Below are 57,671 nucleotides of genomic sequence, written 5' to 3' on the forward strand. Positions count from 1 at the left end.
AGTACCTCGCCGTGCAACAACGGGGCGTCGGGTTCGCGGTAGGGGTACACCTGCTGCCAGAGCTCGGCGTCGTCGGGGTGCAGCAGGATCGGGGAATCGGTGAGGTCGGCCAAGGCCACCGCGGCATCGATGTGATCGTTGTGTCCATGGGTGCACACGATCGCCATGAGCTCGCGATCACCCAGACCTCGGGCTATTCGCTCGTGGTCGTGGGATGCGTCGATCACCACGGCGGTGTCGTCGTCGCCGACGATCCACACGTTGTTCTCGACATTGGACTCGGAACCTTCCAAACTGAAGATTCCCGAGGTACGTAGCCGCTGGACGGGCGACTGGGAACTCACAGGCTCACCACCTGAACGTCTTACGGGGCAGGAGCTTCGAGCCTATCGGGCGCGGTCCCCTCGCACACGCTGTTCGCGTCGACCTCCCCGGTGTGTCAAGGGTTCGGGGCGTCGAAGTCGCGACGCAGCGTGTAGGGCTGGATCAGGCCGAGGCCGTGCGCGTGTCGGGCCCTGACCTGCACCACCTGGATCCCCTCCACCCCTTCGAGGCTCTCGGCGAGGGCATCGTCGATGAGGACGGTCCCCGGCCGTGCGAAGGAGGTGAGCCGGCTGGATCGGTTGACCGTGGTGCCGAAGACGTCTCCGTGCAGGGTCAGCACCGGGCCGTAGGCCACACCCACCCGTACGTCGGGGACCTCCACGTGGGTCTTGACCCCCGAGGCCAGGCGCAGCGCGATGTCGGCCGCCTGGGTGGGCGAGTCCGCCACGAAGAGCACCTCGTCGCCGAGGGTCTTGACCACCCGTCCGCCCCCGGAGGCGACGATGTCGGCGGCGGTCGCCTCGAAGCCCTCCACCACACCGGCGAGCTCCATCTCGTCGAGCTCACGGCTGAGCGTGGTGAAGGAGACCAGGTCGGCGAAGCCCACGATCAGCGGGTAGTAGTTCGGGATGGCGTCGTTGCCGTTGGACATCACGGCCAGCGTGCGCGCCGTGGACGCGGCCAGTTGCCGACGCCAGATGTGCAGCAGCAGGCGTTCGACGTCCGGCAACAGCTCCTTGACCTGGTTCATCAGCGGGCTGTTGGCCGGGTCCTCCCCACCGTCCTTGAAGATGAGCGTGCTGAGGATGCTGGTCTGCCAGTCGGCCAGGCGGGCCATGGTCTGTCCCATCGCGCGGGCGAAACGGACCACTCCCTCCTCGTCGAGGACGCCCTCGTCCAGCAGGGAGTGAGCGATGCGCAGGGCCTCGACGTCGCTCTCGGTGAAGATGATCGTGTCGTCACCGAGGGTGGGAAAGCCCAGGGCACGCCAGACTCGGCCGGCGAGCTCGGGATCGGCTCCGGAGAGCTCGACCGCCTGTTCCCTGGTGTAGACCGCTTCACCACCGAGTAGGGCGGACTCGATCGCTTTCGGGTCAGGACGCGACGGCATACGTTCTCTTTCACGGGACCTTCCCCGCCTGGCGGGGAGCAATCACTATGGCACCGGCCCGGGGGCGCGGCCTTGGTTCCGGCTCCAGCCTACTCCCGAACCCCTCGGGGCCCGGGTGACGAAACCGCTGGTCAGACCGGTGGCCCGGCCGGGTAGTCCGGTCGCTGGGCCGAGTTGACCTGGCGGTAGATCTCCGACTGGAACCACTGGGGTCGGGGCACCCTCTGAAGGACCATGCCCTCCTGTTCGGACGCCGACTGAATGGACAACGTTCCGTACCGCATGATCCGTTCCCACAGGGAGATGTTGAACGAAACGTCGTTCACTCTGGTGAGCGGCATGTCGCGGCCCTGTTTGGAGATGATGCCGTCGCGCATCATGAGCCGCCGGTTGGTGAGGATGTAGACGGTGGTCGACCACTTGAGCATGGGGACGAACCAGAAGGCCAGCGCGGCGACGACCCCGACGGCCACCACGATGCCCCCGGCGATGAGGCTCCAGTCCTCACTCCAGGGGATGAAGAACAGCGCCGTACCCGCCACCGCGATGATGACGAACAGCATCACGAACTCACCCGCGAGGACGGTCCAGTGTTGCCGTGCGACGTAGACGAGTTCCTCGTCGTCGGAGAGATAACGGTCCGCGATAGCCATACCGGTGATAATGACACAAGCTTCCGCGCCACGGGAGACGCCGAATGGTCCCTGTGGACAACTCTCCGTGACCTAATCGCCGGGGCGCACGTGGACCACGTCGCCCACGTTCAGTGCCTTCTCCCCGGTCGGTCCGGCCACCACCAGCCTGGCCTGGTCGTCCACCCGGGCGGCGGTGCCCTCCAACAGGCGGTCTCCGGGCAGGTGGACCCGGACCGCGCGGCCCAGGGTGACGCACATGAGGCGATACTCGTCGGCCAGCCCACTGGCCTCTGCGTCCCCTGAGGCGTCGACCCAGGCGGTGTAGCGCTCCTCGAACGCGGCCAAGACGGCCCGCAGCAGTTCGTCGCGCCCCACTCCACCCGCGCCCTCGGCCCGTAGTGAGGTGGCGGTCTCCACGGGCAGCTCGGCCCGCCCCTGGGAGACGTTGAGGCCCATGCCCACCACCACCCCCATCCGGTCGGGGTCGGAGAAGTCGGCCTCGGCGAGGATCCCGGCGAGCTTGCCGTCCCGTTCCTCCCCCGGAACCAGGACGTCGTTGGGCCACTTCAGCGCGGCCGGCACCCCGCTCACCTCTCGCACGGCGACGACGGCGGCCACCCCCATCAACGGGGACACCCAACCCAGGCGTTCCGAGGGGACGGACGGCCGCACCAACAGCGAGAAGGTGAGGGCCACCCGCTCCGGGGTGGTGAACCCGCGCCCCAGTCGGCCCTTCCCCGCGGTCTGGTGCTCGGTCACCAGCACGGTCCCCTCGGGGGCCCCGTCCTTGGAGCGGATGGCCAGGTCGGTGTTGGTGGACCCGGCCTCGGGCACCACTTCCACACTCCGCCAGAGCCCCCCGGGACGCACGATGGCGTCGGTGAGAGCGGTCTGGTCCAGAGCGGGGATCTCGTCGCTGTGTTCGCCGGTCATAGCCCCATTACAGCAGCGCCGGAATCTCCGATGGAAACACCTTCGCCTCGTGAGGGCACAGGTTAGGCTGAAACCACCACATCGGTGATCGTGCGCCGCTACGTTCAGCTACTGGAGGTGTCGCGACACATGGCCATCGCGGAAGCGGAGTCGGAGAGCGCGGTCGACATGCCGTCTCACTGGGAAGTCGTGTTGCGTGCCTGGGAAGAGCTGGACCTGCCCGAAGGTTGGCGGGCCGAGATCATCGAAGGCGCGATCAGCATCATGACTCCCCCCAAGGACGAGCACGCACGCATCATCGCCTTGATCAACAAATGGATCATCAAGGAGATCCTGCGTGAAGGCAGTGCCATCGGTGAAGCCGAGGTACACCAGAACATCGATGTCCGGGTACCGATGCGCAGCGGTCTCTACATTCCCGATCTGGTCGTACTCCCCGGTTCCATCATGATGCGGAGCGCCGAGCACTCGGCCGAGGACGCGTTGCTGCTGGTCGAGGTGACCTCCCAGAGCACCGCGAAGATGGATCGTAAGCCCAAGCTCTGGGGTTACGCGCATGCCGGGGTGCCCTTGTACCTCTTGGTGGATCGCTGGGATCCGGACGGTGGTGGCGGCGAGATCACGCTCTTCTCCGATCCGGAGAACGGCCGCTACACGAGCATCACCAAGGTGCCCTTCGGCAAGGAGATCCACTTGCCCGAGCCCTTCGACCTCACTTTGGACACCGGCGAGTTCCCCCTCTGAGCGGCGCTCGGACCCCGTACCCATGAGGGGTGCGGGGCCCGAGGGCGTTCAGGTGCCGATCAGCCGGTGTTCTGGAGGCCGGCGGCCACGCCGTTGACGGACAGCAGGAGCAGCCGCTCCAGGTGCTGGCCGTCCTGTTCCGACAGGGAGTCCGCCTCCTCGCCGCGCAGCGCCTCAAGGGCCCGCAACTGTAGGTGGCTGAGCGCGTCCACGTACGGGTTGCGCAGATCCACGGCGCGGGACAGGATCGCGCGGTTCTCCAGCAGACGGCTATGCCCGGTCACTCGCAGGACGAGGCTTCGGGTCAGGTCGTACTCGGCCAGCACCTTCTCGGTGAGCTCGGGACGGCCGCCCAGCGCCAGGTACCGCTCCGCGATGGTGCGGTCGGTCTTGGCCAGGCTCATCTCCGCGTTGTCCAGCAACGACGCGAACATCGGCCACTCCCGGTAGGCGGCCTGGAGGGTGGGCAGGTCGTCGATGGCGGCCAGGCCGGTGCCGAGCCCGTACCAACCGGGCAGGTTGACGCGGGTCTGGGTCCAGGCGAACACCCACGGGATGGCCCGCAGGTCGTCCAGGCCCTTGGCCGCCCCACGCCGGGAGGGACGCGACCCGAGTCGCAGCTCTCCCAGTTCCTCCAACGGGCTCACCTGGGAGAACCACACCGCGAACTCCTCGGTGCCGATCAGCTCCAGGTAGGCGTCCTGGGCTGCGGTGGCGATGGTGTCGGCGTGGGGACGGAAACGCTCGGCGGCGGCGCGTTCGCGTTCCTGCACCTCGTCGGTGGAGGCCATCAGGACGGCGTGGCCGACCTGTTCGATGTGGCGACGGGCGATGGCGGACTGCCCGTAGCGGGCGAAGATGACCTCTCCCTGTTCGGTGACCTTGAACCGGCCGTCCACCGAGCCCGGGGCCTGGGCGAGCAGGGCGCGGCTGGCCGGGCCGCCGCCACGGCCCAGGGAACCGCCCCGACCGTGGAAGAGGGTCAGGCGTACGTCCTGCTCGCGGGCCCACGTGGCCAGTCGGGCCTGGGTGTCGTACAGGCGCAGGGTCGCGCTGACCGGGCCGACGTCCTTGGCGGAGTCGCTGTAGCCGAGCATGACCTCCAGACGACGGTCGTTGTCGACCAGCCGCTGCCGCACCTGGGGCAGGTCGAGCATGCCGGCCAGGACGTGGGGCGAGGCCTCCAGGTCGGCACCGGTCTCGAACAGCGGGATGACGTCCAGGACCGGCACCCGCTTGGGCGGCAGGGCATAGGTCGCCAGCTTGTACACGGCCTCGATGTCCTCGGCCGTACGGGTGAAGCTGACGATGTAGCGACGGCAGGCCTCCACACCGAAGCGCTCCTGGATCCAGGAGATGGTGCGCAGGGTGGCCAGCACCTCCTCGGTGCGTTCGGAGAGCGTGCCGCCCGCCTCCAGTTCGGCGAGCGCGGCCGCGTGCACCTCGCTGTGCTGACGGATCTCCAGTTCGGCCAGGTGGAAACCGAAGGTCTCGGCCTGCCACACCACGTGCTGGAGTTCGCCGTAGGCCTGTCGTACGGCCCCGGCGGCGACCAGGGATTCCTGCACCAGGCGCAGGTCGGCGAGGAACGCTTCGGCGCCGGGGTAGGCGAGGTCGGCGTCGCGTTCGCGCGTGGCACGCAGCCGTGCGGTGGCCAGGAGCAGCAACTGGCGGTGGGGTTCGTTGGGCGAACGCTTCTCGACCTCGGCCATCAGCGACGGGTAGGCGGCCTTGGCCTCGGCGAGGGTGTCGAGCAGGCCCCGGTCGGCGGGGGTGAGGTTGGAGTAGACGGTGAGGGTGCGTCCCACCTGTTCGCAGGCCTTCTCCAGGGCACGGAGGACGTGTTCGGACTGGATGGTGATGGCTTCCCGGGTCACCTCGTGGGTGACGAACGGGTTGCCGTCACGGTCGCCGCCGATCCAGCTGCCGTAACGAACGAAGGGGGTGGCCCGGGGTGCGCGGGTGCCGGTGCCCTCGGGGTCGATGGCGGCGTCCAGGGTCCGATACACCTGCGGGATGGTGGAGAAGATCGTCTCGTCGAAGGCGGCCAGGGCGGTGCGCACCTCGTCCAGCGGGTCGAGCTTGGTGTAGCGAAGCTGCGAGGTGCGCCAGAGAAGGTCGATCTCCTCCAGAAGGCGACGGTGCGCCTCGCCCGCCGCGGTGCTGCCCTCGTGGGCGCCGTGCCAGGCGTCCAGTTCGGAGCTGACCCGCAGGATGGAGGTGGACACGGCGCGGCGTCGCGCCTCGGTGGGATGGGCGGTGAGGACCGGGTGGAACTCCATGCCCGCGACCAGCTCGGCGAGCCGTTCCTCGCCGCCGTCGCCCGCACGGATGGCGCGCACCGCGGCGGCCAGGGACTCGTGGGGCGGGTTCGCGGCGTCGTCGCGCTCGCGCAGGGCGCGCATGCGCTGGTGTTCCTCCGCCAGGTTGGCGAGGTGGAAGTAGACCGTGAACGCGCGGGCGACCTGCTTGGCGCGTTCCAGCGGCCAGGCACCGACGATCGCGGTGATCTCCTCGGTGGTGACGGAGCCGTCGCGGGCCCCGATCACGGCGTGGCGGAGTTTCTCGACATCGGCGAGCAGTTCCTCACCGCCGCTTTCGGCGAGGACCGTTCCGAGCATCTCGCCGAGCAATTTGACGTCATTCCTGAGCTGCTCGGGTACTTCCTGCCGGGCACTGTCACGTTCTGCGCTAACCGCTGTCATGTGGCCGACGATACCGAGATCACCCCTGCACACACACGGTCGGGGGTGTGTTCGCGCTCGCTTTGCCATCGCGTTAACAATTGTGCCGAGGGCGGGCGAATTCACAGCGGCTCACGCATTTTTCGGTATATCGGACGGCTTTCCCGCCCTTCCCGGCCCGACGCGCCCTCCTGGCTCCGAGTCCACCCGGACCCCCCGACCCGACAAGTAAGCAAGGGGCACCTTCGGGCCCACGGGATCCCCGGAGCTACCCTGAGCAGTTATGGCCACCGAAGCCCCTGAACCGCTCTCCGCTTCCGAGATCGACATACACACGACCGCCGGCAAGCTCGCGGACCTGCAACGACGTAGGTACGAAGCCGTGCACGCCGGGTCCCGACGGGCTGTCGAAAAACAGCACGCGAAGGGCAAGATGACCGCGCGCGAGCGGATCGACGCACTGCTCGATCCCGGCTCGTTCGTGGAGTTCGACGCCCTGGCCCGCCACCGCTCGACCAACTTCGGGTTGGACGCCGACCGCCCCTACGGCGACGGCGTCGTGACCGGGCACGGAACCGTGGACGGGCGCCCGATCGCGGTGTTCAGCCAGGACGTCACCGTCTTCGGTGGGTCACTGGGCGAGGTCTACGGTGAGAAGATCTGTAAAGCCCTCGACCACGCCCTCACCAACGGGTGCCCCGTGGTGGGCATCAACGAGGGTGGCGGCGCCCGCATCCAGGAGGGTGTGGTCGCGCTCGGGCTGTACGCCGAGATCTTCAAGCGCAACACCCACGCCTCAGGGGTGATCCCGCAGATCTCCCTGATCATGGGGGCCACCGCGGGCGGACACGTGTACTCGCCGGCCCTGACCGACTTCGTGGTGATGGTCGACAAGACCTCCCAGATGTTCATCACCGGACCCGACGTGATCAAGACCGTCACCGGTGAGGACGTGTCCATGGAGGAGCTGGGCGGCGCCGCCACCCACTCCGGCACGTCGGGCGTGGCCCACTACATGGGCGCCGACGAACAAGACGCCATCGACTACGTCAAGACGCTCCTGTCGCACCTGCCGGACAACAACCTTGAGGACCCGCCGAGTCTGGCCCCCGAGGAGGACCTCGGTGAAGAGGTCACCGACGGCGACCTGGCCCTGGACACCTTCATCCCGGACTCGGCCAACCAGCCCTACGACATCAAGCGGGTCATCGAGGCCGTCCTGGACGACGGTGACTTCCTGGAGGTGCACGAGCGCTTCGCGACCAACATCGTGGTGGGCTACGGCCGGGTGGACGGACGGTCCGTCGGTATCGTCGCCAACCAGCCGATGAGCTTCGCGGGTTGTCTGAACATCGACGCCTCCGAGAAGGCCGCCCGGTTCGTACGCACCTGTGACGCCTTCAACGTCCCGGTGTTGACCTTCGTGGACGTGCCCGGCTTCCTGCCCGGCACCGACCAGGAATGGGACGGCATCATCCGTCGTGGCGCCAAGCTCCTGTACGCCTACGCCGAGGCCACGGTCCCCCTGATCACGGTGATCACCCGCAAGGCCTTCGGCGGCGCCTACGACGTGATGGGCTCCAAGCACCTGGGCGCGGACATCAACCTGGCCTGGCCCACCGCGCAGATCGCGGTCATGGGCGCCCAGGGCGCGGTGAACATCCTGCACCGGCGCACCCTGGCCGGGGCCGAGGACGTCGAGGCCGAGCGGACCCGTCTGGTCGGCGAGTACGAGGACACCCTGTTGAACCCGTACGCGGCGGCCGAGCGCGGCTACGTCGACGGAGTCATCATGCCCTCCGAGACGCGGACCCAGATCGCCAAGGCGCTCAAGGCGCTGCGCAACAAGCGCAAGCAGCTTCCGCCCAAGAAGCACGGGAACATTCCGCTGTGAGCGCGCCGAACCCGTCATCGGACAGACCACCGCACCTGGTCGTGGTGCGCGGTGAACCCTCCGCCGAGGAGCTCGCCGCGCTCACGGCCGTGCTCACCGCCCGCGCGGCGGCGGCCCGTGCCGCGGCCGAGAAGGGCGAACCCGCGCGGTCCACGTCCGGATGGCGCGACCGATCACGCGGTATGCGTACCCCCTTGCGCCCCGGCCCCGGCGCCTGGCGCATGAGCACGAGATGAGCTTTGCCGTGCTCCTTCGTTCCCTAGACTCTTCGTTGAGCGGTCGGCGCGTGATCCGCTCCGCGCCCCAGCTGGAGGTTTTCCCATCGTGCGCAAAGTACTGATCGCCAATCGTGGTGAGATCGCCGTACGCATCGCCCGCGCCTGCCGTGACGCCGGCATCGAGAGCGTGGCCGTCTACGCCGAACCCGACCTGGACGCCCTGCACGTCAAGATCGCCGACCAGGCCCACTCGTTGGGCGGGTCCACCCCGGCCGACTCCTACCTGGCCATCGACAAACTCCTGGCCATCGCCGCCACCGCCGGCGCCGACGCCGTGCACCCCGGATACGGGTTCCTGGCCGAGAACGCCGAGTTCGCCCAGGCCGTCATCGACGCCGGCCTGACCTGGATCGGTCCGCCCCCGGCGGCGATCACCGCGCTGGGCGACAAGGTCCAGGCCCGCCACATCGCGCAGAAGGTCGGCGCCCCTCTGGTGGCCGGCACCCCCGACCCGGTCACCTCGGCCGAGGAGGTCGTGGCCTTCGCCCGAGAGCACGGGCTGCCGATCGCGATCAAGGCCGCCTTCGGCGGTGGCGGGCGCGGACTGAAGGTGGCCTACACCCTGGAAGAGGTCCCCGACGCCTACGAGTCGGCCGTGCGCGAGGCGGTGACGGCGTTCGGGCGTGGTGAGTGCTTCGTGGAGCGCTACCTGGACAAGCCCCGGCACGTGGAGACCCAGTGTCTGGCCGACGCCCACGGCAACGTCGTGGTGGTCTCCACCCGCGACTGCTCGCTGCAGCGCCGCCACCAGAAACTGGTGGAGGAGGCCCCCGCGCCGTTCCTCGATCAGGATCAGATGGAACGCCTGTACGCCTCCTCCAAGGCCATCCTCAAGGAGGCCGGGTACGTGGGCGCGGGCACCTGTGAGTTCCTGGTCGGTGTCGACGGCACCATCTCCTTCCTGGAGGTCAACACCCGTCTGCAGGTCGAGCACCCCGTCACCGAAGAGGTGACCGGTATCGACCTGGTGCGGGAGATGTTCCGCGTCGCCGACGGCGAGGAACTGGGTTATGACGACCCGGCCGTGCGCGGCCACTCCTTGGAGTTTCGGATCAACGCCGAGGACCCGGGCCGGGGCTTCATGCCGGCCCCGGGCACCATCACCGAGCTGTCCCTGCCCACCGGCCCGGGGGTGCGGGTGGACACCGGTTGCGAGGCCGGGTTCACCGTCCCGCAGGCCTTCGACTCGATGGTGGCCAAGCTGATCGTGACCGGCCGCACCCGCGCCGAGGCGTTGCAGCGCTCCAGGCGGGCGTTGGCCGAGTTCACCGTCGGTGGGATGCCCACCGTGATCCCCTTCCACCAGGCCGTGGTGACCGACGAGGCGTTCGCCCCCGCCGACCCCGACCAGGAGTTCGGGGTCTACACCCGCTGGATCGAGACCGAGTTCGAGAACACGATCACCCCGTGGGAGGGCGAGGCGGGTTCCGCCGAGCCGGCCGAGCGGGAGACCGTGACCGTGGAGGTCGGCGGTAAGCGCGTGGAGGTGGTCCTGCCCGCTTCCCTGGGCGTGGCCGCCGCCCCCGCCACCGATGGCAGGAGGAAGCGCGCCCCCCGTAAGGGCGGCGGCGCGGCGGTGGTCAGTGGTGACGCGTTGGTCTCACCGATGCAGGGCACCGTGGTCAAGGTCGTGGCCGAGGAGGGCGCCCAGGTCGCCGAGGGTGACACGGTGGTGGTCATCGAGGCCATGAAGATGGAGCAGCCGTTGAGCGCGCACAAGGCCGGTGCGGTGACCGGGTTGAAGGTCGCCCCGGGCGAGACCGTGGGCAACGGCGCCATCATCTGCGAGATCAAGGACGCCTGAGCGTCGGTTCGTTCCAGGGGCGTCGCGGGCGGGTCCCGCGGCGCCCCTGCGCCGTCCGGGCCCTTCGGGGTGATCCTCATCGCCCTCGAAAGCGGGAAGATCCAGCACAGCAAGGCTTCCGGGTCGAGGTGCGACAGAAATCGTTCGAGGGCGTATGGAAAACATAAGGAAACCGGACTAGTGTTCTCGATCGTGACGAACATCTGGGGACTGACACGAAGGTGGCACATCGACCTGTGCCGCTTCGCCAGCCACGCGTGTAGCTAGGTCCACGCGCGCCCGTCCGGGCTGCGCGCCGCCACGCCTTCCCCGTCGTCACCATCCTTTCCGGTGACACCCACCCGTTTCCCCTAGCCGGAGTCCTCGTACGCCCGCACACCGTGGCGTGCCCTCGTTCCGGCATCTCGCTTGGAGCCACTTCCGTGTCCACTCAGACCGACCAGGTCAAGCAGAGGCGGCGCTTTCCGCTTCCGTCCTTCGGAGTCCAGGTCCTCCTCGGCCTCGTCCTCGGCCTCGCCCTCGGTGTGGTCGCCCTCCAGATCGGACCGGTGGGCGACGGTGAGCCGAACTGGCTCGCCACCACCCTGGAGACCATCGGCAGCACCTTCGTCACCCTGCTGCGCACGATCGTGCCGCCGCTGATCGTCCTCGCCGTCATCTCCTCCATCGCCAACCTGCGCAACGTCACCAACGCCGCGCGTCTGGCCTGGAAGACCCTTCTGTGGTTCGCGATCACCGCGCTGGTCTCGGTCGCCATCGCCATCGCCCTCGGGCTGGCGATCCGTCCCGGCCTCAACAGCGCCGTGGACGACTCCAACCTGGCCGAACCGTCCAGCCACGGTTCCTGGCTCGCGTTCATCGAGAGCCTGGTGCCGGCCAACTTCCTGGGTCTGGCCGCCGAGACCAACGCCGACGACCTGAGCACCTCCCTCAGCTTCAACGCCCTGCAGCTGATCGTCATCGCGGTCGTGCTGGGCATCGCCGCCATCAAGGTCGGCAAGCCGGCCGAGCCCTTCATCAACTTCACCGAGTCGACCCTGCAGGTCGTGCTCAAGGCGCTGTGGTGGGTCATCCGCCTGGCCCCGATCGGCACCGTGGGTCTGCTGGGCAACGCCGTCTACAGCTACGGCTGGACCACCATCGGCGCACTCGGCAAGTTCACGATCACCATCTACGTCGGCCTGGCGCTGGTGCTGTTCGTCGTCTACCCGCTGGTCGCCCTGGTCAACGGGCTCTCGCCCGCCAAGTACTTCTCCGGGGTGTGGCCCGCGGTCCAGCTGGGCTTCGTGTCCCGCTCCTCGATGGGCACCATGCCCGTCACCCAGCGGGTCACCGAGCAGAACCTGGGCGTGCCCCGCTACTACTCGGCGTTCGCGGTGCCGTTCGGCGCGACCACCAAGATGGACGGTTGCGCCGCGATCTACCCGGCGATCTCGGCGATCTTCGTCGCCCAGTTCTTCGGGATCGATCTGGCGTTCACCGACTACCTGCTGATCGTGTTCGTCTCGGTCATCGGTTCGGCCGCGACCGCGGGCACCACCGGCGCCACGGTCATGCTCACCCTGACCCTGTCCACGGTGGGCCTGCCCCTGGAGGGCGTGGGTCTGCTGCTGGCCGTCGACCCGATCCTGGACATGGGGCGCACCGCGACCAACGTCGCCGGTCAGGCCCTGATCCCGGCCGTCGTCTCCAAGCGCGAGGGCATCCTCGACCTTGTCCGCTACAACGCCCCCCGGGGTTCCACCGGCTTCGTCCCGCTGGACGAGCCGGGCACCCTGTCCGCCGAGGAGCGGTCCGCCGAGGCGGAGGAGCGCGACCCCGAGGCCGAACGCGCCACCGCCGGTACGAGCGCGAAGAGCTAGCCCTCGCGCACGAACCGATCAAGAGGCCCGTCGGAAGTGTTCCGACGGGCCTCTTCGCGTCGGGTACCCGTGTGACCTGGCGACCTCGATGGAGAAACCGCGCACATCGGCCCGTCTTCGGGAACTGAGCGGGTCTCCTGTTCGTCACCGTGGATAAGGGAGGCGAGAGGAACGAAATGTCGCACCGCTTGGTAAGAACCACAGTGCTGACCGCCGGACTCGCGGCGGCGGTGATGACCGCGGCGGCGATGCCCGCCGCGGCCGACACCGAGATCGAGGCACCCACCACCCAGGAGATCGTCGAGGAGCTGGAGGGCGACGGTGTCTTCATCGACCCGTCCATCGAGCAGATCTCCACCGCCGACGAGGGAGCCCTGGAAGCCGCGGCAGAGGCCGCGGACTCCCCCGTCTACTACGTGATCCTGCCCTTCGAGGCCGCCACTTCCGAGGCCGGGGTCAACACGCTCATGGCCCCCGTCATGTCCGAGGTCGGTGACGGCGCCTACGGGATCCTGGGCGGTAGCGACCACTTCTACGTGACCTCCCCGAACCTGGACGACACCGAGGCGATCCGGGAGACCGCGCTCAACGATGGCGGCAACCAGATCGACACCCTCGCCGCGGTGCCACAGGCCGTGGAGACCACCGAGGCCCCGGCCGAGGCGCCCGGAGGTGGCGGTTCCGGTCTGGTGATGCTGGTCATCCTCGCACTGGTCGTCGCGGCCGGCGGCTGGTACGTGTACAAGAGCCGGCAAAAGCGCGAGGCCGAGAAGGCCAAGCAGCTCCAGGAGATCAAGCAGATGGCCACCGAGGACGTCGTACGCCTCGGCGAGGACGTCGCCCGACTGGAGATCGACCTCTCGGCGGTGGACGAAGCGACCCGCAACGACTACTCGCGGGCCATGGACTCCTACGACCAGGCCAAGTCGCTGCTGGACACCATCCAGGAGCCGGAGCAGATCAAGGCGGTCACCGGCGCTTTGGAGGACGGCCGGTACTACATGACGGCCACCCGGGCCCGGATGAACGGCGACCCGGTACCCGCGCGACGCGGCCCCTGCTTCTTCAACCCACAGCACGGCCCGTCCAGCGAGGACGTCACCTGGGCACCGCCCGGTGGCTCTCCCCGTTCGGTCACCGCGTGCCCCGTGTGCGCCCAGGCGGTGCGCACCGGAGGACAGCCGGACGTGCGCATGGTGGAGGTCGACGGTGACCGTCGTCCCTACTACGAAGCCGGTCCGGCCTACGCCCCCTACGCGGGCGGCTACTTCGGCATGAACATGATGATGGGCATGTTCACCGGCATGATGATGGGCTCCATGATGGGGTCGATGATGGGCGCCGGGATGATGGGCGCGGGCATGGAGGACGCCGGTGGCGACCTCGGTGGCGGCGACTTCGACGGCGGTGGCGACTTCGGGGACTTCGGCGGCTTCGACTTCTGACGCCTGACGACGAACGAGGGCCCCGGGAACGGTTCACACCGTCCCCGGGGCCCTTCGTCGTCATCATTCGGCGGGAACGAACGTCTCCGCCCGTTCGAGCACCCACCGGCGCACCGCCTCGGCGGTCTGCGCCGGGGGCGTACCCGTGGTGTCCAGCAGGGTCAGCGGCGCTTCGAGCCGGTCGGCCTCGGCCACCAGCCACTCCTGGTACTCCAGGGTCTCGTCGACACGTTCCCGGTCCCAGTCCCGCCAGGCCGGTCGGGACAGCAGCCGTCGGGTGAGGACCTGCGGGTCGCAGGTGAGCACCAGGTAGTGCACCCCGTCGAACAGGGCCCGCTCGGGCAGGTACTCCAACTCCGGTGGCGCCACCGTCCCGCACAGCACGACGGGCCGCCCGCTCTGTTGCACCATGGCGGCGGTACGCAGCCAGGTGGAACGGAACAGACGGTGGTCGTCGGCGGGGTCCCGTAGGCCGCCCACCCACAGCAGGTCCTGTTCGAGGACGACGAAACGGTCGCTCAACCCGGTCAGCAGGGCACGGGCCACGGTGGACTTCCCGGTCCCGCTGGGCCCGGCCACGCACAGCAACGGCAACCGCTGGAAGGGCCGGGTGTGCCCGCAGGAGGCACAACGCAGCAGATGCGGTCCCGCGCTCGTGTCCGGCTCGGGATCCCAATCGCCGCAGTGTCCGCAGATCAAGGGGTGCATGGTCGACTCACCACCCGGATCAGTCGAAGAGCTGTTCCAGGAAACCCTTGCGCCGACGGCGGTAGGGCCGGGGCGAGTCACGGTAGCCGCGGTATCCACGTGGGGAGTCCGGTCGGTAACCACCCGGAGAGTCGGGGTAGGCACCTCGGCCGCGGCTCGGGCTGTAGGGGTCCGGGGGCGGTGGCATGGTCGGAGCGGACGGCGTGATGCCGTAATGGCGCTCTTCGGCGGTGACGATGCGCTCCAGTTCACCCCGGTCGAGGAAGATGCCCTGACAACCGTCGCAGCGGTCGATATGGACGCCTTGACGGTCGAAGGTGCGCATTGGACTTTGGCATTTCGGGCAGATCACGCCCGAAGGCTAGGAGGATTCCCGTCAAAAACGGTTAAAGACCTGACCGGAACCCGCCGTGTGTCCTGCACAGATCCACACGGCGGGCGGGTTCCGCGGTTACTCGGGCGAGGCCAGCATGAGGGAGCGGGCCGCCTCGGTGACGCTGCCGGACAGCGACGGGTACACGGAGAAGGTGTGCGCGATGTCGTCCACGGTCAGGCGCTGCTGGACCGCTATCGACACACCCAGGATGAGCTCACTGGCGCGCGGGCCCACGATGACGCCGCCCAGGACGATGCCGGTGTGCTGACGACAGATGAGCTTGACGAAGCCCTCCTTGACCTGGGTCATCTTGGCGCGCGGGTTGGTGTTGAGCGGCAGGGTCACGATCCGGCCGTCCACCCGACCACTGCGGATGTCGTCCTCGCTGATGCCCACCGCGGCCAGTTCGGGGTGGGTGAACACGGTGGAGGCGACGGTGGACAGCTGGAGCGGGGCCACGGCCTCGCCCAGGGCGTGCCACATCGCGATGCGTCCCTGCATCGCGGCGACGGACGCCAGCATGTTCACGCCGGTGCAGTCACCGGCGGCGTAGACACCGGGGACGGTGGTGCGGGAGACCCGGTCCACCTCGACGAAGCCGCCGTCGCCAAGACCGACCCCGGCCTCCTGCAGGCCCAGTCCGTCGGTGTTGGGGATCATGCCGACGGTCATGAGGCAGTGGCTGCCGTCGACCGTGCGACCGTCGGAGAGGGTGACGCGTACGCCGTCCTCGGTGCGTACCACCGACTCGGCGCGGGTCTGGCTGAGGACCGTCATGCCACGGCGGGCGAAGACGCCCTCCAACACCTGGGCGGCGTCGGAGTCCTGGGTGGGCATGACCAGCTTGCGCGAGGAGACGAGGGTGACGTCGGAGCCCAGCGCCTGGTAAGCACTGGCGAACTCGGCCCCGGTGACACCGGAACCGACCACGATGAGCCGCTCGGGAAGTTCCTCCAGGTCGTAGAGGTGGCGCCACGTGAGGATGCGTTCCCCGTCCGGCACCGCGGTGGGCAGCTCACGGGGGTGGGCTCCCGTGGCCAGCAGGATGACGTCGGCGCGGATGCGCTGGTCGCCGACGGCCACGATGTGCGGGTCGACCAGGCGGGCCTCGCCGACCAGGACGTCGACCCCCTCCTTGACCAGGCGCGCTCGGGTGTCCTCGGACTGGGCCCGGGCCAGGCGCTTGATCCGACCGTTCACGTGCCGGATGTCGACCTCGACCGCCTGCTCGCCCTCCGCGACCTCGGGGATGTTGATGCCCAGGAACGACGACTCGCGTACATAGGTCGTACGGGTGGAGGTGGCGATGAGGCTCTTGGAGGGAACGCAGTCGGTGAGGACGCAGGCGCCGCCGATGCCGTCGCGTTCCACCACCGTCACGTCCGCGCCGAGCTGCGCTGCGACCAATGCCGCCTCGTAGCCCCCGGGCCCGCCACCGATGATCACGACCTTCGTCACGCTGCCTCACTCCCTCTGCCGGTGATGCGCCATGCCCGTTCCCGGTCCGGGTGGACATTCGGGCACGACAGGCCACCACTAGGATTTATCGCTTTCCTCCATTGTCGGCCATACGGACCGCCGAAAACCGCAGGCGCCCCGCACGTCACCGCCCCGCACGCAGGTGGCCCCTCGTGTCCGAACCCACGACCTGCCCGGATGCGACGAACACCACCCGTGGGCACCAGGGGAGTTCACCAACGGTGACCGATTCGTTCGCCTCCGTTCCGACTCAGAACGCCCACCAGGCCGACACCACCACAGAGCGTTGCGTTCCGGAGTTATGTGATGACCCAGCGATAGCATCCGACTTGTGAGTGAATCAGAGCAACGGACGACCGGTGACGCGAAGGCGCTGGCGACGGAGGCGGCCAAGGAGCTGCTCACCCGGGCCGGCGCCGACAGTTTCGACGCCCTGGTGGTGCTCGGCTCCGGCTGGACCGGAGCGGTCGACACCCTGGGTTCGGCGGACATCGAGTTCGACGCCGTCGAACTACCCGGGTTCGTCGAACCCACCGCCGAGGGACACAGCGGACGCGTCCGCAGCATGTGGGTGGGCGACAAGCGCGTGGTCGCGTTCATGGGGCGGGTGCACATGTACGAGGGGCACGACGCGATGACGGTCGCGCACGCCGTGCGCACCGGCATCGCCGCCGGCGCCGAGGTGGTCGTGCTCACCGGATCATCCGGTTCCCTGCGCACCGACTTCGCGCCCGGGCAACCGGTGATCCTGCGCGACCACATCAACCTGACCGCGCGGTCGCCCCTGGTGGGCCCCGACTTCGTGGACATGAGCGCGGCCTACAGCACGCGACTGCGCGAGATCGCCCGCGAAGTGGACGCGTCACTGCCCGAAGGCGTGTACGTGGCGACCTCGGGTCCGCAGCTACAGACCCCGGCCGAACTCAAGATCCTGCGTCAGGCGGGCGCGGACGTGGTGGGGCGGTCGATCGCCCTGGAGACCGTCGCGGCCGTGGAGATGGGCGCCGAGGTCCTCGGGTTGACCATCGTCAGCAACGACGCGGCCGGCGCGGTGTTCGAGCCGTTCGAGGAGGGGAGGGCGCTGGAGATCGTCGAGCGGCGCTCCCACCGCCTCGGCGAACTCATCAACCGCGTCCTGACCTCCTTCTGAACCCCGCCGAACACGAGACGCCGAACATGGGAAAGGCCCGGTCGTGACCGGGCCCTCTCGTTTCGCGCCTCATACCAGAGGTGGGATTCAGGGCACCTCCGACCGGAACCGACGTGGTCGGTACCGGCGTGGCGAGCGTACACCCCGAGGCCATGGGGTGGACGGTACCGACCTTGGTTCCGGTCGGAGGTGGTGCTTTCCCCGGTGTGCCGCCGCGCGGGATCCCCGCAGACCCCGTTGGACTCGCGACGAGCGACACCTCTTACTTCCCATTATTCGGTTGAACCGCGCGCGTGCCTTGGAAAGAAGGTCCGGGTGGGTGGCCATCCGCGCGAAGCCCGCCCACCCGGAACACTCTCCCTTAGGCATGCCTAACCTAACCAGAACTTCCAGGTGCGCGTCAACCCCGAATTCGGCGAAGACGGAACCCGGCCGCCCGCCGTGCGGGGACCGGGTTCGATCCGGGGAAAGCGTGACTCAGGTCAGCAGCAGGACCGCCACGAGCTGCACCACGGCGGCCACCCCGACCACGATCACCTCCAAGGGGACCATCGTCTGCGGTCGGTCCTCGGCGCCCAACGCGGCGGGGCCCTCCTCGGCGACCACCTTGATGGGTCCGGGCAGCGGACGCGCCTTGTACCGCTCGGCGTCCTGGCGCAGGTCCCGCGCGATCAGTTCCACCGGGCGCATCTTGGTGGGATCCTCGTCCTCGCCCGAATCCAGGTAGCCGGAGTCCCGGCGCAGGTTCTCCCGGACCTTGGCCCGCTTGGTCTCCCGCAGCGGCCAGGAACGGAACTCGCCCTCGGGCGTGTGCACCCGCAGCACGTCCACGACGTCCACCCACACCACGGACGCCCAGGGCACGAACGTCTCCCGCAACGGGTTGACCATCCTGATCCCCCGTGGGGTGGAGACCACCCGAGGGCGCAGCCAGGCCAGGTAGACGCACGCGACGGTCAGCAGCAGGACCGAACCGGCGATCCAGGCCATCCGGTCGCTGCCCCGCAGCACCAGGTCCACCAACAGCAGGGCCGCGATGACGATCCACACGATCGCCATCACCCGAGAGGAGGTGGAGGCGTGGGTGACGGTGGCGCCCCGGGCGCCGTCTCTACCCGATGTCATCAGTTCGTCGCCCACTTCAACTGCGCGAACCCCGGCTTGATGATCCCGTTGATCAGCGACAACCGCTCGTCGAAGGGCAGGAACGCCGACTTCATGGCGTTGACCGTGAACCACTGCAAGTCGTCCCAGCCGTAGCCGAACGCCTCGCTGAGCTTGGCGAACTCCTCCGACAGGGTGACGCCGCTCTGGAGCCGGTTGTCGGTGTTGACGGTGACCCGGAAGCGCAGGTCGCGCAGCAGCCCGATCGGGTGTTCGGCGATGGAATCGGCGGCACCGGTCTGGATGTTGGAGCTCGGGCACATCTCCAGCGGCACCCGCTTGTCCCGCACGTACTGGGCCAACCGGCCCAGGCGCGGGGCACCGTTCTCCTCGACGGTGATGTCGTCGATGATGCGCACGCCATGGCCGAGACGGTCACAGCCGCACCACTGGAGCGCCTCCCAGATGGAGGGCAACCCGAACGCCTCACCGGCGTGGATGGTGAAGTGGAAGTTCTCCCGACGCAGGTACTCGAACGCGTCCAGGTGTCGGGTGGGCGGGTTGCCGGCCTCCGCCCCCGCGATGTCGAAACCGGACACGCCCTGGTCGCGGTAGCGGACCGCCAACTCGGCGATCTCCGAGGAGCGCGCCGCGTGCCGCATCGCGGTCACCAGCTGCCCGGTGCGGATGTCGTTCCCGGCGTCGGCCGCACGCTTGCGCCCCAGGTCCAGCCCCTCCTGGACGGCCTCGACGACCTCCTCCAGGCTGAGCCCGGCCTCCAGGTGCTGTTCGGGAGCGTAGCGCTGCTCGGCGTAGACCACGCCGTCGGCGGCCAGGTCCTCGGCCGCCTCCGCGGCGACCCGCACCAGGGACTCACGGGTCTGCATGACCGCCGTGGTGTGGGCGAAGGTCTCCAGGTACCGCTCCAGCGAACCGGAGTCGGAGGCCTCCCGGAACCAGTGGCCCAGTTCCTCCGCGTCGTAGGTGGGCAGTCCCTTGTAGCCCGTCTCGCGGGCCAGTTCCACCACCGTGGACGGACGAAGACCGCCATCGAGGTGGTCGTGGAGGAGCACCTTCGGCGCCCTCCGGATCTGTTCGACAGTCAGTGGCTGATTCATCTCATCAGGATGCCACTGGGAGGTGAGCGCACCCGACGGGGCGGCACGAAGTTGCCGAGAATCCGGCAGAAGCCACCGATCGGGTACTGGTCAGGCGAGCGCCTCTCGGTCCGCGTGCACGCCCTCGCGGGTGATGTCCCACAGCGCGGTGAGCGCTGTGGTGACCATGAAGCGGGTGCCCACGCCGATGGCGCGCTCGTCGACGTCGAAGGTGCCCCGATGCAGATCGAGCATGGGACCGTCCCAGTCCGGGGAGTGGGTGCCCAGCCGGGCCAACGCACCGGGAGCGTGCTCCAGGTACCAGGCGAAGTCCTCCCCGCCCAGGCTCTGCGCGGTGGGGGCGACCGCGTCGGGGCCCAGTGCCAGGGTGACGGCCTCGCGCATGATGTCGACGCTGGTGGCCTCGTTGATGGTGGGCGGCACTCCACGACGGTAGGTGACCTCGGTGTCGGCTCCGTAGGCGGACGCCACCGACTCCACCAGCCCCTTGACGATGTCGGGGGCCTGGTGCCAGGCCTCGTCGTCCAGGCAGCGCACGGTGCCCTCGGCCACGGCGTCGTCGGGGATGACGTTGGGGGCCGAACCGGCGCTGATGCGGCCCCAGACCAGGCTGAACCCGGCCCGTGGGTCGATGCGTCGGGACAGCACCGCGGGAAGTTCGGTGACCACCTTGCCCAGGGCGTAGACCAGGTCGGAGGTCAGGTGCGGACGGGCGGTGTGGCCGCCCGGTCCGGACAGGCGGACCAGGAGTTGGTCACAGGCGGCGGTGATGCCACCCGTGCGCAGCCCCACCCTGCCGACCATCAGCCGGGGGTCGCAGTGCAGGGCGAAGACGCGCTGTACGTCCTCCATCCCGCCGGCGTTGACCACCTCCACCGCCCCGCCGGGCAGCTCCTCGGCGGGCTGGAAGAGGAGCCGCACTCGGCCGGGCAGCGCACCCGCACGGGCCTGCTGGGCGAGGAAGATCCCCGTGGCCAGCAGGACCGTGGTGTGCACGTCGTGTCCGCAGGCGTGCGCGGCGCCCGGGACGGTGGAGCGGTAGGGGACGTCCTTCTCGTCCGCCAGGGGGAGGGCGTCGATGTCGGCGCGAAGGGCGACCAGGGGGCCGGGGCCCTCACCGACGTCACAGATCAGACCGGTGCCCTGGGGCAGTTCCTTGGGTTCCAGACCGACCGCGCGAAGACGTTCGGCGAGACGACCCGTGGTGCGGTGCTCGGCGAACGCGAGCTCCGGGTGCATGTGCAGGTCCCGGCGGAAGCCCGTGAGCTCCCGTTCATGGCGCGCCAGAAAAGCGGTCAACTGTTCCGGCAGGTCACGTCCCCGCATGGAGGGTCCCCTCTATTACTTCACACGTCGTTATCGTGCGCCGGCTCCGTCACCGACGCCGACCGTGGCACGGGTGGGGTCCGCGTCGAACTCGCCGGCCAGCAGGTCCACGACGTCCTGGAGCGAGCCTCCCTGGGAGACGACCGCACGCTGGCGTTCGTAGGAGGCGCCCTTGTCCAGGATCTCGGAGATCAGGTCCAGGTCCTCCGCGCAGCCCAGGCGGGCGGCGACCGGGGTCAACTCGCGGACCAGCTCGTACAGGTCGTCCCGGATCGGGACGGTGGTTCCGTACGAGTCCGTGATGACACGAGCGTCGAGTCCGTAACGGGTGGCCCGCCACTTGTTGTCGTTCACCACCCAGGACGGCGGGCTGGGCAAGCCGTACCCGCGGTCGAGCTGGTGATCGAACAACTCCACCAGGCTCTGGGAGAGAGCGGCGGCCATTCCCACCTCGCGCAAGGTGGGAATCCCGTCGAACATCCGGATCTCGATGGTGCCGAAGTCCGGGTGCGGACGGATGTCCCACCACACTTCCTTGATAGAGGCGATGGTACCTGCCTTGAGAAGGGTTTCGAGGTATTCCTCGAAAGCCGGCCAACCAGGGAGGTTGGGCGGCGGACCGGAGGTGGGGAGGGCACCGAAGACAATGGACCGCGCGGAGGCCAGTCCCGTGTCATATCCACCCCAGAATGGGGACGAAGCACTCAAAGCAAGAAAATGAGGGATGTACTTCGTGAGCGCGTTCACGATCGGAATGGCCTTCTCCTGGCCGCGCACCCCGACGTGCACATGAACGCCACAGGTGAGGATGCGCCGGGCCAACCACTGCATCTGCTCCACCAGCTCGCCGTAGCGCTCGCCCGGACTGAGCGACTGGTCCTGCCAGTGGTCCATCGGATGCGTGCCCGAACACGTCAGGACGGCGCCACGGGGCTCCAGCACCTCACGCATCCGGCCGACGTTGCGGGCGAGGTCGCGCTTGGCCTCCTCCACCGTCTCGCAGATCCCCGTCACCACCTCGATCTGGGACTGCATGAGTTCGTGGCGCAGCGGGGGTACCGCCGCGTCGGCACTGAGGTCCGGGAGTTCCGCGAGGAGTTCCCGCGCCTCCTGACGCAGGTGGCGACTGTTCCGATCGACGATCTGGAGTTCCCACTCCACGCCTAACGTCGCACGTTCGGATGACTTGAATGCGATTCCCATCTGCCCTCCGCAAGGTGTGGACGACCCTTCGGCCGTCTCACCGCTCAGCCCGGCGCACCGATTCGACCGGGACACGGGAGGACTACCCACCGTAAGCGTCGCGCATACGGACTTCAGGGCCAATAAACGGAGGAAATCACCCGCCGGAACCCTTTTTCACGGGCTTCCCATCCCGCCCGCGTCGCATTACCGAAGCCACTCCGATCGCGGTGGCGCCCGCCCCCATCAGCGACAATCCGTAGGCGAGGGTCCGACGGGCCCATCGACGCTCGGCCAGTGCCTTCTCGCTCGGGCGCAGCACCGGGGTCGGTCGTGTCCAATCCACCCCGGTCTCGTCCGGGCTCGGCAGCGAACCCGTGTACGGCGGCGGTATCGGCAGCCAGGTCGCCGTCCACGCCGCGCTGAACATCACCACGCGCATGACCAGGTTGATCCAGACCAGCAACCCCACCAGGACCGCGAAGGACGCGTACACCGGGTTGGCGAGCGTTCCGGCCAGCAGCGTCGCCGCCAGGGTCTTGAGCACCTCAAACCCGACCGCGCCCAGCAGAGCGCCCCGCCACATCATCCGGGTCGGCCGCCCCGTCCCCGACAACAGCGTGAACACCAGCAGGAACAGGCAGGTGTTCACGGCGATGGCGATCACCAACGCCAGGGCCCGCAACAGGAGGTTGGCCGGCAACGACTCGTCCAGGTCCACCAGGGACAACAACCAGACCGTCGCGGTCTGCATGACGCTGGTGAAGGCCACGGTGAACAGCAACGCCATGCCGAGCCCGAGCATCACCAGCAGATCGCCCAGCTTGCGCAGCACGGCGTTGGGGCCCTGTTTGACGCTCTTCAGCCAGATCGAGTGCAGCGCCTCGCGCAACGCCGCGACCGAGTTCAGCCCCGCGTACAGCAGACCGAGCGCCCCGATCACACTCGCGCCCACACGGGCGTCCGCGATCTGATCCATGGGCAGCTGCCGGGACAACCCCGGCAGCACCTCGTCGAGCGCGCCCTCCAGGTAGTGGGTGAGCTCCACCTGGCGAGCCGCCAGGAAACCCACGACCGCGAAGGCCAACGCCAACAGCGGGAAGAAGGACAGGAACGCGAAGTAGGTGACAGCGCCGGCCAACTGGTTGCCGTTGCGGTCCGTGTAACGCTCGCCGGCCCGCACCAGGTGGTCGAAGGCCGGAGATCGGTGCCGCAACCCCCAGTAGGCGTCCATCGCCATGTTCCGGTAGCGACCGGCCATGTCCTTGGCCCGATCCAAGACGCCGGCCATCGTCCTCCCTGTGTCCTGCCGGGCCTCCGCCGGCGCTTTGGCGTGTTCGGGCGCCCGAACGGAAGACCCCGTGATCCCCGGTGGATTCGCAACCCTAGCCTTGCCCCGGCCGACAAGGGAAAACCCCCCGCCCGGGCGGTACCGAACGCACGGCAGACTTGGACCCTGGATCAGCGGAGGCGACGGAGGTCGGGACGTGGGTGTCACCGGGGCGCGGTTGCGCGCGGTGTTGGGCGCGGGCGAGGGCGGCCCGGTCGGGACGTGGCCGGAGGCCGCGCCCGGGCCCACCGCGCTGACGGCCGGGTTCGTGAAGTGGTTCGGTGTCGAACCCTCCGGGCTCTGGCGCGCGCCGGGACGTGTGGCGTTGATGGGCGAGCACAACGCCGCCGTCGGAGGGCCCGCCCTGTTCGTCGCCCTTCCGTGGGGGATCACCGCGGCGATCGACGTCTCCGACGACGGTCGCACGCGAACGGCGACGCCCAACGGCCCGCTGAGCGATCGGCACCGGGCCACGCGTGAGGTGGCGGCCGTCGCGGCCTCCGCGCGCGCCTGTGGCCGGCTGGGCGACGGTCAGGGGATCCGGGTGATGTTCGGCGCGGATCTACCCGCGCACGCCTCCCTCGGACACTCCGCGGCGCTGGGCGCCGCCGTGACCCTGGCGCTGGCGGACCTGTCCGGGTCCGACCCGACCGAGGAGGTACCGGTGTCCAGGCGCGTGTGCCTGGACGCCGAGGCCGGTCGGGTCGTCCGGGTGAACCAGGGCAGCGGCCGCACCGCGCTCTTCCCCTTCGACCTGGCCGCGGCCGACCTGCGCCTGATCGTCGTCGACACCGGCGCACTCCCCCGGCGCGACCTCAGGCCGGTCCGTGCCGCCGAACTGTCCCGGGCCCAGGAACTCCTGGGTCCGCTTCGGGCGATCCAGGACCTGCGGGCGACCCTGCGCAGGATCCAGAACCCCGTGCTGCGCGACCGGGTGGAGTTCGCCGTCACCGAGACCCACCGGCTCAACGCGGCGGTCGGACTGCTGCGGACCGACCGGTTCGGCGAGGTCGGTCCGATCCTGTCCTCGTCCCACCTGTCCCTGCGCAAGTTCGACCTGCCGCTGCCGGCGGTGGAGGTGGCCGTGGAGGCCGCCGCGCTCGCGGGCGCCCGCGGTGCCCGGATGACCGGCTGGGCGGGAACCTGCTTCGCCCTGGTCCCGTCCGATCGGGTGGCGGACGTCACCCACGGGGTGATCGAAGCGTTCCGCCGCAGAGGCCGTCCCGAACCCCGTGTACGGGTGGCCGTGCCTTCGGAGGGCGCTCGCAGGGTGGCCTGATCCCGATCTCCGGGAGAGGTCGCCCCCTCTTTCCACTCTTAACCGGGATCGAAGCGAACCGGAATACTCTGTCAGCGATCACAAGGGACATAGGACATCAAGAGCGACACACGGCGCGGACCAGATAGGCGAACCCATGGCTGACCGACGACATCGGGGGGAACCCGGCTCGACCGGCGAACACAACAGAGGTGGCGTGTTCCGACGTTCCGGCGACCCCGAGAAGCCGGACGCTTTCGAGAAGCTCTACCGCTCGCGCGAGTCCGAGCAGCGTGTGGTGGGCGAGACCCGTCGCCTTCCCCCCGCCGACCAGGTGCCCCCGCACCGCGCCCGCAAGAGACGCACCCACAGCAGCGGACGCGAGTACGACGGCCGCGGCATCCAGCGTCGCGCGAAGGAGCAGCGCAAGAAGCGCTTCCGCAACACCCTGGTCGTCCTGTTGGTCCTGCTGCTGGTGGTGCCCGGAGGCTTCTACCTGTGGGCGAACTCGCGGCTGGAACGCGTGGAGGCCCTGCAGGACTACGAGGGCCGTCCGGACAGCGCTCGCGGCACCACGTACATGATCGTGGGCTCCGACAGCCGCGAGGGCATGGACGAGGAACAGATGCAGGAGTTGGCCACCGGCAACGCCGAGGGCCGCCGCACCGACACCATCATGATCCTGTACGTGCCGCGCGACGGCGAACCCACGATCGTGAGCGTGCCCCGCGACTCCTACGTCCCGATGCCCATCCCCGGCTACGCGGACAACAAGATCAACACGGCCTTCGCCGACTCGGTGTGCGGCGCCGACGAGGAGGGTGAGGAGGTCTGCGGTGGTCCCGCTCCCCTGGTCCAGGCCTTTGAACAGGCCTCGAACGTGCGGATCGACCACTACGTCGAGATCGGCATGGGCGGCTTCGTCGACCTGGTCGACGCCGTCGGCGGCGTGGAGCTGTGCCCCGAGGAACCGATGGCGGACCCGAAGGCGGGCCTGGACATCGAGGCGGGCTGCCAGGAGATGGACGGCGGCACCGCGTTGGGTTACGTCCGTACCCGAGCCACCCCCCGCGCCGACCTGGACCGGATCCAGCGTCAGCGCGAGTTCTTCTCCGCGCTGATTCAGGAGGCCAGCGCCCCCTCCACACTCTTCAACCCCTTCCAGTCCGTCCCCCTGGTACTCGCCGGCACCGACACGTTCATGGTCGACGAGGGCGACAAGCTGCGTCACCTGGCGACGATGCTGCTGGCGATGCGCGGCGGCACCCAGACCACGGCGGTGCCGGTCGGTGAGACCCCCACCCTGGACGGCGTGGGTTCGGTCGTGTTGTGGGACGAGAGCCGGTCGCAGCTGATGTTCGACGCCATGAACGAGGGCGAGCCGATCCCCGAGGAGGCCATGCAGGACTGATCCGGATCGGCGGCACCGTCGCGTCCTCGCGCCCGGCCCCCGTCACCGTCGTGGGAATCCCCCGATTCCACGGCCGGTACGGGGGCCGGTGCGCGTCCGGGGCCGTTCGGGGGAAACCCGTTCCGGGTTTCGGGGTTCGGGGGGATTTCGGAGAAAGTCGAAGGGCCCGTCACCGGAGTGACGGGCCCTTCTTCGTGACGTTCCGTACTGTGCGCGCCTACCCCCCAGCGGGCGCACGGCCGGCACGTCGGCTCGTGGTGGCCGAGGGGCTCGAAACCCGCTCTGGCCTGCCGGTTCTCACCGGCGTGTCTCCACCATAAGTCAAAGTTCGCCAAAGGTGCGAATCGTATGCACGTGTCATACATCGCACTAGGGCCGGGAACTCCCTCTCGACACCACCATCTTCCCACCACCGGCACTTCCATGGGGCCCGAACAGAGGAAACACGCCGGGTGAGTTCGTCGATCGCGTGAACTCGAAACCCCATGGAAACGGCATTTCACCGCGCATCGACCCCGGAGACGACGAAGCCCGGGTGCCCCCTTGGGGACACCCGGGCGTGAGCGGTGTCTCAGCGTGGGCGCCGGCTCAAGACGCCCTGGTGAGGAACCCTCCGCTCCTGCCTAGCCGAGACGCTTGCTCAGGTTCTCGTCCAGCGCGGCGAGGAACTGCTCGGTGGTCAGCCACTCCTGCTCGGAACCGACCAGCAGAGCGAGGTCCTTGGTCATCTGGCCGCCCTCGACGGTCTTGATGACGACGTCCTCAAGGGTGTTGGCGAACTCGATGACCTTCGGGGTGTTGTCCAGCTTGCCCCGGTGCTCCAGACCACGGGTCCACGCGAAGATGGAGGCGATCGGGTTGGTCGAGGTGGGCTTGCCCTGCTGGTGCTGGCGGTAGTGCCGGGTCACGGTGCCGTGGGCGGCCTCGGCCTCGACGGTACGGCCGTCCGCGGTGCGCAGCACCGAGGTCATCAGGCCGAGCGAGCCGTAGCCCTGGGCGACGGTGTCGGACTGGACGTCACCGTCGTAGTTCTTGCACGCCCAGACGTAGCCGCCCTCCCACTTGAGCGCGGCCGCGACCATGTCGTCGATCAAACGGTGCTCATAGGTCAGGCCGGCGGCGGCGAACTTGTCCTTGAACTCCGTCTCGAAGATCTCCTCGAACACGTCCTTGAACATGCCGTCGTAGGCCTTGAGGATCGTGTTCTTGGTGGACATGTAGACCGGGTAGTTGCGGTCCAGGCCGTAGTTGAGGCTGGCGCGCGCGAAGTCCTCGATGGACTTGCGGTAGTTGTACATGCCCATCGCGACACCGCCCGCCTCGGGGAAGTTCGCGACGTCGAACTCGACCGGCTGGCTGCCGTCGGCCGGGGTGTAGGTCATGGTGACCGTGCCGGGGCCGGGCACCTTGAAGTCGGTGGCCTTGTACTGGTCGCCGTGGGCGTGACGGCCGATGATGACCGGCTTGGTCCAGCCCGGCACCAGCCGCGGCACGTTCTCACAGATGATGGGCTCGCGGAAGACGACGCCGCCGAGGATGTTGCGGATGGTGCCGTTCGGCGACCGCCACATCTTCTTCAGGCCGAACTCCTCGACCCGGGCCTCGTCCGGCGTGATGGTGGCGCACTTGACGCCGACACCGTGCTCCTTGATCGCGTTGGCCGCGTCGACGGTGATCTGGTCGTCGGTGCGGTCGCGCTCCTCGATGCCCAGGTCGTAGTACTTCAGGTCGACGTCGAGGTACGGCAGGATCAGACGGTCCTTGATGAAGGACCAGATGATCCGGGTCATCTCGTCGCCGTCGAGCTCGACTACGGGGTTCTCGACCTTGATCTTGGCCATGGCTGTGTGGCTGTCCCTTCAGTCTTCGCTACCGCCTCTTGTCGCGCGAGACCCTCCGTCGGTTCGTGACCGACGTTCGGGCCGACACGCGCACGGCGATCCCCTGATCCCGCCGGGTGTCCGTGCCACCCGGGGAGGCGGTGCTTTTTCGGTGTCGAGGTATCTCGACATCAAGCTTATTAGACGCTCATGAGGAGAGTTGCGGCGCCACCCAGGCCAACACGATCAGCAGGACCGCGAGGGCCACCAATGTGGCCAGATCGACCCAACGGCGGCGCACCGCCAGCAGGCCGATCCAGTCCTTGGGCAGGAACAGGCGGAAGGTCGCCGCGAGCAACAGGGCTCCGGCGATGATGGCCGGCCCACGTTTGAAGTAGGCCGCGGCGACGACCACGATCCCCGCCGCCAAGGCGGACAACACGAGGGCGTAGGGCACCTGGGAGAGCCAATACGGCACCTTCCCCCTTGGTGTGTCCTCACCTCCGTCATCGGGGACGTTTCCGTCCGATCCCGCAACCTCAGCCTGCTCCGCGTCGTTCACCGCGTTCCGACCTGTTCGCTTTCGGGGTTTCCCGGCCGCCGCGCGGCTCGTCCTCACGGCCTCCCCCGGTGTCTGGCACGGACCGGCCACCAGACGGGACGAACGCTGTCCGAAACGGAAAGACGCTCCCCCGTGGCTCATGTTCCTGGCGTTTTCGATCGGCCCCGTTGAGATACGGGTTCCGGCACCGGGAGGGACCGCGCCCATTGTAGTCTCCGTCCCCGCCGACACCTCAGGGCTCACGGATACGGACATGGCGCACTCGGAGAGTCACCACGACCGTTTCCCACTTCCGAGGGGGACACAAGACCGTATTTCCAGGCCTTATCCCTCTAACTCCGAAGTAAGCGCGTAGAACACGTACCAGTCGGGTAACCCAGCCAGAGATGAGCGCACCGGTGAGCGAGGACCCCCATGAAGCCCACACCACGTGTAGACGGAACCGTCGTCCCCCGACAATCACCCCTCCCGCACCGACGCTCGTATCCGCATCGACCGCGCACGGCCGGTACTGGAGGAGTCACCGTGGAGGGTCCCTACCTACGGGTCGAGGAGAGCGCGGAGTTGTGTCCGCTCTCCGGTGAGGTCACCACCGTCGGCCGTGGCGAGGGGGCGGACATCCGCCTGGACGACCGCAGCGTCTCCCAGCTGCACGCCGAACTGATCCGTCGCGGGCCCTACGTCTACGTGGTGGACCTCGGGCTCTCCCGCAACGGCACCCGGGTCAACGGGCGCCCCATCGCCCGCCGCGTCCTTGAGGAAGGAGACGTGGTGAGCTTCGGCACCGCCCGCTGCCGGATCGGCGGTCTGCCCAAGGAACAGCTGAGCCCCGACAAGGTGCTGCGCCGTGGCTCGGCCCCCGAACTCACCCGCCGCGAACTGGACGTGCTCACCGCCCTGTGCAGGCCGGCGCTCTCGGAGGAGGCGTTCGTGGCCCCGGCCACCGCGCGCGACATCGCCGAGGCCCTGGTCGTCACCGAGGCCGCGGTCAAACAGCACCTGCTGCGCCTCTACCAGAAGTTCCGCATCCCGGAGGGACAGAACCGGCGCACCCGCCTGGCCAACGAGGTGGTGGCACTGGGTCTGGTCCGACCGATGCCCGTCGGCCACGCCCGCCGCGCCGGCTGACCCGGGTCTGGAGAACAAGGGGTGGGTCCGTTCGGGCCCACCCCTTCGTCGGGCTCCCGGTCAGGCGGAGATCCCGGCTTGGCGTTCGGCGGCCTCGACCACGTTGACCAGCAGCATCGCGCGGGTCATCGGACCCACGCCGCCCGGGTTCGGGGACAGGTGCCCGGCGACCTCGTCCACGCCCGCGGCCACGTCGCCGGCCAGGCCCGAGTCGGTGCGTGACACACCCACGTCCAGCACCGCGGCGCCCGGCTTGACCATGTCCGCGGTGATGAGCCCGGGTACACCCGCGCCGGCGACGACGATGTCGGCCTTGCGGGTGTGCTCGGCCAGGTCACGGGTGCCGGTGTGGCACAGGGTGACGGTGGCGTTCTCCGAGCGACGGGTCAGCAGCAGGCCGAGGGGGCGGCCCACGGTCACGCCACGGCCCACCACGACGACCTCGGCGCCCTTGATCGGCACCTCGTAGCGGCGCAGCAGCTCCACGATGCCGCGCGGGGTGCACGGCAGCGGGGCCTTCTCCATCAGGACGAGCTTGCCCAGGTTGACCGGTTGGAGGCCGTCGGCGTCCTTGACCGGGTCGATCAGTCCCAGCACCCGGTTCTCGTCCAGGCCCTTGGGCAGCGGCAACTGCACGATGTAACCGGTACAGGCCGGGTCCTCGTTGAGCTCGTGGACGGCCTGCTCCACCTGCTCCTGGGTGGCGTCGGCGGGCAGGTCGCGGCGGATGCTCGCGATGCCCACCTGCGCGCAGTCGCGGTGCTTGCCGCGCACGTAGGAGTGGCTGCCCGGGTCGTCGCCGACCAGGACGGTGCCCAGCCCGGGGGTGACGCCCTTGGCGTGCAGCTTCGCCACCCGCTCCATCAGCTCCTCGCGAATGGCCTTCGCGGTGGCCTTTCCGTCCAGAACGATCGCGCTCATGTGTTTCCCCTAGTGGAAGAAGTGGCGGGTGCCGGTGAGGTACATGGTGACCCCCACGGCCTCGGCGGCGGCGATGACCTCGGCGTCGCGCACGGAACCACCCGGCTGGACGACGGCGCTCACCCCGGCCTCGGTGAGGATCTCCAGGCCGTCCGCGAACGGGAAGAACGCGTCACTGGCCGCGACCGAACCCTTGACCCGGTCGGCGGCGCGGGTGACCGCCAGACGCGCGGAGTCGACCCGGTTGACCTGGCCCATGCCCACACCGATGGTCGCACCATCGGCGGCGAGGAGGATCGCGTTGGACTTGACCGCCCGCACGGCCTTCCAGGCGAAGTCGAGGTCGGCGAGGGTGGCTTCGTCGGCGGGGGTGCCGGTGGCCAGGGTCCAGGTGAGGGGGTCGTCACCCTCGGCGTCGATGACGTCGGTGTCCTGGACCAGCAGGCCGCCGCTGATCTGACGGGTCTCCTGACGGGGGCCCCGCGCCGGGTCGGCGACGACCAGCAGGCGGATGTTCTTCTTCTTGGAGAGGGTGGCGACGGCCTCGTCGGTGAACGCGGGGGCGACCACGACCTCGGTGAAGATCTCGGAGATCTGCGCGGCCAGCCCGGCGCCGACCTCGCGGTTGGTGGCGATCACCCCGCCGAACGCGGACACCGGGTCGCAGGCGTGCGCCTTGCGGTGGGCCTCCGTGTTGTCGACGCCCACGGCGATCCCGCAGGGGTTGGCGTGCTTGATGATGGCCACGCACGGCTGTTCGAAGTCGTAGGCGGCGCGCAGGGCGGCGTCGGAGTCGACGTAGTTGTTGTACGACATCGCCTTGCCGTGCAACTGCTCCGCGCCGGCCAGACCGCCGCTCGCACCGGCCTCGGTGTAGAGCGCGGCCTTCTGGTGCGGGTTCTCCCCGTAGCGCAGGGTGTCCTGGCGGGTGTACACCGAAGCGCGAAAGTCCGACCAGCCGGTCTCCGCCGCCTCGCCGTCGGGGGCGTAGGTGGAGGCGAACCAGTCGGCGACCGCGGCGTCGTAGGCGGCGGTGTGCTGGAAGGCCTTCCCGGCCAGGGCCTTGCGCCGGTCGAGGGTGAACCCGCCGCCGCGCACGGCCTCCAGCACCGTGTCGTAGGCGGTCGGGTCGACCACGATCGCCACACTGCCGTGGTTCTTGGCGGAGGCGCGGACCATGGCGGGACCGCCGATGTCGATCTTCTCGATGCAGTCGGCCTCGGAGGCACCCGAGGCGACGGTGTCGGAGAAGGGATAGAGGTTGACCACGACCAGGTCGAAGGGGGCGATGCCCAGCTCGTCGATCTTGGCGACGTGCTCGGGGTCGCCCTGGTCGGCGAGCAGTCCGGCGTGGACCGCGGGGTGGAGGGTCTTGACCCTCCCCTCCATGATCTCGGGGAAGCCCGTGACGTCCTCGACCGGGGTGACGGCGACGCCCGCCTCGGTGAGCTTGGCCGCGGTCGAGCCGGTGGAGACGATCTCCACCCCGGCGGCGGCCAGGCCGGCGCCCAGCTCCGTCAGGCCGGTCTTGTCGTACACACTGATCAACGCACGCCTGATGGCCTGTCGGGTCACCGGTTCTCCTCTGTGTCGGTGCGGCCGAACCGCACGTGCCTACCGTCGATGGTCCAGCCCTCGCGGGCGAGCCGGCCGACCGTGTCGACCAGCATGCGCCGCTCCACGACCTTGATCCGTTCGTGGAGGGCGGACTCGTCGTCACCGTCCTCGACGGGCACCGTGACCTGGTCGATGATCGGACCGGAGTCGACGCCCTCGTCGAGGAAGTGGATGGTGGTGCCGGTGACGCGGACACCGTGGGCGAGCGCGTCGCGTACCGCGTGCGCGCCGGGGAAGGAGGGGAGCAGGGCCGGGTGGATGTTGACCGCTTGGTGGCGTCCCACCACGGCGGGGCCGAGGATGCGCATGAATCCGGCGGAGACGACCAGGTCGGGCTCGTACTCGGCGATCCGGTCGGACATGGCGGTGTCCCACTCGGCACGGTCGCCGTAGGCACGGAAGGGCACCACGAACGTGGGTACGCCGGCGGCCTCGGCCACCTCCACCCCGCGGGTTCCTTCACGGTCGGCGCCGACGGCGACGATCTCCACCCCGTAGGCGGGGTCCTTCGCGGCTTCCATCAGGGCGGCCATGTTGCTGCCTGTCCCCGATATGAGAACCACCACTCGCGCGGACAAAGCGTGCTTCTCCCTCATGTGTAGAAGAACGGTGTGGGAACACCGGGTCCCCACGTCCGGGGGCGCCGGGGGACGGCGCAGCATCCGGAAAAATCGCGTACGCCGGGCATGATCGACTGGCATGGGCACAGTCGGCCCGTCCGCGCTCCCACCCTATCGGGCCGGGTAGCGTCTACCCCACGCGGACCTTGAGTTCCCCGCGCGCACGAAGAGCCCCGCCTCCGTCCCGGCGGAGGTGGTCCACGGCGCCCCACCTGCATCGGCGCCACCGAAGGAGTGAACCTGTGACCGACAACAGCCCGGAGACCCAGGCCGACGACCGTTCTCCGAAGGTCGAGCGAGGCGGCCTGTGGGGTCTGTTCCTGGGCCTTGCGGGTCTGTTGTTCCCGCCCTATAGCGGTGTGCTGTCCGCGATGGGCGTGGTGCAGGGCCTGCGAGCCCGGCGGGCCGCGCGGACCAACGGTTCCGAGGCCCCGGGGGCCCTGTCGAGCATGGTCCTCGGCGTGGTCGGTGTGGTCATCTCCGCGTCGATGCTCTCCGTCCTGTTCATCTACAACGACCAGGTCACCGAGTACCGGGACTGCGCGGCGCGAGCGCACACGGTCTCCTCGCAGAAGGCGTGCGACGAGGCCTGGGAGTCCGACACCGGCCTCCCCCCGGTCGTCGTCGGAGGGTAGCTCCGGCCTCCCGCACCGCGGGGGTGCCCGTTCACGTTCGGTGAGGGGCGGCGGGATGATCCCGCCGCCCCTTTCGTGTGCCCATAGGCCGAACATCCGACTTCTCCCCACAGAGCACCCCTGGTCGGAGCAGTTTCCGGACACCTTCGACAAGAAAAAGGGTTGTTTCTGAAACCACCAAGCACACCCAAAGGGATTACACTTAGTATTCAATCGTTCACTAAAAGTGCTGCCATGTCTGCGTGGAGAGGACCCGATGGACACCGACGTCCCCGGCTCGTCCGGACCGGAACTGAAGGAGTACACCGCACTGTTGAGGCGCCGCCGGCGCCTCGTGTGCGTCGGCGTGCTCGGCGGCCTGGTCCTCGCCACCGCCGGGGCTCTCGCCGTGCCCTCCACCTACACCTCGGTCGCGTCGGTCCAGGTCCACCCCACCGAGATGGCGGAGTTCACCGGAGAACGGTCCGGCCGGCTGACCGGCGAGGTCAACCTCGACAGTGAGGCCCAGATCGTGTTCTCGGAGCGGGTGACCGGAACCACCGCCGAGGAGCTCCCCGGTTCACTCACCTCAGAGGACGTGCGCGAGAACATCGAGGTGACCGTTCCGCCCAACAGCAACATCCTGGAACTGAGCTACTCCGCGGGCAGCCCGGAACTGGCACGCGAGGGCGCCGATTCCCTCGCCGACGTGTACCTGGCGCAGCGGGAGGCCCAGGCCCACAGCCTCATCGAGGGGCGGTTGGAGGCCCTGCGCGCCGAACAGCAGGACCGTTACGACGAACTGACCGAATCGACCGGGGCGGGCCCGGGGACCGCCGGTACGGACGCCGACGCCGAGGCCCTTCGTCAGGAGATCGCCGACATCGGCAACGGCATCACCCCCCTGAGCGCCCTGCGCGAGACGGTCTCCCCCGGCCAGGTCATCACCCCCGCTTCGCTTCCCGAGTCGCCCTCCTCCCCCATCCTGACCTTGTGGACCGTCGCGGGCGCCGCGCTCGGTCTACTGGTCGGCCTCCTGGCCGCCGTGATCCGCGACCGGATGGACCCGCGCCTGCGGGACGTCGAGGAGACCGAGCGGATCGGCGCCCTGCCCGTCCTGCTCGACCTGTCCGCCCCCGGGAAGCAGTCCGGCCGTTCACCCGGACTGCTCGACGACACCACCCCGGCCGGGCAGCGGGCCAACGAGTTCGCGCACCTGGTCCGGGCCCGAACGGCCGGGACCGATGACGGCGGCACCGAGGCCGACGAACCCGCTCAGGGGCGGGTGATCATGGTCACCGGAACCACCCCCGGGCGCGCCGGTACCGCCGCCGCGGTGAACCTGGCCGCCGCGCTGGCCCGTGGCGGCGCCGACACCCTGCTGGTCTGCGCGGACCCGCGCACCGACTCCGCCCGGGAACTCCTCGGGCTGCCCGATGGCCCCGGCCTGGCCGACGTCCTCGTCGATGGGGAGGACCCCGCCGAGTTGGCGACGCACCCCGCCCACACGCCCAGGCTGCGAGTACTGCGGCATGGGTCCACCGGCGCCGTGGCGCCCCTCCAGAGCGGCGCCGCCGAACTCGTCGACCTGCTGCGTTCGCGCGCGGGCTTCGTGGTCGTGGCCACCGCCTCCGCCGGGGAGCGCGCCGACGTCCACGCCCTCGCCGCCTCCGCCGACCTGTTGGTACCGGTGGTGGAACTGGGCCTGAGCCTGCGTTCGGACCTGACCGACCTGGTCACCGCGGGAGCCCGGTTCGGGGTGACCGTCCCCGGTTCGATCACGGTTCCGCGCCAGCCCGGCCCCGGACCCGTCCCGACTCCGCCCATGCCGGTGCCGCCCGCGCCGCGTCCGCCCAGTGAGTCCAGGACCACCACCGACCGGTCGTGTGAGGCGGCGCTGCCGGCCGCCGGTGGGTCCGCGTCCGTCGGATCCCGGCGTTGACGGCCCTGGGCGCGGCCTCTGGGGGGACGCGTTCGGCGGGCGTGACCTGGCAGGTCACCGCACGAGCCGGAGCCACCCCGGCGACCGGGTGGCCGCTCATCTGGTTGTTGGCCGGGTATCCACTGTGGTGGGCGCTCGGGATGGGCCAGTTCGCCTACTGGCTGTTCGCGGTGCCGATGCTCGCCGAACTGGTGCGCCGACACCGCGCGGTGGGCCTGCGGGTACCACCCTGGTTCTGGTTGTGGGCGCTGTTCCTGGTGTGGACGATGCTCGGTTCGGCGTTGGTGTCGGTGGAGATGCCCGGGACGGTGCCGGACAGCGGCGGCTACCCCGGCGCGATGCTGCGGGTGATCAACTACCTGGTGCTCACCGTGGTGATGCTCTACGTCGGCAACCTCACCGAACGTGAACTGCCGGTCCGTCTGGTGGCGGGGTCGTTGGCGGTACTGTGCCTGGTCACCATCGCCGGCGGTTACCTGGGGATGCTCGCGCCGACGTTCGAGTTCACCGCTCCACTGGAATACCTGTTGCCGGGCGCCCTGGTGTCCGACCCTTACATGCAAACGCTGATCCATCCCGCGTCGGCGCAGGTCATGGACATCTTCGGATATGAGTCGGCCCGTCCGAAGGCCCCCTGGGAGTACACCAACATCTGGGGCTACATGCTCTCCCTGCTGTTGGTGTGGCTCATGGTGGCCTGGGTGGCCCAGGGGACCGGCTGGGCACGTTGGGGCGCGCTCCTCGCGGCCGCGGTGTCGGTGGCCCCGATCGTGTACTCGCTGAACCGCGCCCTGTGGGCCGGCCTGGTGCTCTCAATGGCCTTCGGCGCCGCTCAGGCGCTGCGTCGGGGTCGGGTGGTGTTGGTGGGCGCCGGCGTGGTCGCCACCATCACGCTGTTGCTCGCGCTGGCGGTGTCCCCGCTGGCGGACGTGGTACGCGAGCGGGCCGAGAACCCGCACAGCGACGACGGGCGCGCGGCCACCAACGCCGCGTCGGTGGAGGCCGCCGACCTGTCGCCGATCGTGGGCTGGGGCACCACCCGTGAGGGGTTGGGCAGCTCCGACTCGATCGCCATCGGCCCCAGCCCCGAGTGCCCGGGCTGTGGCCAGCACGTGATCGGCAACGCCGGTCAGCTGTGGATGACGCTCATCGCCTCCGGGTGGGTGGGCACGGCCCTGTTCGTGGCGTTCTTCGCACTGGTGGCCTGGCGGTATCGGGCCGCGACGACCCTGGTCGGGCAGGCCGCCCTGCTCACCGTGCTGCTTCTGTTCTGGTACATGTTCTTCTACGTCGCGCTCATGTCCCCGCTCGCCGTCACCATGATCTCCGTCGCCCTGCTGTGGCGGGTCGAGGAACCCCTGGTGGCCGGGCGTCGGACAGCGCGGGCCGGGGGTGCCTGGTGAGGACCGAGACCACCTACCTGACCGATCTGGCCGCCGTACTGTGGCCATGCGGCGGGCTACTCGGGCAGGGAGACGGCAGTGTGCTGCGCATGGCGCCCCGCGACCGGGGCAACCAGTACCTTCCGGTACCCAACGCGCACAACCCGCGGGTGATCCTGCCCGCGGGCAACCGCTCGGTGGCGACCCGGGGCATCACCTCGTTCGCGCAGGGCCACTCCCTCAAGGAACGGCTGCGCACCCTGGTGTTGGCGGGCGCCTTCGCCACCGGGATGGCGCCGCTGCTGCTGCGCGACCGCCTCTACGTGGGCGCGGGTCCGGGCATCGAGCACGCGCTCACCACCGCGCTCGACCGCGAACTCGCCATCGCCATCCACGTGGGACCACCGCGCGCCAACCGCAAACCGGTCCTGCTGCTGCTCACCCCGGGCGGGCGGACCATCGGATACGCCAAGGTCGCCATCAACGAACTCACCGCGCGGCTGGTGCGGGCCGAGACCCGGGCGCTGCGTCACCTGGCAGAGAGACCGATGCGGGACGTGACCGTCCCCCGTCTGCTCTACGACGGCGAGTGGAACGGCCAACCCCTGCTGGTGCAGGAGGCCCTGCCCGTCGGCGACCAGACCGACCGACCCACCCGCCGCCAGCTGCTGCGCTGCGTCACCCAGATCGTCTCCCTCGCCCCGATCCGAGAGCGCCACCTGTCGGCGAGCCCCTACCGGCGTTCCCTGGACGAACGCATCGCCAAGCTGGGTTCGCGCCCGGAGGTCGCGCCCCTGCGCGCCGCGCTGCGCCGGCTGCCCGACGTACTGCTGCCCTTCGGTGCCTGGCACGGCGACCTGACCCGGTGGAACATCGCCGGTACGGCGCGGCGCGCGTTCGTATGGGACTGGGAACGCCTGGCCATGGACGCGCCCGCCGGGTTCGACGCGCTGCACTACAACCTCAACGAGTGCGTCCAGGCGGGGGTCCATCCGGGGGTCCACCGCTGGTTGGACAGCGGTTCACGACTGCTGCGCGACCCCCTCATGGCCGAGCTCGGACTGCGTCCGCACACGGTGTCCACGGTGATGGCGCTGTACCTGATCGACCTGGCCACCCGCTACCTGCACGACCGGCAGGCGGAGAGCGGTGGCCACCTCGCCGCGGTCGACGACTGGCTGCTCCCCGCGTTGGAGGGCCTCCAGGAGAGAGCCGCGCATGAAGCCGCCCACGCCGGCTGATCCGGCGTGGTCCCACCCCGTTCACACCCTCTTCGCCATCCGCCTCTCATCGAAGGAAATCGTGATGCCTCGGGCCACCTCCATGTTGATCCGCCTGGCCGTGCCGGCCAAGCGTGCTCTGCTGCCCATCGCCGACGGGCTGGGCGGCATGACCCGCCACGCCAGGGCGCTGCCGGACTTCCTCATCTGTGGTGCCCAACGTTCGGGGACCACCTCCCTGTTCAAGACGTTGAACCTGCACCCCGCGGCCACCGGCCCGGTCCTGCGCAAGGGTGTCCACTACTTCGACACCGGACACCACAACGGCCTGGACTGGTACCGGTCGCACTTTCCCCTGCGCAACGTCCTGCGCGCCCGATGGGGCCGCCCCCGGATCCGGGTGTTCGAGTCCAGCCCCTACTACCTGTTCCACCCCCTCGCGGCGGAGCGGATCTCTCGTGAACTGCCGGAGACGAAGGTGGTGGTGATCCTGCGCGACCCGGTGGAGCGGGCGTATTCGGCGCACGCCCACGAGACCGCGCGGGGCTTCGAGACCGAACCGTTCGCGCGCGCCATCGAGTTGGAGGATCGGCGGCTGTCCGGGGCGGAGGAACGGCTGATCGCCGACCCGACCCACTACTCCCGCTCGCACCAGCACCACGGCTACGTGGCACGGGGGAACTACGTGGACCAGTTGATCCGAATGGAACGTCACCTCGGCCGCGAGCGGATGCACGTGGTGGACTACGCCGACCTGTTCGACGGCACCTCCCGGACGGTGGCGGAGATCATCCGTTTCCTGGAGCTGCCATCGGTCTCGATGGAACCACCCGGGCGGCACAACGCCCGCAAGAGGGCGATGATGCCCGAGTCCCTGCGAGCGGAGCTCACCTCCAGGTTCGCCGAGAACGACGCCCGGTTGGCCCATTGGTGGGGGCGAACCCCCTCGTGGTGCCGGTGAGGACTTCCGAGCGCCGGTCCGACGGCGGGCTGCGGCGCGTTCTGCGCGGCGGTGTGGTGAACATGGCCGGCGCGGTGGTGGGCGCCGCGCTCAACCTCGCGTTGATCGTGGCGATCACCCGGGCCTTCTCACAGGAGACCGCGGGGTTGCTGTTCTCCGCCACCTCGGTGTTCCTCATCATGGCGGCGGTGGCCGGCCTGGGCGCCCCGGACGGGCTGGTGTACTTCATCGCCCGAATGCGGCTGTTCGGCCGGGCCGGGGGTGTTCCGGCGCTGTTAAGGACGGCCATGGGACCGGCGGTGGTGCTGTCGCTGGTGGTGGCGCTGCTCCTGTTCGTGTTCGCCCGGCCCCTGGCCCAGGCCCTGGGCCCGGAGGAGGCGGCCGCGTACCTGCGCCTGCTCGCCGTGTTCCTGCCGTTCGCCGTGCTCACGGACTCCGCGCTGGCCGCCACCCGCGCCCACCACGACATGGTGACGACGGCGCTGGTGGACAAGGTCGGTCGGCCCTCCGCGCAGTTGGTTCTGGTGGGGTTGATCGTGTTGAGCGGCTCGGCGGGGCTGCTCGCCCTGGCGTGGGCCGGGCCGTATCTGCCGGCGGCGGTGCTGGCCTGGTTCTGGTTGGGCAGGATCGTCCACCGGGCGGGCCCCGATAGGACGGCTCCCGATCCGGACGGCGCGTCGGATCGGGCGCGGACGCAGGCCGAACGGGTCACCCCGGCGGCGTTCTGGTCCTTCGCCCTGCCCCGGGCCCTGGGCGGGGTGGCCCAGATGGGCGTGCAGCGCGGCGGCGTGGTGATGGTGGCGTTGTTGAGCGGGTTGACCGGCGCCGCGATCTTCACCGCCGCCACGCGGATCATGGTGGTGGGACAGTTCGGGACCCAGGCGGTGCTGAACGCCGCCCAACCGCGCTTCGCCGAACTGTTGGCCTCGCGCGACCACACCGGGGTCCGTTCGCTGTACCAGGCGGGAACGGCCTGGCTGGTGTGCCTGACCTGGCCGCTCTACCTGTCGGCACTGGTGTTCGCGCCCGAGGTGATGCGGCTGTTCGGCGCCGAGTACGACACCGGCGCGACCGTGCTGGTGATCGTCTGCGCCGGGCAACTCGCCGCGTCCGTCCTGGGGATGGGCGACCTGGTCCTCACCATGACCGGACGCACCGGGCTGAACCTGCTGAACAACCTGCTCTCCCTCCTGGTCAACGTGGGTGTGTGCGTGCTGCTGGTGCCCTCCCACGGAGCACCCGGTGCCGCCGTGGCCCTGGTGTCGGCCGTCCTGCTGCGTAAGGTCCTGCCGCTGTGGCAGCTACGGACCACGGTGGCACTGCACCCGGTGAGCGGGCCGGTGTCGGTGGCCGTCGGCGGGACCCTGGTGTGGTTCGGCGTGCTGCCGCTCCTGGCCGAGGCGGGTCTCGGTGGCGGGCTGCCCACCCTGGTCCTGGCCGTGGGCGTGGGCGCGCTCGGCCATCTGGCCTCGCTCTGGTGGGCGCGCGACCATCTCGAACTCCACCTACGGAAGTGATCCGCGCTCCTGCGAGCCTCCCCCGACCCCCCTCTTCGTTCATCACCCACAGCAATGAATGGAGTACGCATTGTCCGCGCGTCCGGTTCTCCTAGTGGCCTCCAGCGGCGGCCACCTCACCCAGTTGTGCTCGCTACGCCCCTGGTGGCGGGGGAAGGAGCGGGTGTGGGTCACCTTCCGCACCCCCGACGCCGAGTCCGTACTCGGTGACGAGTCGGTCCGTTGGGCCCACCACCCCACCACCCGCAACGTCGGCAACCTGCTGCGCAACACCGGGCTCGCCCTGCGAACGATGCGCGAACGGCGCCCGTCGGTGGTGGTCAGCACCGGGGCCGGGGTGGCCCTGCCGTTCTTCGTCCTGGCGTGGCTGCTGCGGATCCCGACCGTCTACATCGAGGTCTACGACCGCATCGACACCCCCACGCTCACCGCACGGCTCTGCAGGCCGTTCACCCGTCTGTTCCTCGCCCAGTGGGAGGAACAGCGCTCGTTCATGCCGACCGCGATCACCGTAGGACCGCTCCTGTGACCGAACAGACCACATCCCACCGTCCCCGCCGCGGGGGCGACGACGCCCATCCCGACGTGGTCGTCAGTGTCGGAACCGACCACCACGCGTTCGACCGGCTCGTGCGCTGGGTCGACGACTACGCCCGCCGCCACCCCGACCTGCGCGTGCTCGTCCAGCACGGACACAGCGCGGCCCCGTCCCGAGCCACGGGATCGCCGTTCCTGCCCGGGAACGAGCTGTCCGAGGCCATGGGGCGCGCCGGGGTGGTGGTGTGCCACGGCGGGCCCGGCACCATCATCCAGGCCCGGACCGCGGGCCGCCTACCGATCGTGGTGGCGCGCGATCCGGAGCTGGACGAACACGTCGACGCCCACCAGCTCCTGTTCGCCGACCGGTTGGAGGGGGCCGGGCGGGCCCGCGTCTGCTCGACCGCCCAGCAGTTGCACGCCCTCATCGACAAGGCGTTGTCCTCGCCGGCGGACTTCCGGGTGGACCCGGCCGCCGACAGTGGCCCGGGCGACGCGGCCGAACGCGCCGGGACGCTCATCGACCTGCTCAGCGAACAGGAGGCTCCCGAACCCCGGACCAACCCGACGGGCGCCGACGAGGAGTGGCCGCGGGTGACCGTGGTGGTGCCCACCCGGGACCGCCCCGAGCTGCTGCGCCGTACGCTCCGGGCGGTGGCCGAGCAGGATTACCCGGGGCGGATCACGGCCATCGTGGTCTTCGACAACAGCCGACCCGACGACTCGTTGGCCCGGGACGAGGGCGAACGACCCGTCCGGGTGGTGACCAACTCGCTCACCCCGGGGCTGGCGGGGGCGCGGAACACCGGGGTCCTGGCCGCCGACACCGAACTCGTGGCGTTCTGCGACGACGACGACACCTGGATGCCCGGCAAGCTGCGCACCCAGGTGGAGGTCCTGCGGGCCGAGCCGGAGACCGAGATGGTGTGCTGCGGAATCCGGGTGGTCTACGACAAGGTCGAGACCGAACGGGTCCTGGACCGCACCCACGTCACCTATCGGGACCTGTTGGCGTCGCGCCTGACCGAGCTGCATCCCTCCTCCTTCCTCATCCGCCGGTCCGCCATGGTGGACGGCTGCGGCACGGTGAGCGAGGAGATCCCGGGCAGCTACGCCGAGGACTACGAGCTGTTGCTGCGGCTGGCCAAGCGGGCACCGATCCGCAACGTCCCCGAGGCGGGGGTGCGGGTGCTGTGGCACCGCAAGTCGTTCTTCTCCGAGCGGTGGCAGACCATCTCCACCGCGCTGCGCTGGCTGCTGGAGAAGTACCCCGAGTTCCGGGTGGTGCCGCGCGGATACGCCCGCGTCGCCGGTCAGATCGCCTTCGCCGAGGCCTCGGCCGGGCACCGTGGGGCTGCGCTGAGGTGGATCGGCACCACCCTGCGCACCCGCCCACTCGAAGGACGCGCCCATGTGGCGTTCCTGGTGGTCTGCGGAGTGCCGCCGGGATGGATCCTGCGTCTACTGCACCTGCGCGGCAAGGGGGTCTGAGCACCGCCGGGGCGCGCTCCCGCACCGCGCCCCGGCGGCGTCACCCACTGGGGAAAAGACGTGGTCTCCGCCGAAGGTGGACGGATAGTCTCCGCTCATGGGGTCCGGCACACGGCCGGACGAGAGCGAGGGGGCGCACATGATCAGAGAGGCCACCGACGAGGACGTCGCGGCGGCGGCGGACACGTTGGCCGCGGCGTTCGCGGACTATCCCTTCACCAGGCACACCATCTCCGCCGACGACCACCTCACCCGGCTCCGGGAGTTCCAACGGATCTTCCTCGCCGAGGTCGGCCTGCCGCACGGACGTGTGTGGGTCAGCGAGGACCTGGCCGCGGTCGCCGTGTGGTCCACACCGGACTCCGGCGGGGCCGACGTGGTCATGGAACGGCTGCTGCCGACCCTGGCCGAGCTGGCCGGGGACCGCGCCGAGGCGTACGCGTCGGCCGAGGGGACCATGGAGCGACACCGCCCCGCCGGAACAGCCTGGTTCCTGGGCAGCGTCGGTGTGCGCCCCGAAGCCCGTGGACGCGGGCTGGGCCGTCGTGTCATCGAGGTCGGTCTGCGCGAGGCGGACCACGCGGGCGTCCCCGCCTTCCTGGAGACCTCGACCGACACCAACGTCCGTCTTTACGAATCACTCGGGTTCACGGTGACCGCCGAGTACGACCTGCCCGACGACGGCCCCCGCACCTGGGCCATGTCCCGCCCCGTCGGCGGCTAGTCGCGGGCTTCGTCGTTCTTACGGGACTCGGCGAACTCGGCGAGGCGGCGAACGCGTTCGGGCAGGTTCACATAGGGGTCCTCGCCGGCCAGTTCGAATCCGCGACGGGCGTGCTCGTTGGCGTTGACGCGGAAGTCGCAGCCATCGGAGACCTTGTTGTCCCAAACCTTGACGGCGCGGACGCGTTCGTAGCGCTTGAGGACCTCGGGGATGTCCGCGTACCACTGGAAGGTCTCACGAGCGCCGATGTCGGTGGTGCCCATCTCGCCGATCATCACCGGCTTGTCCGGGTCGATCCCGTGTTCGGGCCCTTCCTCCTGGATCCACTCGTAGGCGGGGGCCAGGGCCTCCTCGAAGGAGTACACCTCGGTCCAGTGCGGCTGGATGTCGCAGCCGGTCATGTTGTACGCCTCCCAGCTGATCCAGTCGACGTAGTCGTTGCCGGGCCACAGGCCGGGGAGCCGGTCGAGGTTGCCCTCCCAGCCGGTCACGTTCCACACCCAGATGACGTTGTCGGCGCCCTCCTCCCGGTAGAGGTCGACGATGTGCCGCCAAGAGCTCACGAACTCCTCGGGGGTACCGCGGCTGTTGTAGCGCTTGTTCGCGTCGGCCTCGTGGTCGAAGGTGACGAAGTAGGGGACCTCGGTGTCGGCGATGGTGCGGGCCTGGGAGCGCAGGGACGAGTCGAATTCCCCGGCGAGGATGTCCGCGTAGTCGATGTCGGGGTGACCCTCCCGGGTGAAACGCCGCGCCTCGATGTTGGTGTGGACGTACCGGCCCTCGGCGATCATGTCGAGTTCCCTCTGGTTCGGCACGTGCGGTTGGTCGATACCCCGCCAGGTGTAGACGATGTCCATGCCCCGACCGGCCGCCTCCTCCAGCTGCGTGATGTCGTCCTGGTAGGGGCTGGCGCCCCACCAGACCCCGCAGGAGGGTTCGAGGATGTCGGAGACGGTGCAGTCGGACTCGACGATGGGCGGCCGCCCCAGGAGGGTCGACGCGTTGGACGCGGACCTCTCCCCCGGCAGCGGTTCGTCTCTCGGGGTGTCCGCGATCGTCGGCTCGTCGCCCGTCCCGGTCAGTCCCAGGACGAAGAGCAGTGCCCCCGTCGCCGCCATGCCTCGTACCGGTCCGCCGCCCACGGCGCATCGCCCCCTGATTTCCCTGACCACAACTCAGAGTGTTCTATCAGTGACGATACGTTATTTTTCGTATATACAACATCCCTCGCGGCCGCACAGCGGACATCAGTACCCATAGCGCCCGCGGAGTGGTGTGGTGACCGCGGCGACCAGACGGCGCCGCCAGGAGGGCAGGTCCTCTCGCCAACGGTGGTCGGCCCGAACACCGACGGGCCCGCTCCGAAAACGCATCGGATTGCCCGAGATCGCGTGCCCCACGGACAAGCGCACTCCCCCCTCCCCCAGGGCGAGCGACGGCCCGTCGTGACCCGCGAACTCCGCGATCCGCCCGAACTCGGCCTCCGGATCGGCGACGAAGTCCTCGTAACGGACCCTCAGGGTGGGGACCCCCAGCCGCGCCAGGGCGTCCATCGAGGCGTTCTGCGTCATCCACTGCACCGCGGCGCGCCCCGCGGTGTACCGCGCCATCTCCTGTTCCTCGCTGGCGGCGGTGGCGTCGGGGCGAACCACCCTCTTGCTCCAGGAGTGGGCCACGGCGCGAGGGTCGCGCACCACGTGCAGCAGTCGCATCCGACCGCCGTAGCGGCGCCGCAGACAGGCCGCCAGGGAGGCGTGCTTGCTGGCGTCGACGATCACCCGCGCCCCGGAGATCTCGGCGACGGCGGCGTAGAGCCGGTGGTACAGGTCGGTGTAGCGCATGCCCCGCGCGGCGACGGAACTCTCGTCGGCGGCCTCGTTGAGCAGGAGCGGCAGGAACCGGGTGCGGTCCACGCTGTCCTTCAGGCTCAGGACCCGGGGCAGGTCCAGTCGTTCCCACCCACCGAAGGCGCGCTTGCCGACCTCCACCCAGAACCCGCAGTCGGCGAACGTCGCGCCACAGCCACAGCGCTCGTTCTCCAACAGGCCGCGGCGCCACAGGTGCACGACCTCTCCGACGGAACAGAACCCGGGCAGCTCTCCGAGGAGACGCTCGATCAGGGTCGAGCCGGAACGGCCCATCCCCCCGACGAAGACCAGTCGATATCCATCCACATCCCCAGGGTATTACTTTCGGTCACTTCATCGGAGCGAAAGGTCACCATTCCCTCGGCTCTCGGAGCACATCCTTCCCAAAGCGACTCCGGGCGTCATAACGTGACCCGGGCCACTCCCGACGCTCACGCACCTGGAGAGACCCCCTATGGCCCGATCCCCCTGGACACGTCGTGCGTTCCTCACCCTGGCCGCGGTGGTCGGAGCCGCCGGGGTCGGGGCGGTCGTCGCCCACCACACGGCCCGCGCCCGCTACGCTCCCCCGATCCCACTCGCCACCGGGGTCCTGACCGTGGCCGACGACGTACCCGCCACCATTTCCTTCGGTGACCACCGGATCACCCTGACGAAGAACGGCCTGGACCTGCGCGACCACCGTGATCGCTCCCTGTGGGCTTCCGGAAGCGCCTTCCTCGCAGTGGTCCACGGCTCGCTCACCTGGCACGAACACGTGGGCCACTTCTCCTCCGAACGCGTCCTCGACTTCGCCGGGACGGACCAGACCGTCACCGAACTGGCCCACGACACCCGGAACGTGACCCTGCGCGGCCGGCTCGCCGGCCCCGGATCCGTCGAGGGTTCCGAGTACACGCTCACCCTGCGCTCGGTGGACCGAGAGCGTCTGGGGGTCGAGGTGGAGGTCCTCGGCGGCGACCTTGTACTGCTGCGTTTCGACCGCGCGGCCGAGGAGGGGATACACGGACTCGGCGCCCAGTTCACCGACTTCGACCTCACCGGCCGCTACGTGCCCGTCGTGGTGCGCGAGCAGGGGGTGGGGCGCGGTCGCGAACCCCTCACCACCCTCGCCGAACTCACCCAGGGCGGCGGTGGCGCGCCGGAGACCACCTACGCCGCCATCCCCTTCGCCGTCACCGACGCCCTGCGCGCGGTGTCGGTGGACACCCACCACCCGAGCGCCTTCGACCTACGTCCGAACGACCGCTTCGACGTGGAGGTGTGGCGCCCCTCGGTCCGAGCGACCCTGTACTCGGGGGACACACCCGCCGACCTGCTACGGGCGCACACCGAGGACACCGGGCGACCCGAACCCCTCGCCGAGTGGTCCGGCGAGGGCGCCGTCGTCGGGGTCCAGGGCGGCACCGAGGCCGTACGCGCCGCCGTGGCCGACCTGCGCGCGGCCGGGGCCCGGATCACCGGTGTGTGGGTACAGGACTGGTCCGGGCAGCGGCGGACCGGGTTCGGTGAGCGCCTGTGGTGGAACTGGGTCCTGGACCGCGAACGCTATCCGGGGTGGGAGGAGCTGGTCGCCGAGCTGGACGCGGACGGCATCCGGATGCTCACCTACGTCAACCCGTTCGTGGTGGACACCTCCGACAAACCCGATCCCGCCCGGCGCGACCTGTTCCACGAGGCGTTGGCCGCGGGCTTCCTCGTGGCCCGTCCCGACGGCGGCCCCTACCTTCTGGACCAGGGCGGGTTCGAGGCGGCCCTGGTGGACCTGACCCATCCGGACGCGTGGGAGTGGTTCCGCGACGTGATCGTCGACGAGGTCGCCGGGGCCGGGGCTTCGGGGTGGATGGCGGACTTCGCCGAAGGGCTGCCGCTGGACGCGGTGCTGCACGACGGGGATCCCAAGGAGTGGCACAACCGTTGGCCGGTGGAGTGGGCACGGCTCAACCAGGAGGCCCGTGAAACTGCCGGGATCCCCGACGCCCTGGTGTTCCACCGCTCCGCCGGAGCGGGTTCGGCCGCGCACGCGGGCCTGTTCTGGGCCGGGGACCAGTTGGTCACCTTCGATCGGCACGACGGGTTCGGTTCGGCGATTCGGGGCCTGTTGTCGGCCGGGGTGTCGGGGATGACCCTGAACCACAGCGACACGGGCGGGTACACCGGCCTGGACCAACCGCTCGTGGGGGTGTCGCGGGACCGAGAACTGCTCCTGCGTTGGGTGGAGACCAACGTGTGGGGGCCGGTGCTGCGCACGCACGAGGGGAACCTGCCGGGAAGCAACGCCCAGGTGTACGACGCCGACTCTCGCGAGGCCTTCGCCGAACAGACCCGGGTCTTCGAGGCCCTGGCCGAGTATCGCCGTGGGGTGGTCGCCGAGGCGGTGGAGACCGGTATGCCGGTACTGCGGCACGTGTGGCTGCGTCACCCCGACAGCGCGGCGGCCCGTTCGGACGAGGTGTTCCTCTTCGGCGACTCGTTCCTGGTCGCGCCGGTGCTCGGAGCCGGAGAGTCGGAGGTGACGGTGACGTTGCCGCCCGGCACCTGGCGACACCTGTGGAGCGGCGATCGACACGAGGGCGACGAGGAGGTGACCGTGCCCGCGCCGCCGGGCCGACCGGCCGTGTTCTTCCCGGAGGGCGACGCCCGGGGTGAGGAACTACGAGAACGCCTCGGTGACCTCGTGGACTGACGCGGCCCCGGGCCGGAGGATGGAACCTCTGGCCCGGGGCCGTCCCGTCGGCTGTCGATCAGTCCGTGTTGCGGACGCGCGGGGTCTCCACAACGCGGTGGGTCCTACAGACCCTCGACGTTCAGCAGAAGGTTGACGGTGTCGCTGGGCACGCCGCTCAGCTTGTCGTCGCCACCGTTGGTGGTCATCCAGTCCAGGATGGTGTCCTGGTCGTCGTCACCCTGTCCGCTCTTGTACAGAGCGGCGGCGCCGGCGACGTGCGGGCTGGCCATCGAGGTGCCGCTGTAGGTGTCGGTCCCGCCACCGGGGATGGTCGACTCGACGTCCACGCCCGGGGCGTAGATGTCGACGGCGGGGCCGTAGTTGGAGAAGGACGCGGCGGCGTCGCTCTCGTCGGAGGCACCGACGGAGACGACACCCTCGGCACCGCCCGGGGAGACGTTGTCGGTGTCCTGGCTCTCGTTGCCCGCGGCCACGGCCACGAACACACCGGAGGCCGACAGGTTGTTGACGGCGTCGTCGACGGCCTGGGAGGCGGGGCCGCCCAGCGACATGTTGGCCACGGCGCCGGCCTCGGCGTTCTCGGCCACCCAGTCGATACCGGCGATGACGTCGTCGTAGGAACCGGAGCCGTCGTCGCCCAGGACCTTCACGCCGACCAGGTCGGCGCCGGGGGCGACACCGTAGGTCTCGGAACCGACCGTACCGGCGACGTGGGTGCCGTGGCCCTGTCCGTCCATGCCGTCGCCACCGCTGGCGTCGAAGCCGACCGAGGCGCGGCCACCGAACTCGGGGTGCTCCGGGTCGATGCCGGTGTCGATGACGTAGACCGTGCTGCCGGAGCCGTCGGCCTCGGTGGTGTAGGAGTCGTCCAGGGGCAGGTCCTCCTGGTCGATCCGGTCGAGACCCCAGGTGAGGTTGATCTCGGCCTCGCCGACCTGCTCGATGTAGGCGACGCCGTCCTGGGCCCGCAGGTCCTGGACCTCGGAGCCGCTCAGCGAAGCCGAGTAGCCGTTGATGACCTCTTCATAGGTGTGGTTCACCTGGTCGGAGGAGATCCCCAGGGACGAAGGGGAGACCGAGGAAGTGGTGATCGAGTCCTCCAGGACGACGAACCAGTCGCTGCCCGTGGCGGAGGAGGTGGTGTAGACCGGCGCGAGGTCGTCGGCGCCGGCGGCGGTGGCCCCGGTGAGGGCCATGGGGATGGTGAGCGCGCCGACCGCGACGGCGCCGATGGCAACCCTGCGGGTGGGGTGCTTCTTCACGCGGTTTCCTCCTTGTGGGGGTGATGGGGGTTCCAACACAGACCGTTCTCACCGTGCGTATTCGCTCGATTGCGAACTGCCTGTGATTTGGACACTTTAGGCAGACTTGAACCTCGATTTCCATACTTGTGGAGATTTTTTTCTTCGAGTCTCATTCATCCCATGTCTGACAAAGGGCGCCGAAACCGCCGCCCCGGCCTGACAAACCGCCAGACCGCCACCCTCATAACCGGCCCTAACGCCCGGTAACTTCGACCCCATGGTGGACACCATTCACACGGATCAATTCGGTACCGCGAACCGGAAAACCGCATCCTAAACCTTTACGTTCGGAAATCCAGACGTAACATTTCACCTTTGTTCGACGCGATCGGATCATCCTTCCCGACCGGAACACGAGAACGGGACCGTCCGAGGACGATCCCGTTCACGAAGCGTGTCTGGACGGCCGAACGCTACTCGGCCTTGACCACCATCCCGGCGCCCACCGTGACGTTGGTGGCCTCGTCGATGAGGATGAACCCGCCGGTCTGCCGGTTCTTCGTGTACTCGTCCACGAACAACGGCTGGGTGGAGCGCAGTCGGACCCGACCGATCTCGTTGAGCGCCAGGTGGTCGGCCCGCTCGTCACGGTGCAGCGAGTTGACGTCCAACCGATAGCGCAGATCCTTGACCATCACCTTCGCGGTACGGGTCGTGTGCTTGACGATGAGCTTGGAGCGCGGGGTGAGCTTTCGGGTGTCCGTCATCCAGCACACCATCGCCTCGATGTCCTGGGAGACGGTCGGGGTGTTGTTGGGGCGGCAGATCATGTCGCCCCGGGAGATGTCGATGTCGTCCTCCAACAGGAGGGTGACCGACATGGGCGAGAAGGCCTCGGAGACCTCGCCGTCGGCGGTGAGGATCCGCGACACCCGCGTGGACAGTCCCGAGGGCAGGTGGGTGACCTCGTCGCCAGGCTTGAGCACACCACCGGCGAGCCGGCCGGCGTAGCCGCGGTAGTCGTGCAGTTCGGGATCGTCCGACCTGTGCGGACGGATGACGTACTGCACCGGGAAGCGCGCGTCGATGAGGTTGCGGTCCGAGGCGATGTGCACGTTCTCCAGGTGGTGCAGCAGCGAGGGGCCCGCGTACCAGGGCGTGTTCTCGGACCTGCTCACCACGTTGTCGCCGTGCAGCGCCGAGATCGGCACGAACGTCAGGTCGCGCGTGTCCAGCTTGGCGGCGAACTCGGTGAACTCGGCCTTGATCTCCTCGAAGCGGTCCTGGGAGTAGTCGACCAGGTCCATCTTGTTCACCGCCAGCACCAGGTGCGGCACCTGGAGGAGGGTGGTGAGGAAGGCGTGGCGACGGCTCTGTTCCTGAAGACCCTTGCGGGCGTCCACCAGGATGATCGCCAGGTCCGCGGTGGAGGCGCCGGTGACCATGTTCCGGGTGTACTGGAGGTGCCCGGGGGTGTCGGCGATGATGAACGTGCGCTTGGGCGTGGCGAAGTAGCGGTAGGCCACGTCGATGGTGATGCCCTGTTCGCGCTCGGCTCGTAGACCGTCGGTGAGCAGCGCCAGGTTGGTCTGTTCCTCACCGCGGGCGACGCTGGTGCGCTCCACGGCGTCGAGTTGGTCCTCGAAGATCGACTTGGAGTCGTACAGCAGTCGGCCGATGAGGGTGCTCTTGCCGTCGTCGACGGAGCCCGCCGTGGCGAACCGCAGGATGTCGTTGGTCATGTACCTGGTCCAATGTGCGAGGAGTGAGAAGGTCGAAGCGTAGACACCGAAGGTTCCTGACTCTTAGGACTTTTAGGGCGCCCGAACACGACTAGAAGTAGCCCTCGCGCTTGCGGTCCTCCATGGCGGCCTCACTGGCCCGATCGTCCGCCCGCGTCTGACCACGCTCGGTGATCCGGGTCGCCGCGATCTCGGCGATGATGTCCTCCAGCTCCACCGCGTTGGACTTGACCGCGCCCGTGCAGGTCAGGTCGCCGACGGTGCGGTAGCGGACGGTCTCGACGAAGGGGACCTCGGTCTCGTCGCGGTGGATGAGCGGGGAGTCGGCGAGGAGGATGCCGTCGCGCTCGAACACGCTGCGCTCGTGCGCGTGGTAGATGGAGGGCAGCTCCAGCCGCTCGCGCTTGATGTACTCCCACACGTCCAGCTCGGTCCAGTTGGAGATGGGGAAGACCCGGATGTGCTCGTCGCGGTTGATCCGGGTGTTGTACACGTCCCACAGCTCGGGACGCTGGTTCTTGGGGTCCCACTGGCCGAACTCGTCCCGGAAGGAGAAGACCCGTTCCTTGGCCCGGGCCTTCTCCTCGTCTCGACGGGCACCACCGAAGGCCGCGTCGAAGCCGTTCTCCTCGATGGCCTCCAACAGGGCCGAGGTCTGGAGCCGGTTGCGGCCGGCCCAGCGCCCGGTGGGCTCCACCACCTTGCCCGCGTCGATCTGCTCCTGCACCGAGGCGATGACCAGGCGCACCCCCGCCTCGGCCACACGGCGGTCGCGGAAGTCGATGACCTCCTCGAAGTTGTGGCCGGTGTCCACGTGCATCACGGGAAACGGGATCGCTCCCGGCCAGAACGCCTTCTCGGCCAGACGCAGCATGACGAGAGAGTCCTTGCCACCGGAGAAGAGCAGCACGGGCCGCTCGAACTCCGCGGCCACCTCGCGCATGATGAAGATGGACTCTGCCTCGAGCACGTCCAGCTGGGAGAGCTGGTAACGCCCGAGGGTCTGCTGACTGGCCTGACCCATGAAACCCGCCTTAGAAGTACCGACACACATGGCCGGACCCACCGCGGAGGATCGTTCGGTCAGCCCCCCGCGTGAGGGCCGGCGCTGTCAAGGTCCGCGCCGTCGCGGATGCTAGCCAACAACATACCCGACAATTCCGATCGACATACAAGGACATCGGGGAGTAGTGGGTCGGCTACGTTATAGCGAAGTTCGGAGCCGTCGATCCGGGAGGTGTGCAGCCCGGCGGCGCGCGCGACCGCGACCGGGGCCGCGCTGTCCCACTCGTACTGGCCGCCCGCGTGCACGTAGATGTCGGCCATGCCGAGCAGCACGGCGCAGATCTTCGCCCCCGCCGACCCCATCGGGATGACCTCGGCGCCCAACTGGGTCGCCATGCGCTGCACGAAGGCAGGTGGTCGGGTCCGGCTGGCGGTGATGCGCAGCCGTTGCCCCTCCGGACGTTCCTCCGGCAACCACGGTGGGTCGACCGTGGACAGGCAGCTGCCCTGCGCGGGCAGGGCGACCGCCCCGGCGACCAGGTCGCCGTTCTCCCACAGCGCCACGTGCACGGCCCAGTCGGTGCGACCTGGCTCGGAGAACTCCCGAGTGCCGTCGAGGGGATCGATGATCCACACGCGATGCGCGTTCAGTCGCGCCGGGTCGTCGGCGCCCTCCTCCGACAACACCGCGTCGCTGGGTCGCAGGCGACCGAGCGTGGAGAAGAGGAACTCGTGCGAGGTCCGGTCGCCCAGTGTGCGCAGGACCTCGGGCTCGTCGAATCCGTGGCGGGCTCGTAGGCGCAGCAGCAGCTGTCCGGCCTCGCTCGCCAGGTCTCGGGCCACCTCATGATCGTTTCGGATGCTCTTCACCGGCTAGTATGCTCCCGCCCCACGGATCACCGCTGACCACGTCTTCCACAGGATCTGGATGTCCAACGTCAGCGACCAGTTTTCCACGTACCGCAAGTCCAGACGGACCGATTCCTCCCAAGAGAGGTCGGAACGACCGCTGACCTGCCACAGGCCCGTCAACCCCGGTTTGACCACCAACCTCCGTCGAACGTCGTGCCCGTACCGGGCGACCTCCTCCGGCAGCGGCGGCCTGGGACCGACGAGCGACATCTCTCCGCGTACCACGTTGAGGAGCTGCGGAAGCTCATCGAGGGAGTAGCGGCGCAGCCACGTCCCCACGGACGTGACCCTGGGGTCCCGCCGCATCTTGAAGAGCACACCGTCGTGCTCGTTTCGGGATTGGAGCACCGTCTTCAGCGCTTCGGCCCCGACCACCATCGTACGGAACTTGTAAACAGTGAACTCGGTCCCGTCCCGTCCTACGCGTGTCTGGCGGAACAGGACGGGACCGCCGTCCTCGGCACGGATCAGGACGAACAACACGATGTACACGGGCGAGAGCAGGACGAGGGCGAGGATCGCGGCGCAACGGTCGAAGGCCCCCTTGAACAACCGTCGGGCACCGACGAGTTCGGGGTGCTCCACGTGTAGCAGCGGCAGCCCCGCGACCGGACGGATCGTGGTGCGCGGACCGGCGACCTCCATGAGGGCGGAGGCGACGGTGAGGTCCGTCCCCGTCTTCTCCAGCCGCCAGGCGAGCCGGCGCAGCTCCACCCCGTCCATCTCCGGACAGGCCAGTACCGCGACGACGTCCGCCCGGACCAGTGCGGCGGCGTCGGCGGCTTCGGAGAAGGTGCCCAGGACCGGGCATCCCTCCACCTCGGTGACACCGGCCTCGTGTTCGGGCAGGCACACGCCGACGACCACCATGCCGTGGTAGATCTCGTCGCGAAAACGGGTGATGAGCTCGCCCGCGGCGCTGCGGTGGCCGACGACCACCACGCCGCTGACGCACCGTCCGGCGCGGCGGCTGCGGTGCAGGGCCTTACGGCGCGCGTAGCGCAGGCCGAGGCCGAGCAGGACGATGAGCGGCAGGGTGATGAGCACGTAGCCGCGGGCCAGGTCGAACTTGACGGCGTAGGCGCCGATCGCGACGGTCGCGGCGAGCACCGCCCCGGCCATGGCGACCCGACGATATTCCTCCGTGCCGACTCCGAGGAAGCGACGTTCGTATCCGCCGCCGAGAAGCACGAAGAGCACCCACACCGGCGGGAAGACGAGTCCAAGGAGCAGATAGGGCGCGGTGGCGTCGGTGCCCAGGGAGCCGTGGAACCTCACGGCGACCCCCGCGAAGCAGGCCAGGAGCGCGGCGAGGAGATCGAGTCCGATCAGATCGACGACGTAGCGGCGCAGCCAGCCGTCGGCCCGGGGTACGGGTCCGGGTCGATCGACGACCCGAATTCGGCGCGGTCTCGGGCCGGCGCCCCATACCGGCGGTCCCTCTGGTCCTACGGTCGCACGGACGTCGGCGGATGGTCCCGCCACGACCGTGGGCTCTTCCTGGATGGTCCCACTACCTGTGATCACGCACTCTCCCAAGACCACGTAAGGCTTCGGTTACTCACGATGGGTAATCGCCCCTGGCGCCATGGGACTCACGCGGAGGGTATGAGCGGGGCGTGCCGTCGGGCGCAAAGTACGTACCGCCAACCCGAACAGTAACCAAAAGTAGTGGAAAAGTCGCTTGGAGTTGCCACGCGAGGCGGAAGAAGTCCCGTTCCCGGCAAGAATGTGGCTGTCTTGAGACCGGGACCGGCCCCACCGAAGGGGACATCTCGGAGGCCGAGCCCACCAGGACCGAAACCCGTCACACAGCGCGACGCCCCGCCCGGTGGTACCGGGCGGGGCGTCGATGAGACAGTTCGGAGGCTAGGCCAGGGCCGGGTTCATCACCGCGGCCAACCGCAGGTGCGGTCGGGCCGACTCCCGCTCCCCCTGACGCTGGAGCGTGCGCCCCAACAGCAGGTGGGCGTAAGCGTCGTCGGCCCCCTCGGAGACGAGTTGCTCCAGCGTGCGGCGGGCCCGACCCAGCTGAGCCGAGTGGAAGTAGGAGCGCGCCACCAGCAGGCGGAGCGCCGGGTCCGAACCGTGTTCGTCCATGAGCGGGCCGAGCAGTTCGAGCGCGCCCAGCGGGTCCCGCAGGGCGAGCAGGGCCTCGGCCCGTCGCATGCGTTCCACCTCCTCGGGCAGCTCCCGAGGTCGCCGGGCGGCGGCCTCGGTCAGGAAGTCCACGATCAGCGCCGGGTCCTGGGCCCCGGACAGGGACATCCCGTTGACGACGAAGGTCGGGGAGGTGCGCACCCCCTCGGCCTTGCCGATGAGCAGGAGTTCACGCACCCTACGGTCACCGGCCTCGGCCGAGAGCTCACCGCCCCGGTCGGAACCGGCGTCGGCGGCGATCGCGGCCAGCACGGCGTGGTCGGCGATGTCACGGCCCTCCACGAAGTGGGCGCGCAACAGCCGCTCCACCACCGCGTCCTGGAGCGCGGGGCCGCCCTCCTCCTCGGCCAGGGCCAGCAGACGGTGGGCGTCGTGGGTGTTCGCGCGCCAGGCGGCGCCCCACTCACCCTCGATGCCCTCGGCCGCGGCCAGTTCGGACACCTGGAACAGCTCGCCGTCGGCGGCGTCCCCGGATTCCGGACCACGGGACCGGAGGGCCTCCTCGACAAAGGGGTCGCGCATGACCTCGTCGATCGGCTCGGACACGGCGGGAGCGGTGGGGTCGATTCGGTAGGGACGCCACACGACCTCGGCCGACTCTCCGGTCCAGCCCTTGAGCGCCCTCTCCAGACGGCGCTTGCCGATGTACGCCCAGGGGCAGACCGGGTCCGCCCAGATCTCGATTCTCATGTCGCCAAGATAAACGACACTCGTTGCTAAAGCAACACCTGTTGTTTATGCTGTGGGTCATGAACCCCGACGATCCCCGGGTACGCCGGACCCGCCAACGCCTGCGCGCGGCACTGTTGTCCCTGGCCGCGGAACAGGAACTCGCCACCGTCACCATGGCCGCCGTCGCCCGCAGGGCCGAGGTCAACCGGGCCACCGCCTACCAGCACTATGCCGACCTGGATGGGCTGGTCGCCGACGCCATGGAGGACGCGGTGGCGCACGTGGCCCGTTGCGCGGTGCTGTGCCCGCTCGACACCCCCGGCGACGCGACCCCCGAGCCCCTGGTCGACCTGTTCGCCCACGTGGTGGAGAACGCCGTGCTCTACCGACGGATGTTCGCCGAACGTGGCAGCGCCCGCTTCGCCGAACTCCTGCGCGAACGTGTCGCCGGCGCACTGGTGTCGGGGTTCTCCGAGGGACGGCGCCCCGCGACGCATTCGCGGGTCCCCCCGGAACTGCACGCCTCGTTCGTTGCCGGCGCACTGGTGGGCGCGATCGCCGTCACGGCCGAGGGTGGCCGCTCCCCCGACATCGACGCCCGCGACACCTGGCTCCTGCTCACCCGCTGACCCGGGTCAGCGGTTCGGGGGCGTGGTGCTGTCGCGGACCACGAGCCGCGTGGCCAGTTCGATGCGCGAGCTCTCGATGTTCTCGGCCCGGACGATCCGCTGGATGGTGCGCACCGCCATCCGACCCATGTCCGCCAAGGGCTGGCGGACCGTGGTCAGGGGCGGCGACGACCAGCGCGCCTCGGGCAGGTCGTCGAACCCGACCACGCTGACGTCGTCGGGCACCCGGAGCCCGCGCTGTCGCAGCGCCTCGTACACACCAAGGGCCATCTGGTCGCTGGAGACGAACACCGCGGTGGGCGGGTTCTCCCCCTCGAACAGTTTCTGACCGGCCCGGAAACCCGACTCGTAGGTGTACTTCCCCGAGGCGATGAGGCCGTCCTCCACGGCGATCCCGGCCATCTCCAGCGCGGCCCGGTACCCGTCCATCCGGGCCCGGCTGCACCACAGCTCCGGGCGCCCCTCGACGAAGCCGACGCGTCGGTGACCCAGTTCGATGAGGTACTCGGTGGCGCTCAACCCGCCCGACCAGTTGGTGGCACCGATGGTGGGGGTGGCCAGGTCCGGGACGCCCACGGCGTCGATGACCACGGCCGGCACCTTCAGCTCCCGCAGCTCCTCGTTCAGCGAGGGGTCCAGGTCGGTCGTGACCAGGATGACGCCGTCGCTGACCCGGGCCCGAACGTTGTCCAACCATTGTCGGGCCGAGGTCGCCCTGCGATGTATCGCCGAGACGACCACCCCGGCGCCCGACTGGTGGGCGACGTCCTCCACCCCACGGATGATCTCCACCGCCCACGGGCTGTCCAGGTCGTTGAAGACCAGGTCGATCAGGCCGACACGTTCCTTCGACCGCTGCCCACGACGTCGGTAGCCGTGCGTGCGCAACAGCTTCTCGATCCGCTCCCTGGTGGCGGGGGCGACGTCTTCGCGCCCGTTGAGGACACGAGAGACCGTGGGGGCCGAGACTCCGGCCTCCGCGGCGATGGCGGAGATGGTGACGTCTCGGGATGGGGTACCGACCACTGATCCTCCTTGGTGCTCACCCAGAGTACGAGCCCCCGGGACCACCGGCCCCGGAATTCCTCCCCCGTAGGGGTCTTGACGCTCACCGGGCCCCGATCTACTGTCCATTTCCACTCATGTTTCGGAATATTGCCGAAAAGTTTCGGAACCCGACCCTCTGGAGTGCCCCCGCAATGAGACAAGTACGAACGTCGACGCTCCTGGTCGGAGCCGCGGTCGCCGCCCTGGCCGTACCTCTGACCCTCTCCCCCGCCCTTTCGAACTCCAACGCCCGACCGGCCGAAACGGTCGGCGACGCACAACAGGTGACTCTGGGAGACGCCGCCCCCGACGGCCTGGTCATCGGCAGCGCCGTGGCCGGTGGCGGACACCACGGTGACCAGGACTACCCCGACCCCTTCACCGGTGACGCCCCCTACCGGAACCTGCTCGCCACCGAGTTCACCTCTCTGTCGGCGGAGAACCAGATGAAGTGGGACCACCTTCGCCCGGACCGGGACACCTACGCCTTC

At 69.3% G+C, this 57,671-nt stretch carries 49 protein-coding genes (1 of these 49 running past the window's edge); 22 read left to right on the plus strand and 27 right to left on the minus strand.

Features of this window, described 5'->3' with window-relative positions:
* The 4 genes from ABZ717_RS15645 to ABZ717_RS15660 all read right to left on the minus strand — a co-directional run.
* On the minus strand, nucleotides 1-344 hold a 344-nt coding region (locus tag ABZ717_RS15645), incomplete at its 3' end, for an MBL fold metallo-hydrolase (RefSeq protein WP_358510293.1).
* 95 nt (nucleotides 345-439) lie between these two features.
* Entirely contained in the window at nucleotides 440-1,435 is a 996-nt protein-coding gene (locus ABZ717_RS15650) for an adenylate/guanylate cyclase domain-containing protein (RefSeq protein WP_358510296.1), read from the minus strand.
* A 131-nt stretch (nucleotides 1,436-1,566) separates the two neighbouring features.
* Nucleotides 1,567-2,088 (minus strand): PH domain-containing protein, encoded by a 522-nt coding sequence (locus ABZ717_RS15655; RefSeq protein WP_358510299.1) that lies wholly within the window; start codon nucleotides 2,086-2,088, stop codon nucleotides 1,567-1,569.
* 72 nt (nucleotides 2,089-2,160) lie between these two features.
* Nucleotides 2,161-3,003 (minus strand): biotin--[acetyl-CoA-carboxylase] ligase, encoded by an 843-nt coding sequence (locus tag ABZ717_RS15660; RefSeq protein WP_358510302.1) that lies wholly within the window; start codon nucleotides 3,001-3,003, stop codon nucleotides 2,161-2,163.
* A gap of 129 nt (nucleotides 3,004-3,132) precedes the next feature.
* On the opposite strand from ABZ717_RS15660, the gene ABZ717_RS15665 reads away from it, so the two are divergent.
* The gene (locus ABZ717_RS15665) at nucleotides 3,133-3,747 is read left to right on the plus strand and encodes a Uma2 family endonuclease (RefSeq protein ID WP_358510305.1); all 615 of its coding nucleotides are present in this window, start codon (nucleotides 3,133-3,135) and stop codon (nucleotides 3,745-3,747) included.
* Between the two features lie 59 nt (nucleotides 3,748-3,806).
* Here ABZ717_RS15665 and ABZ717_RS15670 read toward each other — a convergent pair whose 3' ends face one another.
* Nucleotides 3,807-6,368 (minus strand): phosphoenolpyruvate carboxylase, encoded by a 2,562-nt coding sequence (locus ABZ717_RS15670; RefSeq protein ID WP_358510461.1) that lies wholly within the window; start codon nucleotides 6,366-6,368, stop codon nucleotides 3,807-3,809.
* Nucleotides 6,369-6,714: 346 nt separating this feature from the next.
* On the opposite strand from ABZ717_RS15670, the gene ABZ717_RS15675 reads away from it, so the two are divergent.
* The 5 genes from ABZ717_RS15675 (at nucleotide 6,715) to ABZ717_RS15695 (ending at nucleotide 13,714) form a co-directional block, all read left to right on the plus strand.
* On the plus strand, nucleotides 6,715-8,325 hold the full coding sequence (locus ABZ717_RS15675; protein ID WP_358510308.1) for an acyl-CoA carboxylase subunit beta: 1,611 nt from the start codon (nucleotides 6,715-6,717) through the stop codon (nucleotides 8,323-8,325).
* A complete protein-coding gene (locus ABZ717_RS15680) occupies nucleotides 8,322-8,561 on the plus strand; it encodes an acyl-CoA carboxylase subunit epsilon (RefSeq protein ID WP_358510311.1) in 240 nt (79 codons plus the stop codon). The genes ABZ717_RS15675 and ABZ717_RS15680 overlap by 4 nt, the downstream gene beginning before the upstream one ends.
* A gap of 88 nt (nucleotides 8,562-8,649) precedes the next feature.
* A complete protein-coding gene (locus ABZ717_RS15685; RefSeq protein WP_358510314.1) occupies nucleotides 8,650-10,407 on the plus strand; it encodes a biotin carboxylase N-terminal domain-containing protein in 1,758 nt (585 codons plus the stop codon).
* Between the two features lie 422 nt (nucleotides 10,408-10,829).
* Nucleotides 10,830-12,269: a dicarboxylate/amino acid:cation symporter gene (locus ABZ717_RS15690; RefSeq protein ID WP_358510317.1), complete on the plus strand. Its 1,440-nt coding sequence runs from the start codon at nucleotides 10,830-10,832 to the stop codon at nucleotides 12,267-12,269.
* A 203-nt stretch (nucleotides 12,270-12,472) separates the two neighbouring features.
* Complete coding sequence (locus ABZ717_RS15695) at nucleotides 12,473-13,714, plus strand: chemotaxis protein CheA (protein ID WP_358510464.1); 1,242 nt, start codon at nucleotides 12,473-12,475, stop codon at nucleotides 13,712-13,714.
* Between the two features lie 63 nt (nucleotides 13,715-13,777).
* Here the strand turns inward: ABZ717_RS15695 and ABZ717_RS15700 are convergent, their stop codons facing one another.
* From ABZ717_RS15700 to ABZ717_RS15710, 3 genes are all read right to left on the minus strand, one after another.
* Nucleotides 13,778-14,422, minus strand: a complete 645-nt coding sequence (locus ABZ717_RS15700) for an AAA family ATPase (RefSeq protein WP_358510320.1) — start codon at nucleotides 14,420-14,422, stop codon at nucleotides 13,778-13,780.
* A 19-nt stretch (nucleotides 14,423-14,441) separates the two neighbouring features.
* A complete protein-coding gene (locus ABZ717_RS15705; RefSeq protein WP_358510323.1) occupies nucleotides 14,442-14,774 on the minus strand; it encodes a zf-TFIIB domain-containing protein in 333 nt (110 codons plus the stop codon).
* Between the two features lie 99 nt (nucleotides 14,775-14,873).
* Nucleotides 14,874-16,256, minus strand: a complete 1,383-nt coding sequence (locus ABZ717_RS15710) for an NAD(P)H-quinone dehydrogenase (RefSeq protein WP_358510326.1) — start codon at nucleotides 16,254-16,256, stop codon at nucleotides 14,874-14,876.
* 352 nt (nucleotides 16,257-16,608) lie between these two features.
* Between ABZ717_RS15710 and ABZ717_RS15715 the strand changes: the two genes are divergently transcribed.
* A complete protein-coding gene (locus ABZ717_RS15715; protein WP_358510329.1) occupies nucleotides 16,609-17,427 on the plus strand; it encodes a purine-nucleoside phosphorylase in 819 nt (272 codons plus the stop codon).
* Between the two features lie 477 nt (nucleotides 17,428-17,904).
* On the opposite strand, the gene ABZ717_RS15720 is transcribed toward ABZ717_RS15715, so the two are convergent.
* From ABZ717_RS15720 to ABZ717_RS15740, 5 genes are all read right to left on the minus strand, one after another.
* Nucleotides 17,905-18,552 carry a PH domain-containing protein gene (locus ABZ717_RS15720; RefSeq protein ID WP_358510332.1) on the minus strand — a complete coding sequence of 216 codons (648 nt, stop codon included), beginning with the start codon at nucleotides 18,550-18,552 and terminating at the stop codon, nucleotides 17,905-17,907.
* Nucleotides 18,552-19,649: an adenosine deaminase gene (locus ABZ717_RS15725; protein ID WP_358510335.1), complete on the minus strand. Its 1,098-nt coding sequence runs from the start codon at nucleotides 19,647-19,649 to the stop codon at nucleotides 18,552-18,554. The genes ABZ717_RS15720 and ABZ717_RS15725 overlap by 1 nt, the downstream gene beginning before the upstream one ends.
* 90 nt (nucleotides 19,650-19,739) lie before the next feature.
* On the minus strand, nucleotides 19,740-20,975 hold the full coding sequence (locus ABZ717_RS15730) for a M20 family metallopeptidase (RefSeq protein WP_358510337.1): 1,236 nt from the start codon (nucleotides 20,973-20,975) through the stop codon (nucleotides 19,740-19,742).
* A 30-nt stretch (nucleotides 20,976-21,005) separates the two neighbouring features.
* On the minus strand, nucleotides 21,006-22,178 hold the full coding sequence (locus tag ABZ717_RS15735; RefSeq protein ID WP_358510340.1) for a glutamate--cysteine ligase: 1,173 nt from the start codon (nucleotides 22,176-22,178) through the stop codon (nucleotides 21,006-21,008).
* Between the two features lie 136 nt (nucleotides 22,179-22,314).
* On the minus strand, nucleotides 22,315-23,448 hold the full coding sequence (locus ABZ717_RS15740; RefSeq protein ID WP_358510343.1) for a YhjD/YihY/BrkB family envelope integrity protein: 1,134 nt from the start codon (nucleotides 23,446-23,448) through the stop codon (nucleotides 22,315-22,317).
* Nucleotides 23,449-23,644: 196 nt separating this feature from the next.
* Here ABZ717_RS15740 and ABZ717_RS15745 point away from each other — a divergent pair, with 196 nt between their 5' ends.
* Complete coding sequence (locus tag ABZ717_RS15745; protein WP_358510346.1) at nucleotides 23,645-24,766, plus strand: galactokinase family protein; 1,122 nt, start codon at nucleotides 23,645-23,647, stop codon at nucleotides 24,764-24,766.
* Nucleotides 24,767-24,902: 136 nt separating this feature from the next.
* Entirely contained in the window at nucleotides 24,903-26,156 is a 1,254-nt protein-coding gene (locus ABZ717_RS15750; RefSeq protein ID WP_358510349.1) for an LCP family protein, read from the plus strand.
* Nucleotides 26,157-26,779: 623 nt separating this feature from the next.
* Here ABZ717_RS15750 and ABZ717_RS15755 read toward each other — a convergent pair.
* Nucleotides 26,780-27,997: an NADP-dependent isocitrate dehydrogenase gene (locus ABZ717_RS15755; protein WP_358510352.1), complete on the minus strand. Its 1,218-nt coding sequence runs from the start codon at nucleotides 27,995-27,997 to the stop codon at nucleotides 26,780-26,782.
* Between the two features lie 187 nt (nucleotides 27,998-28,184).
* Nucleotides 28,185-28,538 (minus strand): DUF3017 domain-containing protein, encoded by a 354-nt coding sequence (locus ABZ717_RS15760; RefSeq protein WP_358510355.1) that lies wholly within the window; start codon nucleotides 28,536-28,538, stop codon nucleotides 28,185-28,187.
* Nucleotides 28,539-29,063: 525 nt separating this feature from the next.
* On the opposite strand from ABZ717_RS15760, the gene ABZ717_RS15765 reads away from it, so the two are divergent.
* Nucleotides 29,064-29,666, plus strand: coding sequence for an FHA domain-containing protein (locus tag ABZ717_RS15765; protein ID WP_358510358.1), 603 nt, complete (start codon nucleotides 29,064-29,066; stop codon nucleotides 29,664-29,666).
* Nucleotides 29,667-29,726: 60 nt separating this feature from the next.
* On the opposite strand, the gene ABZ717_RS15770 is transcribed toward ABZ717_RS15765, so the two are convergent.
* Genes ABZ717_RS15770 through purN form a run of 3 tightly spaced genes read right to left on the minus strand, consistent with a single transcriptional unit; the run spans nucleotide 29,727 to nucleotide 32,770 of the window.
* Entirely contained in the window at nucleotides 29,727-30,587 is an 861-nt protein-coding gene (locus ABZ717_RS15770) for a bifunctional methylenetetrahydrofolate dehydrogenase/methenyltetrahydrofolate cyclohydrolase (RefSeq protein ID WP_358510361.1), read from the minus strand.
* A 9-nt stretch (nucleotides 30,588-30,596) separates the two neighbouring features.
* A complete protein-coding gene (gene purH, locus ABZ717_RS15775; protein ID WP_358510364.1) occupies nucleotides 30,597-32,162 on the minus strand; it encodes a bifunctional phosphoribosylaminoimidazolecarboxamide formyltransferase/IMP cyclohydrolase in 1,566 nt (521 codons plus the stop codon).
* Nucleotides 32,159-32,770, minus strand: a complete 612-nt coding sequence (purN, locus tag ABZ717_RS15780) for a phosphoribosylglycinamide formyltransferase (protein ID WP_358510467.1) — start codon at nucleotides 32,768-32,770, stop codon at nucleotides 32,159-32,161. The genes purH and purN overlap by 4 nt, the downstream gene beginning before the upstream one ends.
* Nucleotides 32,771-33,066: 296 nt before the next feature.
* Here purN and ABZ717_RS15785 point away from each other — a divergent pair, with 296 nt between their 5' ends.
* The 9 genes from ABZ717_RS15785 (at nucleotide 33,067) to ABZ717_RS15825 (ending at nucleotide 43,212) form a co-directional block, all read left to right on the plus strand.
* Complete coding sequence (locus ABZ717_RS15785; protein ID WP_358510367.1) at nucleotides 33,067-33,459, plus strand: DUF4190 domain-containing protein; 393 nt, start codon at nucleotides 33,067-33,069, stop codon at nucleotides 33,457-33,459.
* Nucleotides 33,460-33,715: 256 nt separating this feature from the next.
* The gene (locus ABZ717_RS15790) at nucleotides 33,716-35,380 is read left to right on the plus strand and encodes a chain length determinant family protein (RefSeq protein ID WP_358510370.1); all 1,665 of its coding nucleotides are present in this window, start codon (nucleotides 33,716-33,718) and stop codon (nucleotides 35,378-35,380) included.
* Nucleotides 35,381-35,520: 140 nt separating this feature from the next.
* Nucleotides 35,521-36,783, plus strand: coding sequence for a ligase (locus ABZ717_RS15795; protein ID WP_358510470.1), 1,263 nt, complete (start codon nucleotides 35,521-35,523; stop codon nucleotides 36,781-36,783).
* On the plus strand, nucleotides 36,780-38,003 hold the full coding sequence (locus ABZ717_RS15800) for an aminoglycoside phosphotransferase (RefSeq protein ID WP_358510373.1): 1,224 nt from the start codon (nucleotides 36,780-36,782) through the stop codon (nucleotides 38,001-38,003). Before ABZ717_RS15795 ends, ABZ717_RS15800 begins: the two co-directional genes overlap by 4 nt.
* Nucleotides 38,004-38,067: 64 nt before the next feature.
* Nucleotides 38,068-38,943 (plus strand): sulfotransferase domain-containing protein, encoded by an 876-nt coding sequence (locus ABZ717_RS15805; protein WP_358510376.1) that lies wholly within the window; start codon nucleotides 38,068-38,070, stop codon nucleotides 38,941-38,943.
* A complete protein-coding gene (locus ABZ717_RS15810; RefSeq protein WP_358510379.1) occupies nucleotides 38,940-40,460 on the plus strand; it encodes a polysaccharide biosynthesis C-terminal domain-containing protein in 1,521 nt (506 codons plus the stop codon). The genes ABZ717_RS15805 and ABZ717_RS15810 overlap by 4 nt, the downstream gene beginning before the upstream one ends.
* 70 nt (nucleotides 40,461-40,530) lie before the next feature.
* Nucleotides 40,531-40,989 (plus strand): UDP-N-acetylglucosamine--LPS N-acetylglucosamine transferase, encoded by a 459-nt coding sequence (locus ABZ717_RS15815; protein WP_358510381.1) that lies wholly within the window; start codon nucleotides 40,531-40,533, stop codon nucleotides 40,987-40,989.
* Entirely contained in the window at nucleotides 40,986-42,488 is a 1,503-nt protein-coding gene (locus tag ABZ717_RS15820; RefSeq protein WP_358510384.1) for a glycosyltransferase, read from the plus strand. The genes ABZ717_RS15815 and ABZ717_RS15820 overlap by 4 nt, the downstream gene beginning before the upstream one ends.
* Before the next feature lie 139 nt (nucleotides 42,489-42,627).
* The gene (locus ABZ717_RS15825) at nucleotides 42,628-43,212 is read left to right on the plus strand and encodes a GNAT family N-acetyltransferase (RefSeq protein WP_358510473.1); all 585 of its coding nucleotides are present in this window, start codon (nucleotides 42,628-42,630) and stop codon (nucleotides 43,210-43,212) included.
* On the opposite strand, the gene ABZ717_RS15830 is transcribed toward ABZ717_RS15825, so the two are convergent.
* Both ABZ717_RS15830 and ABZ717_RS15835 read right to left on the minus strand, forming a co-directional pair.
* On the minus strand, nucleotides 43,209-44,330 hold the full coding sequence (locus ABZ717_RS15830; protein WP_358510476.1) for a glycosyl hydrolase: 1,122 nt from the start codon (nucleotides 44,328-44,330) through the stop codon (nucleotides 43,209-43,211). The two genes, ABZ717_RS15825 and ABZ717_RS15830, sit on opposite strands and share 4 nt — an antisense overlap.
* Nucleotides 44,331-44,459: 129 nt before the next feature.
* Complete coding sequence (locus ABZ717_RS15835) at nucleotides 44,460-45,386, minus strand: sulfotransferase (RefSeq protein ID WP_358510387.1); 927 nt, start codon at nucleotides 45,384-45,386, stop codon at nucleotides 44,460-44,462.
* A 148-nt stretch (nucleotides 45,387-45,534) separates the two neighbouring features.
* Here ABZ717_RS15835 and ABZ717_RS15840 point away from each other — a divergent pair, with 148 nt between their 5' ends.
* Nucleotides 45,535-47,766: an alpha-glucosidase gene (locus ABZ717_RS15840; RefSeq protein ID WP_358510390.1), complete on the plus strand. Its 2,232-nt coding sequence runs from the start codon at nucleotides 45,535-45,537 to the stop codon at nucleotides 47,764-47,766.
* A gap of 104 nt (nucleotides 47,767-47,870) precedes the next feature.
* Here the strand turns inward: ABZ717_RS15840 and ABZ717_RS15845 are convergent, their stop codons facing one another.
* From ABZ717_RS15845 to ABZ717_RS15870, 6 genes are all read right to left on the minus strand, one after another.
* Nucleotides 47,871-49,031: a S8 family peptidase gene (locus tag ABZ717_RS15845; RefSeq protein WP_358510393.1), complete on the minus strand. Its 1,161-nt coding sequence runs from the start codon at nucleotides 49,029-49,031 to the stop codon at nucleotides 47,871-47,873.
* A gap of 455 nt (nucleotides 49,032-49,486) precedes the next feature.
* Nucleotides 49,487-50,755 (minus strand): sulfate adenylyltransferase subunit CysN, encoded by a 1,269-nt coding sequence (gene cysN, locus ABZ717_RS15850; RefSeq protein WP_358510396.1) that lies wholly within the window; start codon nucleotides 50,753-50,755, stop codon nucleotides 49,487-49,489.
* A gap of 91 nt (nucleotides 50,756-50,846) precedes the next feature.
* On the minus strand, nucleotides 50,847-51,779 hold the full coding sequence (gene cysD / locus ABZ717_RS15855; protein ID WP_358510399.1) for a sulfate adenylyltransferase subunit CysD: 933 nt from the start codon (nucleotides 51,777-51,779) through the stop codon (nucleotides 50,847-50,849).
* Nucleotides 51,780-51,838: 59 nt separating this feature from the next.
* Entirely contained in the window at nucleotides 51,839-52,630 is a 792-nt protein-coding gene (locus ABZ717_RS15860; protein ID WP_358510402.1) for a 3'(2'),5'-bisphosphate nucleotidase CysQ, read from the minus strand.
* 3 nt (nucleotides 52,631-52,633) lie between these two features.
* Nucleotides 52,634-54,199 (minus strand): sugar transferase, encoded by a 1,566-nt coding sequence (locus tag ABZ717_RS15865; RefSeq protein ID WP_358510404.1) that lies wholly within the window; start codon nucleotides 54,197-54,199, stop codon nucleotides 52,634-52,636.
* Between the two features lie 342 nt (nucleotides 54,200-54,541).
* Nucleotides 54,542-55,522, minus strand: coding sequence for a DsbA family protein (locus ABZ717_RS15870; protein ID WP_358510407.1), 981 nt, complete (start codon nucleotides 55,520-55,522; stop codon nucleotides 54,542-54,544).
* A gap of 59 nt (nucleotides 55,523-55,581) precedes the next feature.
* On the opposite strand from ABZ717_RS15870, the gene ABZ717_RS15875 reads away from it, so the two are divergent.
* Nucleotides 55,582-56,133 (plus strand): TetR/AcrR family transcriptional regulator, encoded by a 552-nt coding sequence (locus ABZ717_RS15875; RefSeq protein WP_358510410.1) that lies wholly within the window; start codon nucleotides 55,582-55,584, stop codon nucleotides 56,131-56,133.
* 6 nt (nucleotides 56,134-56,139) lie between these two features.
* Here the strand turns inward: ABZ717_RS15875 and ABZ717_RS15880 are convergent, their stop codons facing one another.
* Nucleotides 56,140-57,159, minus strand: coding sequence for a LacI family DNA-binding transcriptional regulator (locus ABZ717_RS15880; protein ID WP_358510413.1), 1,020 nt, complete (start codon nucleotides 57,157-57,159; stop codon nucleotides 56,140-56,142).
* A 173-nt stretch (nucleotides 57,160-57,332) separates the two neighbouring features.
* On the opposite strand from ABZ717_RS15880, the gene ABZ717_RS15885 reads away from it, so the two are divergent.
* A protein-coding gene (locus ABZ717_RS15885; RefSeq protein WP_358510416.1) for an endo-1,4-beta-xylanase crosses the window boundary here: on the plus strand, nucleotides 57,333-57,671 show its 5' portion. It continues 795 nt past the right edge of the window; only the first 339 of its 1,134 coding nucleotides appear in the window; the start codon lies at nucleotides 57,333-57,335; its stop codon lies beyond the right edge, outside the window.

Source organism: Nocardiopsis sp. NPDC006832 (genome assembly GCF_040635885.1).
Lineage (GTDB): Bacteria > Actinomycetota > Actinomycetes > Streptosporangiales > Streptosporangiaceae > Nocardiopsis.

What these genes read in the sequence shown, in the direction of transcription:
- ABZ717_RS15650 (WP_358510296.1), bottom strand. Translation starts at nt 1,435, where the DNA reads ATGCCGTCGCGTCCTGACCCGAAAGCGATCGAGTCCGCCCTACTCGGT.
- ABZ717_RS15655 (WP_358510299.1), bottom strand. Translation starts at nt 2,088, where the DNA reads ATGGCTATCGCGGACCGTTATCTCTCCGACGACGAGGAACTCGTCTAC.
- ABZ717_RS15660 (WP_358510302.1), bottom strand. Translation starts at nt 3,003, where the DNA reads ATGACCGGCGAACACAGCGACGAGATCCCCGCTCTGGACCAGACCGCT.
- ABZ717_RS15665 (WP_358510305.1), top strand. Translation starts at nt 3,133, where the DNA reads ATGGCCATCGCGGAAGCGGAGTCGGAGAGCGCGGTCGACATGCCGTCT.
- ABZ717_RS15670 (WP_358510461.1), bottom strand. Translation starts at nt 6,368, where the DNA reads ATGCTCGGAACGGTCCTCGCCGAAAGCGGCGGTGAGGAACTGCTCGCC.
- ABZ717_RS15675 (WP_358510308.1), top strand. Translation starts at nt 6,715, where the DNA reads ATGGCCACCGAAGCCCCTGAACCGCTCTCCGCTTCCGAGATCGACATA.
- ABZ717_RS15700 (WP_358510320.1), bottom strand. Translation starts at nt 14,422, where the DNA reads ATGCACCCCTTGATCTGCGGACACTGCGGCGATTGGGATCCCGAGCCG.
- ABZ717_RS15720 (WP_358510332.1), bottom strand. Translation starts at nt 18,552, where the DNA reads ATGACATCGGGTAGAGACGGCGCCCGGGGCGCCACCGTCACCCACGCC.
- ABZ717_RS15725 (WP_358510335.1), bottom strand. Translation starts at nt 19,649, where the DNA reads ATGAATCAGCCACTGACTGTCGAACAGATCCGGAGGGCGCCGAAGGTG.
- ABZ717_RS15730 (WP_358510337.1), bottom strand. Translation starts at nt 20,975, where the DNA reads ATGCGGGGACGTGACCTGCCGGAACAGTTGACCGCTTTTCTGGCGCGC.
- ABZ717_RS15735 (WP_358510340.1), bottom strand. Translation starts at nt 22,178, where the DNA reads ATGGGAATCGCATTCAAGTCATCCGAACGTGCGACGTTAGGCGTGGAG.
- ABZ717_RS15740 (WP_358510343.1), bottom strand. Translation starts at nt 23,448, where the DNA reads ATGGCCGGCGTCTTGGATCGGGCCAAGGACATGGCCGGTCGCTACCGG.
- ABZ717_RS15750 (WP_358510349.1), top strand. Translation starts at nt 24,903, where the DNA reads ATGGCTGACCGACGACATCGGGGGGAACCCGGCTCGACCGGCGAACAC.
- ABZ717_RS15755 (WP_358510352.1), bottom strand. Translation starts at nt 27,997, where the DNA reads ATGGCCAAGATCAAGGTCGAGAACCCCGTAGTCGAGCTCGACGGCGAC.
- ABZ717_RS15770 (WP_358510361.1), bottom strand. Translation starts at nt 30,587, where the DNA reads ATGAGCGCGATCGTTCTGGACGGAAAGGCCACCGCGAAGGCCATTCGC.
- ABZ717_RS15790 (WP_358510370.1), top strand. Translation starts at nt 33,716, where the DNA reads ATGGACACCGACGTCCCCGGCTCGTCCGGACCGGAACTGAAGGAGTAC.
- ABZ717_RS15795 (WP_358510470.1), top strand. Translation starts at nt 35,521, where the DNA reads ATGGGCCAGTTCGCCTACTGGCTGTTCGCGGTGCCGATGCTCGCCGAA.
- ABZ717_RS15805 (WP_358510376.1), top strand. Translation starts at nt 38,068, where the DNA reads ATGCCTCGGGCCACCTCCATGTTGATCCGCCTGGCCGTGCCGGCCAAG.
- ABZ717_RS15825 (WP_358510473.1), top strand. Translation starts at nt 42,628, where the DNA reads ATGATCAGAGAGGCCACCGACGAGGACGTCGCGGCGGCGGCGGACACG.
- ABZ717_RS15830 (WP_358510476.1), bottom strand. Translation starts at nt 44,330, where the DNA reads ATGGCGGCGACGGGGGCACTGCTCTTCGTCCTGGGACTGACCGGGACG.
- ABZ717_RS15840 (WP_358510390.1), top strand. Translation starts at nt 45,535, where the DNA reads ATGGCCCGATCCCCCTGGACACGTCGTGCGTTCCTCACCCTGGCCGCG.
- cysN (WP_358510396.1), bottom strand. Translation starts at nt 50,755, where the DNA reads ATGACCAACGACATCCTGCGGTTCGCCACGGCGGGCTCCGTCGACGAC.
- cysD (WP_358510399.1), bottom strand. Translation starts at nt 51,779, where the DNA reads ATGGGTCAGGCCAGTCAGCAGACCCTCGGGCGTTACCAGCTCTCCCAG.
- ABZ717_RS15870 (WP_358510407.1), bottom strand. Translation starts at nt 55,522, where the DNA reads ATGAGAATCGAGATCTGGGCGGACCCGGTCTGCCCCTGGGCGTACATC.
- ABZ717_RS15875 (WP_358510410.1), top strand. Translation starts at nt 55,582, where the DNA reads ATGAACCCCGACGATCCCCGGGTACGCCGGACCCGCCAACGCCTGCGC.